Raw genomic sequence first — 57671 nt, forward strand, 5'->3', positions numbered from 1 at the left:
CATGGCGCGTCACATCGCGCTGAAAACAGGCATCCCGATGGAAAGCCCGGCCCTTGCCGTCAACCGCCTCTGCGGTTCGGGCATGCAGTCCGTTGTTTCCGCAGCCCAGTCCATTCTCCTCGGGGAAGGGGAAACCGCGCTTGCCGGCGGTGTCGACAGCATGAGTCTCGCCCCGTTCGCCCTGCGCGGCAGCCGTTTTGGTACGAAGCTCGGCACACCGAAGGTCGATGATATGCTCTGGTCTGCGCTTACCGATGAGTACATCGGTGCCGGCATGGGCATGACAGGGGAGAATCTGGCCGAACGTTATGAAATCTCACGCGAAGCCCAGGATGAATATGCGACCCGCAGTCACCAGCGTGCCGCCGAAGCCCGCCGCTCCGGCCGTTTTGCTGAGGAAATCGCTCCGGTGGAAGTGAAGGGACGCAAAGGCACGACCGTCGTCGATCAGGACGAGCACATCCGGGAAGACACGAATTCAGAAAAGCTGGCCAAGCTGAAGCCCGCCTTCAAAAAAGACGGCAGTGTCACAGGCGGAAACGCGAGCGGCATCAATGACGGTGCAGGAGCGGTCGTTCTGGCCAGTGAAAACTACGTCCAGGACCACAGCTTAAGCCCTGTGGCAAGAATCGTCTCCTGGTCCGTGGCCGGTGTGGATCCGCACTATATGGGCATCGGTCCTGCGCCGGCGATCCGTCAGGCGCTTGAAAAAGCGGAGCTCTCCCTTGAGGATATGGATCTTATCGAAGTGAACGAAGCCTTTGCCGCGCAGTATCTGGCGGTGGAAAAAGAGCTCGGGCTCGACCGTGAAAAAGTGAACGTCAACGGCGGTGCCATCGCCCTCGGCCACCCGGTCGGTGCCAGCGGGACCCGCGTGTTGTATACGATGATCAAGGAACTGAAGCGCCGCGGCGGACGCTACGGAGTCGCTTCACTCTGCATCGGAGGCGGACAGGGGATTGCCATGGTCGTCGAATCCGTCTAAAATCTTAATGTAAAAATCATTTAGGGGGAAACACCAATGTTCGGGATATTACTCGGCCTCATCGTCCTGATGGCGCTCGCCTACCTCGGCTGGTCGATCATCTGGGTCGCACCGATCGCTGCCGGCGTCGTCGCCGTCACCGGCGGCCTCGACCTGCTCGATGCTTATAAAGATACGTACATGGGCGGCTTTGTCGCCTTTGCGAAATCATGGTTCCCGGTCTTCATGCTCGGGGCGATCTTCGGAAAACTGATGGAGGACACCGGCATGGCCCGCTCGGTCGCCGTCGCATTCACAAAAGTGATCGGCACCAAGCGCGCCATTCTCGGCGTACTCGTCTCCGCCGCCGTCTTAACATACGGCGGGGTGAGCTTGTTCGTCGTCGTCTTCGCCGTCTATCCGCTCGCCTTATCGCTGTTCCGGGAAGCCAACATCAGCCGGAAGCTCATACCAGCGACCGTCGGGCTCGGCGCCTTCACCTTCACGATGACGGCCCTGCCTGGTACACCGCAGATCCAAAACCTCATTCCAATGGAATACTTCGGTACAACCGCATCCGCGGCCCCGGTCATGGGGATCGTCGCCGCCATCATCATGGCGGTCGGAGGCTATTTGTACCTGCGCTTTAGAGAGAAACAGCTGCGCGACAGTGGCGACATCTTCGTCGAACCGGAGGATAAAAGTTCACTCGGTGACGTGGAGCGCGAGCCGCACTTCATCCTGTCAATTCTGCCGCTGCTGACCGTGTTACTGACACTCAACTTGCTGCAATGGGACGTTGTCACCGCATTAATCGCAGGAATTCTTTTAATTATGCTGTTGAACATCACCTTGTTCAAAAAGTTCGTCACATCCATCAACAAAGGGGCGAGCGGCTCCGTCATCGCCATCATCAATACCAGTGCCGCCGTCGGCTTCGGGACCGTCGTCCGCGAAGTGCCCGGCTTTGAGAAGCTCACGCAGATCCTCGTCGGCATCAAAGGCAACCCGCTCATCTCCGAAGCGGTCGCCGTCAACGTCCTCGCCGGCGCCACAGGCTCCGCCTCCGGCGGCCTCGGCATCGCCCTTGAAGCCCTCGGCTCCAAGTACTATCAAATCGCCCAGGACACCGGCATCAGCGCCGAAGCGTTCCACCGCGTCGCGTCCCTGTCCTCCGGCGGCCTTGATGTACTGCCGCACAACGGAGCGGTGCTCACGCTGTTTGCGATCACCGGCATGACCCACAAGGACAGCTACCGTGACATCTTCGTTGTCGCGCTGTTGATTCCGGTCATCTCCGTTGCGGTCGTCATTCTGTTGAATACGATAGGCATTCTATAAAGAGAGATAAACATGTCATGGGATAGTGACGTTCCGCTTATCGATGGCTGCTTGCCGCGGGCACGGCCTCAGCTAACTTAGGCAGAAAGATCTCCTGCCCAAGTGGATTTTCAGCTCGAGCTTTTCCTGCAGGCGTCACCACCGATCGCTGCTCGTGACCTTAACTTAAAAGGGAGTAAACACTCTCGAAAGCTTGCATGAACACCACAGGATACCTGTGGTGTTTTTCTATTCCTGGAATCGTCATGGTAAACTAGAGGAAACAGAACGTACGGGAGGAACCACCATGAAAATAACCATTGTCACCGTAGGAAAATTGAAAGAAAAATATTTGAAGCAGGGGATCGCTGAATATGTGAAGCGACTCGGCCCCTACGCTAAAGTCGAGGTAATCGAAGTGCCCGACGAAAAAGCTCCGGAGAATCTGAGTGAAGCACAGATGCTTGAAGTGAAGCAGAAGGAAGGCGAGCGTATCCTGAGCAAGATTTCCCAGGATACGTATGTCATTACGCTTGAAATCGAAGGGAAGCAGCTGACGTCTGAGAAACTGGCGAAAAAGATGGACGAGCTTGCGACGTACGGAAAAAGCAAAGTGGCGTTCGTGATCGGAGGATCGCTTGGACTGAGTGATGAGGTGCTGGAAAGAAGTGACTTCGGACTGTCATTTTCAAATATGACGTTCCCGCACCAGTTGATGCGGTTGATGCTGGTGGAGCAGGTGTATCGGGCGTTTAAGATTAATAGGAATGAACCGTATCATAAGTAAGGTTATCAGTTCCCTAAAACGTAAGAGAAGGTTATTCCAAAGTGAATAACCTTCTCTTTTGTTATTTAGAAATCAATGATCTCAGCAAGACTTGTCACCGGTTCCTGGATATATGTAGGAAGAAGTCCAGGTCTGCTTGTAAATGATCCTTCATCAGTGCCTCTGCTCGATCAGGCTCACGGTTAAGGATGGCCTGATATATGTCCTCATGCTCTTCAATTAATCCAGGTCGGTTATGATACACAACCGTTTTACGAAATAGATAGATAATGGATTGCATCCGGTTAATGGTTTCGATCATAAATGTGTTGTTACTTGCTTCCACAATGACATCATGGAATTGTTTGTTTGACGTCATGGTTTCTTCGTAGTTTCCGTTTTTACTCGAATCAATACAGCCTTTCAAAATGGCTAAGGTCGATGGATCCATATAATTAGCTGCTAAACGAGCGGCATCTCCTTCGAGGAGCATCCGGACCCGGAACATATCGCGCAGATCGGATTCTGTTGGCTGGACGACCCGCTTATCCCTTACAAGTCCTTCTTCTTCCAACTTTCGTAAGGCTTCACGAACCGGCGTGCGGCTCACCCCGAGTGCTTTTGCAAAGCGATCCTCGACTAATTTGGTTTTTCCTTCGATTTCGCCGTTTAAAATTTGCTCCCGAATATATTCATAGGCCTGAGTATAAGCGGAAGCGCGTTTAGATGTACTCATAATCGGTTGGCTTCTTCAATCAGAATTCATAATTTTAAAAGCATGGATTGAATTAGCACTCACGCCCCCTTTTGCTGGTTTTAGTATAACATTTCTATCCTGTCATAAAATGACTGGTCACAAAATGATTATTTTTGTATACAATTTTAAAAATAATGTATACAAAAGTGCAAAGGTGTAATACAATGACTTTAACGAATTATGAAAGCGCTATTACAGGAGGTCTTCATTATGCGAATTGGATTTATTGGATTAGGTATTATGGGAAAGCCGATGGCAGCCAATTTATTGAATGCAGGTTATGACTTAATCGTCTTTGACGTAAATGAGCGTGCGACCGAGGAAGTAAAGGACCTTGGAGCTTCTACAGGGGGGCATGCCGCTCACGTAGCAAAAGAAAGTGATGTTATTTTCACAATGCTTCCGAAGGGGGAGCATGTAAAAAGTGTTCTGTTTGGTGAAAACGGTATCATAGAAGGGGCAGATGCCGGTACAACGGTTGTGGATATGAGCTCCATTTCGCCGGTCGATACAAGATCCTTTGCAGACCAATTGGAAGATAAAGGGCTATCCCTCATTGATGCCCCTGTCAGTGGTGGGGAGCCAAGAGCGATTGATGGAACACTCTCCTTTATGGTTGGTGGAAGGAAGGAAAAATTCGAAGAAGTTAAACCATTGCTTGAGGTAATGGGAGAGAACATCGTATTAGTCGGTGAGGTTGGAAGTGGAACCACAGCAAAGCTTGCCAACCAAGTGATGGTCAATGTAAATATCGCTGCTATGTCTGAAGCCTTTACTCTTGCTGCCAAATCCGGTATTGATTTAGAGAAAATGTATGAAGCCGTACGTGGAGGACTTGCTGGAAGTGCTGTACTCGATGCGAAAACGCCTCTTGTCCTGGAGCGCAACTTCAAAGCCGGCGGCCGCATAGATATTAACGCTAAGGATCTTACCAATGTGATAGGAACGGCGGAGGAGCTGGAGTTAGACCTGCCTCTTTCCCAGCAGGTGCTTCGTATGTTTGAACGTTTAATAGAAGAAGGGAAAGCAGGCGACGATCATGCCGGCTTGATCCAGTATTATGAAAAGCAATTTCAAACGAATGGGACTCTTTAGAAGCGAAACAGAAAGGGTGAAAACATGAATCAAACGATAAATGTGAACGAGTATATAAACAGCTTGAATAACCATGAAGACAGCAGCTTGAAGCAGCAGTGGGAGGAGGCATATGCTTCTTTTCAACATAAGATCGTTGTGTTGGATGATGATCCTACAGGTGTTCAAACCGTCCATGACGTAGCTGTCTACACCGACTGGGAGGAAGATACGATTCACAAAGCTTTTCAAGAGGACAATCAAATGTTTTTTATCCTGACGAATTCGAGGTCCTTCAGTGAACAACAAACGGCTGATGTTCACCAGACTATAGCTGAGCGTGTGGAGTCCATCTCTAACCAGACGAATATTCCATACATTTTGATTAGTCGAGGGGACTCTACTTTACGAGGGCATTACCCTTTGGAGACGGATACGTTAAGAAACGCAATCGAAGACCGTTCACATTCTTCCGTGGACGGAGAAATCCTTATTCCCTTTTTCAAAGAAGGGGGCCGCTTTACAATTGAAGGGGTTCACTATGTAAAAAGCGGGAATGATTATATTCCAGCTGGTGAGACCGAATTCGCTAAAGACCGTACGTTTGGTTTTCAATCGAGCGATTTGCGGTCCTATGTGGAAGAAAAAACAAAAGGGGCATACGCTGGCGAAGATGTAACAACGATAACCTTAGAATCCTTAAGAGCGATGGATATAGATACGATCCACTCCCAGTTACAGAAGGTGTCCGGCTTTGGGAAAGTGGTTGTCGACGCTTTAACTGAAGAGGATCTTCAAGTATTCTCTATTGCCTTAATCCGCTCCATCCAAGCAGGGAAACAATTCTTGTTCCGAACAGCTGCCTCCTTTACAAAAGTCATTGGAAATATTTCTTCCCAACCTCTGCTTACGAAAGAAAAGCTCGTTCATAAGCACTCCAATCATGGCGGGCTTATCATCGTAGGGTCACACGTGAATAAGACAACCGAGCAATTGAACGAATTGAAAAAGCTTGAAGAGCTTCACGTCATCGAATTTGACAGCCACCTCGTGTTAGATAAGAAAGCATTGGAAAAAGAAGTGGAACGTGTGATTAAAGAAGTGGATGAGACTATTCAAAGCGGTCTTTCTACGGTGGTTTATACAAGAAGGGAACGTCTCGACCTTGGAGAAGGCAAGGAAGAGGAGGAACTAAAACTTTCCGTGGATATTTCAAAAGCAGTCACGAATATCGTACGTTCCCTTACCAGTCAACCAAAGTATATGATTGCAAAAGGCGGCATTACTTCAAGCGATATCGGTACTCATGGATTAGGCGTTACCCGAGCGAATGTCATGGGCCAGGTCGCCCCGGGGATACCCGTTTGGAAGACGGATGAAGAAAGCAAGTTTCCCAACCTTCCATATATTATTTTTCCCGGAAACGTTGGAGACCGAAGTACATTAAAGAATATCGTACAGTCAATTTCTTAACGAGGCGCCAACCCGTTTTTGTAGAGAGGGAAGAACGGGTTGGCTTCTCCACTAAAAAAGGAGTGAGTCCATGTTGTCTGGTAACCTGTTGATTTTGATCTTTTTCCTATCCTTAGCGTTCTTGTTTTTCCTTATTTTAAAAGTAAAGCTGGAGCCATTCTTATCCTTGATCGCTGTAGCTCTTCTTACCGGCCTGATCATAGGAATGCCCGCATCTGAAGTTCCGGGCATCATTGTAAGCGGTTTCGGAAATACGTTGGCTGGTGTAGGGATTCTCATTGGTTTAGGTGTCATCTTTGGACAGTTCCTTGCTGCATCTGGAGCAATCGAAAAGATTGCGCAGTCCATCTTAAAGGTGTTTGGTAAAGAAAAATCCCCTGCAGGGCTGTCTTTAACAGGTGCAACGGTTGGGATTCCTGTCTATTTTGATGCTGCCTTCGTTATTTTAACTGGACTTATAAAAAGCTTATCTAGAAAAACAGGAATCTCCATCGTATCCTTTGTGACGGCGCTTGGGGTAGGATTAATTGTCTCCCACAGTATGATTGCTCCAACGCCTGGGCCGTTAGTCGTCGCTGAAAATACAAGCGCAGATCTAGGATTGTTTATTGTTTACGGCCTTATATGTGCCATACCAGCAACACTGGTAGGCGGCTATTTTTATGGGATGTTCATAGGAAGAAGAGTAAAACAACAACAGGACCCAGAGCAGGGCATAGCAGAAACCGCTGCTGCTGTAGAAGAAGTGGAAGGACCGACGATCAGCACAGGTTTGTCCTATGCTATCCTTACCCTTCCTATCGTATTGATTTTGTTGAATACGATCACGGATCTTGTAGCTGGCGGTACAGGATTAGCGACGGTTTTCGGCTTTATTGGTGACAAAAACGTTGCCCTCTTTATCTCCGTCATCGTTGCTGTTATCGTTCTCCCTAAATACATTAAAGAATCGAATCAAACGTTATACAGTCAGGCTATTAATACAGCAGGAAGTATTCTGCTTATCACGGGTGCCGGTGGTGGATTCGGAGCGGTGATTAATGAAAGTGGTATCGGTGACCACTTAATCCAGACGATGCAGAACTGGAGCATTCCAGTTATCCTGCTCGCCTTTATCTTCTCGCAAATTCTGCGTGCTTCCTTAGGATCTACAACGGTTGCCCTGGTTACAACATCCAGTATCATCGGTCCAATGGTTGCAGAACTAGGTGTCTCTCCTGTTCTCGTCGGCCTCGCGATCTGTGCGGGTGGTGTAGGGTTGTCCCTGCCGAATGATTCTGGATTCTGGGTGGTCAGTCGTTTCAGTAAACTGTCTGTTCCGGATACCCTGCGTGCTTGGACATTAGGTGGTTTTGTTGCAGGAGTGAGTGCGCTTGTTATGGTGTTTGTATTAAGCTTATTCAGCGGTATACTTCCTGGGATTTAACGTATATGAATATAAGGATTTATTTCGGCGTTAACCCTCCTTTTTTGAAATCAAAGAGCATCGGTCGTATGAATACGATCGATGCTCTTTTTGCCTTTCATCTTCCATCAAACTCTTTGATCATTTATTGTAAGTTATAACCATAGTTTTACTTGCATAAAGGGAGAGTCAGGATATGGACAATATATTTAGTGAGGAAAAGAAGAATCGTTTAACTCACATCATTACAAAGATCACGAGTGAGTATTTATCCGAAAGAACAACACCATTTAAAGCGAATACCTTCGGTCAATTTGTGCGCTCAAGCGTACCAGAGTTAATGAATACGTTAGATTTTATAGATCAGAATCGCTTTATTGTCAAAGCATCAGTAGGACAAGGGAATTGGGCTCAGGTTCCTTGGATTTCGATTCTGGACAAATACATTACCACAAGCACTCAACGAGGCTATTACCTTGTCTATTTATTTAGTGAGGATATGAAGCGGGTGTATCTCACTTTTGCGCAAGGTATTACAGAATCTACACGAGAAGATATCCAACGTACAAGAGAGGATATTCGAGAAAAAGTTGTAACAGGACGCTATGAGACGTCCTCTCCTATACAAAAGAATCAAAACATCAACCTTGGCGGCAGTTCTAAAGGGAAGGGCTATGAAGATTCTACAGCATTGTATATCCAATACGACCCTACAGCTTTACCTTCTGAAAACGAATTGCAGCAAGACCTCTCTGCTATGATTGATATTTATAAGTATTACGTGAGTGTTCAAAGTGAACACGTAGAAGAAAATAACAAGAGCATCCCCATGGATTGGACCGATGAGAAAATGATTGGCCATATTCATACGTACATAAGAAATAAGGGATTTTACTATGAGAAAGAAGACGTTAAAAATCTTTTTCTTTCCCTAAGAACAAAGCCGTTTGTTATTTTATCTGGTATATCTGGGACAGGAAAAACAAAAATCATCGAGCTTTTCTCTGAAAGTCTAGGAGCCACAGAAGAGAATAATCAATTCACGCTTATTCCAGTAAGACCAGACTGGAGCGATGGATCTGACTTATTGGGATATACCGATATTAAAGGTGATTTTCAAGAAGGGCCATTAACTTCTGTTATTAAAGAAGCGAACCGCCACAAGGATGATCCTTATTTCGTCGTTCTAGACGAAATGAACCTAGCGCGAGTAGAGTATTACTTTAGTGATTTTCTTAGTGTGATGGAAAGTCGCAAGTGGGACAATGGCGAGATACAGACACTTCCTATTATAAGCGAGAGTCAGGTAGGGGAGCGGTTAACGATCCCGTCGAATCTTTATATTGTAGGAACTGTGAATATGGATGAGACGACGCATCCGTTCAGTAAGAAAGTGTTAGACCGGGCAAACACGATAGAATGTAATGATGTTCATTTAGATACGTTAGTGTTTTTAGAAGAAGAAGAGGAAGACCTAGACCCTGTCTCTGTTAAGAATGACCGACTTCAATCTAACTATTTACGATTGAAAGATGCGTATGCTTCCCATAAGGATACGATTGCCTACGTCACTAATGAACTCGTGACGGTGAATGAGTTGTTGAAGCCGATCCAAGCTCATGTAGGGTATCGGGTGAGGGATGAAATTTCTTTTTACACGATTTATAGTCGCTACCTAATGACAATGGACGAGGCTTTGGATTTTCAATTTTACCAAAAGATCCTTCCAAGGCTGACCGCAAGTCATGGTCAAGCTTTTCAAGTCTTAAAGAATTTATTTACCTACTTCACCAATCATACGTATGAAGAAGACTTACCTCAGGATCTAATCGAAGATATTCTGCATCAAGCCCGTTTTCCTAGGAGCGGAAGAAAGGTTTATGAAATGATTTGCCGAGGTGATTTAGATGGTTTCACATCCTTCTGGAACAGCTGACGAACGTGAACTGGTGGAGATCGAGACGGATCAGTTTTCGCTCTATATAAAGGGCAAACCTTATCACACGCGCTATGAAAGCCTCAAGCAATATAAGGCCATTCAGCCTCACGAAACCATGCACTTTTCTGTTCATGGGTCAGGGATAGAGTCGATTAAGGTTTTTGATGTTCAGAAGGAGCAGCTTGTGCAGCATACCGCGGTTCCACCGTTGTTTTTTGAAAATGGCGTGTATCAACTGGTTGTGACGCCAAAGGGAGAGACGGCTTTATCCTTTGATCATGAGCACCCTTCGTTAAAAAAAGCGATTAGTCAGGTTGGAAAGTCCCCGCACCAATTGCTGATGGGGAATTTATCATTCATAAATGAAGTGGGCTATAGCACGTTTTCTATATATGCCAACGACAAAAAGCAGTTGGATGTTACGTTAGAGATTTTTCCAACAAAGCTTTCCTATAAACAGGATTATCAGAAGCTATTAGAGGAAGTAAACGAAGAAGTATATAACCTCGCTTATCACTTTGTGAAGAAAACATATCTAGGAGCGACGACTACCCAAACCGTTGATTCTTCTTGGAGTGAGTTCTATCGTTTAGTGATGCAATATTTCCAACAGTTCCAAAAGGCCGTTTCGCAAATCGAAAATCAACCTCACCATCAATTGAAAAAGGAACACCGGCTAGTCCGTGGGGATCAATTAAAGCGGCAGGATGCTAAGGGGGTAAAGTATTTAAGGAAGCACCCAGGTTTGTTCGTGGAAGCCCAAAACGGAATCAACGTCTATCATAAAAATAGAATGCCTACGAAGGGGCTCAATGTAAAAAAAGAGGCCACCTACGATACGTTAGAGAATCGTTTCGTTAAATGGATGATGGTCAGACTTTCTCATAAACTGAACGGACTTCGGGGTGCTCTTGAGAGAGGATCGGATTATTTTACGGAAAAACCCTACCAAGACAAAGTAGAGATCGTGAAAGGAATGGAGAAGGATTTGCAACGAAAGCTTTCAAGCCCTTTTTGGAGAACCATCGGAAAGCTCGATCGCTCTGTCATGAGCTTGGTGCTGCAAATGGCCCCGGGTTATCGAGACGCCTATCAATCCTATTTAACATTATCCAGAGGCTTAGTTTTACATGGAGAGCTGTCCAAAATGTCTGTAAAGGACGTAGCTACGCTATATGAATATTGGACGTTCTTGAAGCTCGGACAAATGTTAGCTTTGAAATACCCGATGGTGAGTCAAGATATAGTCAAAGTAAACCGTGACGGGTTATTTGTGACGTTAGATCAGTCAAAAACAGCGAAAAGAGTATTTCGCCATCCTCACACAGATGAGAAAATTACGCTACAATTTCAAAAGCATTCCGGTCAGTTACCGACAGTTAGGCAAAAGCCCGATTCCATGCTTAGCATAGAGAAAGTTGGCAAAGATCATACTTATGAATATGTGTTTGATGCTAAGTACAGAGTGGACTTCGCTGCAGAGGGAAGCTATTACAGTCGTGTATATAAAAGCCCAGGACCACTGGAAGAGGACATCAACACGATGCACCGCTATCGGGATGCTCTTGTAGAGGGAAAGGGTGGAGAATTTGAACGTTATACATTCGGGGCATACGTGTTGTTTCCATGGGGAGAAGAACACGAGTATGAACAGCATGCCTTTTATCGGAGTATCCAGAGTGTAAATATTGGTGGCTTTCCTTTTCTTCCGCAATCGACGTCACTTGTCGAACGTTTTCTAGACCGACTCATTGAATGCTCGCCCCAACAATTACAAGAAGAGGGCATATTACCGAGGGGAACGCTGGATGAATGGAAGACTCGGCACGAAGAAAAAGTCCTCGTGGTGAAGATTAACAGTGAGGAAGAGTTAAAGAGAATGATTCAATCTGGTCATATATTCATTACGGATGAAAGACTGAGTAAGGATTGGAAGAACGCTAACTACGTGGCTTTATACAAGCCAAAAGCTACCTTTGATGATGGTGGAATATCCAGGTACGCAGCTATCAAGGATATGACCATTTCCTATAAGAACGGTGGAGTGGAGATTGCGGTTGGAAGTTGGCGAAAGCTTCGTACGATTAGACCTGTAGGCTACGGGATTCGTTCGTCGATCATAACTTCGCTTACCAATTTATTGGAGGCGGAAGAACTGCCTCAGTTATTTATGAAAAGCTCGTTGGAAAAACAACTGTGGCATGTGTTGCGAAGGTTTTCGAAGCAAGTGCATGTAGAGCTTGATCATAAAGAGATGGAAGAAGCTAAACACATTGCTTCATTTGAATCGCTCTCTAAAGGATTAAAGCTTGATGTCGATGAAAAAGAAGTAAGGGTGAGCTCTGAAAAAGGAGCGTTTACTTTTTCGTATGAAGAATGTGTTTATCAAGTAAATAAAGTCTTCAAAGGAATGATTAGTATTTTGTAATGTTGAAGTATCGCCATTCGTGTACTATGAAGGTACTTTTAGATAATCAGTATCGATGAAGAAATAAGATATAATGAAAAGCAGTCCGATGTGGGCTGTTTTTTTTATGTGAAAAGGATGATGCTCAGTGAACAAGCGGGAGTACGTAGTGAGAACCTTTGCTCGAACAAAAAAGAAAGACTATGAAAATTACATTCTGACAGCGATCTGGCACAAGCTGGACAACCTCAACCTCAAACCCGTCACCCAACAGTATGTGAAGCGTCGTGAGGGCTATGCACGGATGGACTTGTATTTCCCACAGCTGCAGATCGGGATAGAAGTGGATGAAGCCTATCATAAAAACCATCAAACACAGGATCGACTGCGGATGGACGACATCTTATCAGCGGTGAAGGCAGAGGAAATCGGGAATTTCCAAGTGTTCCGCTTGGATGCCACGCTGTCTATAGAAGCCTTACATAAGAGGATTGATGAAGTAACGGATCGTATTCGTGAGCAGATGGAAAAAGAACCGCTGCATTGGCATACGTATGAAGAAGAGTTAGAGCTTTGCCGGGGGCAGTCGCATCTGTCCATTTATGATTCCATCACCTTTCAAGATATTAAGGATATCGCCAATACGATTTTCGGGAAGAACGCGAAAAGGTACCAACGCAGTTATTTTCGGATACGTGAAAACATGTGGCTCTGGTGTCCCAAGCTTTCAATCGTTGACCAAGGGCAGACAAAATCGGCAGCGGCGGGCTGGCTGAATGTCCTTGCTGATGACTGGTCCTATATTGATGAGTCGCATAAAGATGAGGAGATTGTAGCCGAGCGGAAAGAAACCTATCAAACAGAGGTAGAGTCGGGACAGGAACGGGCGGTGTTTGCGAAATATAAGGACAACCTCGGTTTTCACCGCTACCGGTTCGTGGGAGTCTACCGATTGACCGGGATTTCTCCGGATGACAGCCGGTTTATGCGTTATGAACGGGTGAGCGATAGGGTTGAAATTGGACGTAGATGATGGAGTTTAATTTCTGTAAGGGAAAAGCAGGGGATGCTTTTCCCTGTTTTATGTTAGTATGCGCTTTCTACCAAAGATTGGGTTCAAGCATCGGCCAATCAAGCATGTTCATGTCTCGTTACAATACCTTCTTTCCTACATACCTTTAAAGGGAGACTTAATACACAGTAATTGTGCACCCTAAAGATGAACTTAGAGTTAAGAACTAGAGTTCTTTTGCTTCATATAAAAATTAAGTAAAGGTACCTTGACGTAAAGGTTACTTTACTGTTAAGGTTACTTTACAGGAGGGGTTAGAATTTGAAAAATAGAGTCTCGGAATATAGGAAAAAGCATGGGATATCACAAGATGGTTTAGCGCAGAAAACTGGTGTTTCTAGACAAACTATTATTTCTATTGAAAAAGGTAAATATAATCCTTCGCTTCCATTAGCTATGATAATTGCACAGTTATTTAATGAAAGTGTGGAAACAATATTTACTTTAGAAGAAAAAGACTATAAATGAAAATGGGAGGAATTGTGAGCGATGAAAACAAGAATTGGAAATTTAATATTAGGTATTATTATGCTGGTTTTAGGGGCATATATAGGTGTTATTGAAATTTCTAAGAGTCAGGATCAAATGGAATTTTCATTTTTATTAATCCTATCCATAGCAATAATGTTTTTTACGTTAGCTTATTTACATCCACAAATGAAAGTAAAGGATGAAAGAATAAAGAAAATACAGGAAAAAGGGATGTTCTTCTCATACTTTGCAATTATTGCTTACTATTTTCTGTTCATTATGCTCCTGGGATTTAACTACATATCCTTAACAGCCTTAGAAGCTATTCAAATATTGGGAGCTTTAACTATAAGTACAGTATTTCTCATACAACTTATTTTGTCTAAAGTCTATTGAAGTTAAATTTATGGAGGTTAACTATGGTGCAAATTGATATGGTATATCAAATCCTTCCTTTCTTATTCTTATATATAATTAGTAAAAGAATATATTTAATGGCTAAAAATAAAAAGACGCAAGGGTAATGCCCATGCGTCTAATCAATTCTTATAAAGGTTCTACATCAAAAATGTTAGCCCATGTCACCTGCACTAAGACTCCGTTACCATGGTTGTTAGCATCCACGCGTGTAGCTAATAGATACCAATATCCACCTGATACTGCTGCTAAACCGCCTACTGGAGGGAACCAAGCTCCTACTCCTGTTACCATTCCTGCACCTGCAGCTTGTGTGTTGAGTCGGTCTATGTATTGTTCTGTTTGATAATCATTAAATTTTCTATCATAACCCCACCAATGATAAGTCCATTTACCATAAACCGCCATTGTGGTAAAGGCTGGAGTAACTTCTTCAACATTTAAGTTATTATCAACGGTTAGAGTACCATTGTGAACCCCTTTATTAATGGTTTGGAAATGCTTTTCTAATGATGACAAGTTATACCTATCATAGGTTTCTTGAGGCACATCTTTTAATTCAATAGTACCGTCGTCATTAAGGTGAACGTAGGGTTTTACATTTTTTATCATTTCACTTTGCTTTTGTTCCGCTGTATCTTCGGAAGATACCAGGTTCTGTTTTACATTACTATCTGTCGAGGCATATACAGAACTTACCTCTCCTAAGGTTGGTATTAAAGCCATTGTAGCTGCAGAAATCGTAATCAAAGTTTTTTTCATTGTCTACTCCCTTTTCTATATGTATTAAGTCTTAAGAAGGTTAAAGAACTAGATTGTTTTTTCACTTCCCCTTGTACATAACCTTATGTAGATTCTTAACCTTCCTTTGACTTATTCATACTATCATGGAAAATATATCATGTGTATTTCGCAATTTTAGTGATTCATATATTTATGAGTAATGATATTTTGGAGGGGGTTGTTCAACAATTTTGAGTTGGGAGGGGTCCCTTTGTTAATTGGAACATTATTAAAGTATCATCGTAAAAGGCTAGGATTGACTCAAGAAACGTTGGCAGAGGCTCTAGTTTCTAAATCCTTTCTTTCTCGAATAGAAAACAATAAGGTAGAAGCCCATGAAGATACATTGACTTTATTGTTTAAGCGTTTAGAGGTCGATTATACATTTACAAAGAATTGGGAAGAGGGAATTAAGGAAGAACTAGGTGAATGGGAAGAATATTTAACGGAGAATGATCGCTTATCATCGGAGCGGATGTATAAACAGTTAAATCATAAGTTAAATAAAATACTTAGTATTGATTTACTTCTTGAATATCATGAAAAATGTATCAGGCATTGCAAACTTCAAGGGCTTAGCTCGGTTATGCGTGATTCATTAAAGGTTCTAGAAGAATTCTTTCATTCCCTGGATAAAAAGAAGAAATTTTTTTATTTTAAGTACTTAGGGGTACATGAATTATATAATGATAATTATGAAGAAGCAGAGAAGGCCTTGAGTTCTGCACTTCGTGAATTTGAAGCAGCATTTCTTCCTGAATTAGAACTTGCTGATGTTTATTATCTATATGGCAAAGCATTATATCTAAATCGTAAAGAAGCTAAAAGTCTTTATTTCACAAAATTAGCACTAAAGTTCTTTCAAGATAATTATAAGTTAAATATGTGTGCCTATGCCCATTTAATTCTAGGTTTGATTCATAATCGTCTCGGAAATAAAGATGGTTCTCATTCAAATATAGTTAAAGCTAAGGAATTAGCAGAGAGTCAAGATCTAACTACTCTATTAGGGGAGATTCATCATAATCTAGGGATTATAAACATTATAGACAAGGATATATGTGGGGCCACATATAATTTGAAAAAATCCATTGAATTGAATGAAAAGGTTAATACTAATAAATATATCGATTCTCTTCTGCTATTAACATATGTAAGGTATACCTATGAGTCACCAGGTGAGGGATTGAGAATAGTGGAGAGTACACTGTATAATTCTGGAGATAAATCCATGAATCCCATTCAACGAGTAGAGGTTAAGTTTTGGGGTTTGTTTGCAGTGAATAAAAAAGAAGAATGGGAAGTTTATGTTGAAAAAAAACTTCTTCCCCTTTTACTAGAAGATCGTATAGATGAGAAGATCTTGATTTACTCTTTTTTGCTTGCTTCTTACTATGAACGAAATAGTTATTATAAAAAATCTACATATTACTACAAATTAATACTGAAAGTTTATAGTAATTACAAGCTCTGAAAATTGGTAAACCTGAGTAATCATGAGAAACATTAATTGGAAATATACAAGTATATCTATGTTTAATTAATATTCCTCTTCTTTTATATAGAAGGGGATTTTTCCCTTTAGCTTATAATGCAGATAAGTGAATGATTATGGAGTCATACTCGGAAGTATGATCTATGTTTACATCTTGAGTTTGAATTTCACGGGGTAACTTAATGTTTCTTGAAATTCCCGTTCAATTACTTCTTACAAATTTTCATCGTCCTCTACTTTCCCACCGGGAACTCCCACGTGTTTGGGGGGCAACATTTCTTTTGAACGAAAAGGGAGATATTGAATTTCGTTTTCTTCATTGAAGAACGTTCTTGTAGAAGAAGATGTAGTTACAGTTTATAGATGATTTTTAGGTTTTTATACCTATGAGTCTACTGCTGTTTAACAAATTACGCTTTCTTTTTAGAAGCAGAAACCAGTTGTTTTCTACACAATTGGTTTTTTTATCTTTTATTACTTAATAATGCTCTCTATTCTAAATATAATTACACACTCTTTCATCATTTTGCTTAGTACACAGGTAATTTTCAATAAATTTAGATAAATATCCATAAACCCCTTGTAAAACGCTTACACAAAATCTATAATACAACTAAATCGATTTACTAAACCGATTTAGTAATAAAGAAATGTGGAGATTCCAATGAAAAAGATAACCATCGCAGACGTTGCGAAACAAGCAGAAGTATCTAAAAGTACCGTTTCGCAGTATTTGAATAAACGCTATGACTATATGGGAGAAAAAACAAAGAAACGCATCCAGGAGGCCATTGAGGAGCTTGGCTATCAGCCGAACTTCGTCGCACGGAGCCTGAAGCAGAAATCGACGAAGACGATCGGCGTCATCGTGGCGAACATCCTGCACAACTTCACGACAGAAGTGACGAGGGCGATTGAAGACGCCTGCCACGGTGCAGATTTTCACACGATCATCTGTAATGCGGATGATGATCCGGTGAAGGAGAAGCACTACATTGAAATGCTCCGGGCCAAGCAGGTGGACGGGCTCATCATTTTCCCTACCGGAGATAACCGCGACTTGTACCAACAGATGCTGGACGCGTCCTTTCCGGTCGTCTTTTTGGACAGGAAGGTGGAGGAGATGCCGGTGACCGCCGTTATGCTGGATAACGAAAGAGCGGCAGAGCTTGCGGTCGACCACTTCGCTGAGAAGGGGTACGAGCGGGTCAGCCTGATGACGACATCGATTTTCAATCATGTCACACCGAGGATGGAGCGGATTGAAGGGTATAGAAGCGCCCTCCGCAAAAACGGTCTGGCCGTTGAGGAGGAATACATCGTCAGCGCCGATCAGGATGAGATGCAGGAGGCGCTGGAGAAGCTCCTTCAGTTAGAACAGCCGCCAGAAGCGATTCTCGCCGGAAACGATCTCGTGCTGATCGAAGTATTGAAATATGTGAAGCACAAAGGTCTACGCGTGCCGGAGGATCTGGCCATCATCGGCATCGATGACGTATCCTTCGCAAGCTTCTATACGCCGTCGATTACAACGGTCGCCCAGCCGACGTTCAAAATGGGACGCATGGGCGCGGAGCTTCTGCTGGATAAGATTGAGAAGAAGGATAAACAGATGAGTCCGTTCTACCGCTTCGAGCCGAAGCTGATGGTCCGGGATTCCGTCTAACGAGTCTACAGGGAGGAGGAATGGACATGAACGACGTGATGACGATCGGGGATGCGATGATCACCTTCGATCCATCGAAGAACGGCCCGCTGCGGCATGTGCATACATTCGAACGAAAAGCAGGAGGGGCGGAATTCAATGTCGCCATCGGCTGTGCCCGTCTTGGTTTGAAAACGGGGTGGATCAGCCGCCTCGGAAATGACGAGTTCGGCCGGTACATCCGCAACACGGCCCGTGGGGAAGGCATCGATATCTCCGCGGTCAAGCTGATGGACGGCTATCCAACGTCCTTGAACTTCAAGGAAATCAAGGAGGATGGCAGTGGGAGCACATTTTATTACAGGCAGAACTCGCCGACGAAGACACTGACTGAGCAGACGCTCGACATTGAAGCCCTCCGCAGGACGAAGGTGTTACATATTACTGGGGTGTTTGCGGCCATTGAGCCGGAGAAAAACATTCCATTGTTGAAACGGGCAGTGACCGTCGCCAAGGATCACGGCGCGCTCATTTCCTTCGATCCGAATATCCGCCTTAAATTATGGAGCCGGGAAGAAGCAAAGCGAGCGCTGACACAGCTGCTGCCTTACGTCGATATTATGCTGACGGGCGTAGAGGAAGCGGAACTGCTGCTTGGTGTGGAGCGTGAGGAAGAGATCGTTGCCGCGTGCCAGCGCTACGGCATTTCAACGGTTGCGATCAAGCAGGGGAGTGAAGGAGCTTTCGCTTCGATGGACGGAGAATCGCTGCGGCTGGCCGCGGTCCCTCCGAAAAAGGTCGTCGATACGGTTGGTGCAGGAGACGGGTTTGATGCCGGCTTCATCTACGGCGTCCTGCACGGCTGGTCGTTGAAGCGGACGCTGCAGTTCGCCAACACGATTGGATCGATGGTCGTCAGTGTGTACGGAGATAATGAAGGGCTACCGGAACTGGAAGATGTCCTTATTCAATTAGGTGAACGGGAATTAGTCGAAAGATGAGGTGAGAAGATGAACCTGCAGCTGGCCCTTGACCGCCTGACAAGGGAAGAATGCTTTCACATTCTTGATGAAACCGCTTCAACTATCGACTGGATCGAAGTTGGAACAGGGGTCATCAAGGAATACGGGATGGCGGTCGTTCGTGAGATTAAAGACAGATACCCGGATAAAACGCTCGTCGCAGATATGAAAACGTGTGATGCAGGAAAACATGAAGCTGCCCAGGCGTTCCGCGCCGGTGCTGACATGACGACAGTCATGGCGTTTTCCGCCGATCAGACGATCGTCGATACGCTGAAGGTAGCGGAAGAAACAGGAGGTAGAATCATGATTGATCTGCTTGGCGTCACCGACCCGGGACGGATTGAGGAGCTGACCGGACTGGGTGTCGATCTAGTCAGCCTCCACTTCGGTAAAGACATGCAGCAGACCGGTGATATGAAAAAAGAGGATCTGTTTTCGCTCGTAAAGGAACACCCCGATTTGGAAGTCGCGATTGCCGGCGGGATTAACGCCGATTCCCTTCCCGGGATTTTAAAGGAGGGACTGGATACGATTATTGTGGGTAGTGCGATTACGAAACAGTCCAACACGAAAAAAGCAGCGGAGTCCCTGAAAGGAGCCATGAATGACTATGAAAACCACCATCAGTACAGTCAGCGGTGAAATCCAGGAAGTGCTGGCCAATGTAGATGAATCCCAGGCCGGAAACCTGGCGGATCAGTTGAAGAAAGCGAAGCGGATTTTCGTTTCCGGAGAAGGGCGGTCCGGCTTGATGGGCAAAGCCTTCGCGATGCGTCTCATGCACGCCGGCTATACCGTCTACGTTACCGGTGAAACGATTACACCGAACATCGAAGCAGATGACCTGCTTGTCGTCATTTCCGGATCTGGAACGACCGGGTCCTTGAAATCCTTTGCCGAAAAAGCGAAGGAAGCAGGGGCAGCCATTGCCGCCGTGACAACCAATCCAACGTCCCCCATCGCTGAGCTCAGTGACTCAACGCTCGTCATCCCGGCAGCTACGAAGAAACGGCTTCCGGATGAACCGGGAACCATTCAGCCGCTCGGCAACCAGTTCGATCAATCGGTACACCTGTTGCTGGATGCCGTGATCATTCAGGCGGTATCGGATCAGGCCGATTCCAACGAACAAATGACGGCACGCCACGCGAATTTGGAATAGGAGGGAAAGCCAATGAATACAGCAGAACGTTTGAAGCAGGCCAGGGTCATCCCGGTCATCCGCCAGGCAGATGAAACGAATATCCTGAAGATCGCTGAAGCTCTCGCCAACGGCGGTATCCAGGCGATTGAAATCACCGCAGAAACGAAGGATGCGGCGAAGCTCATCCGTAAAACCGCCGATGCTTTTGAAGGGAAGCTGCTCGTTGGGGCAGGCACGGTGCTTGATCCGGAGACAGCGAGAGAAATGATTACAGCCGGTGCGGCCTTTGTCGTTGCTCCGACACTGAATGTGAAAACCATCGAGCTCGTCCATCGCTACGGGCTGCCGTGTATTCCGGGCGTTTTGACACCAACGGAAATCCAGACCGCACTGGAAGCAGGAGCCGGAACGGTGAAAATTTTCCCCGCGGGTACCGTCGGACCTTCCTATATCAAAAATGTGCTCGGACCGCTCCCGCAAGTGTCCATCATGGCGACCGGCGGCATCCATCTCGATAATATGGAAGAGTACTTCGCCAATGGAGCTGAAATCGTCGGCATCGGAAGCCAGCTTGTGAAAGCTTCTGCACTGAACACCGACAGCGATTATCAGGCACTCCAGGAAAAAGCGGAAATGTATGTGGATCGGGCCCAGCAGTTTCACGAGCAATTGTCACTTCATGTGTAAGCGGATTCAACTAAAAAGGAGGAAGTAAAAGTGAAAAAGACCTTATCTCTATTGTTGTTCATGTTGTTCGCCGGGGTATTCGTTTTAGCGGGATGCAGTGGTGGCGAGGAGGAAGCGAGCGGAGAGACGGGTGACGGAGACAAGCTGAAAATCGTCGCCGCCCACAACCAGACGTCTCCGGAGAACCCGTATCAAGTGGGAATGGAAGCCTTTAAGGAAACGGCTGAAAGCGCGGACGCCAACATCGAAGTGGAAGTTCACGCCGGAACTCTTGGAACGAGTGAATCGGAACTTGTGGAAAAATTGAAGCTCGGTGCAGCTGATGTCGTGCTCGTATCTCCAGGCTTCATGTCCAAGACGGGCATCGAGGAAATCGATCTTTTCGCCCTTCCTTACGTCTTCGAAAACTATGACCACTGGGAAAGTGTTGTGGACGGGGAAATCGGTGAAACGATGGCTCAGACGATCAATGAGAAATCCAACAACGACTTCAAACTGCTCGGTTACTGGTCCGCGGGTGTCCGTCACTACTACGGCAAAAAACCGCTCGAATCCATGGCTGATCTGGAAGGCATGAAATACCGCACACAGACGTCCGGGGCTGTCGCGAACTACTGGGAAGAAACCGGTGCTGTTCCGACATCTGTCGCCTGGGGTGAATTGTATCAAGGTCTTCAGCAGGGGGTTGTCGATGCAGCGGAAAACTCCTATCCATACTTCGTTCAGCAGAACCATCACAAAACAGATAACGGCAAATACATCACAGAAACCGGCCACGACTATACGACACGTTTTCTTTTGATCAACGGCAAGAAGTTCGAGAACTATAGTGACGAGCAGAAGCAGGCAATTATGGATGCCGCAGAGGCGTCTGTAGAAAAAGAACGTGCCGAGGTGAATGAGCAGGAAGAAGAATACAAACAACAGGCGATCGATGATGGAGCAGAAGTCAACGAAATCGACCGCGAGCCGTTCATGGAGATTGCTGAACCGATCCAGGATACACGTGCCGAAGAAATCGGCGTGACCGATCTTTTAGAGAAAATTAGAGAAATGAAGTAAAGAAGGAAAGCCCGGGCACGGTCGCTGTGCCCTTTCCTTTTATCTTCTTTGAACCAAGGAGGTTCTGACATTGATTAAATGGTTAGAAAGAATTCAGCTGACCGTCGGCGTTCTGTTTCTGATCACCTTTTTCGTCACCATCATCATCCAGGTGGCCACCCGGTTCATGGGCGTTTCCGCTGTCTGGACAGAAGAAGTCGCCACGTATTCATTCATTTGGTCCGTCTTTATGGGAGCAGCTGTCATGTTGAACAGAAGAGAGCATTTCCAATTCGACTTCCTGTTGAAGAAGCTGAAAGGAAAGGGGAAAAACAGCCTTTATCTGCTTAATGATCTTATTCTACTCGTATTCAGTATTGCGATTTTCTATTACGGCATCGAAGCGTGCCAGAACTTCTGGAACTACAACTGGGTCTCCCTTCCACAGGTGAAAATGGGCTACGTCTGGATATCTGTTCCGATCATGGGTGGTACGATGGCCATCTACACGCTTGCCCATATCATCCGCAACGTTAAAAACTTCAGCACAGAGGAGGTGGCAGAATGATTGGTCCTATCTTAGTCTTATTGTTCGTCCTGTTGATGATCATTGGCATTCCGATCGCCTTTGTCATCGGAATCGTTGCCATGACCGGGATCATCAACGTGCCTTACATTCCTGAAGTCACCGTCCCTGTCAAAATGCTGAACGGACTCGATTCCTTCGTGCTGCTGGCGGTTCCGTTATTTATTCTCGCCGCGAACTTGATGAACAGCGGCCAGATCTCGCAGAAGCTCATCGACTTTTCGCTGTCGATGGTCGGCCACATCCGCGGAGGACTTGCCCACGCCAATATTCTAGTATCGATGCTGTTCGCCGGTGTTTCCGGAGCATCCCAGGCGGATACTGCGGGTGTCGGAAAAATTTTGATTCCGAATATGAAAAAGCAGGGGTATGACACAGGGACCGCAGTCGGTGTGACCGCTGCCTCCTCAACAATCGGAGTCATCATCCCGCCAAGTATTCCGATGATCATTTATGCAGGGCTGACGAACGTGTCGGTCGGAGCTTTGTTCCTTGTCGGGATCATTCCAGGCGTGCTTATCGGGATCAGCATGATGGTCATCGTCTACATACTGGCGCTGAAACGCGGGTATCCGACGTATCAGAAAGCATCGATGTCCAATTTCATGAAACAGTTTCTCGACGCTATTCCTGCACTGATGACGCCGGTCATTCTGATTGGCGGAATCATCACAGGGATTTTCACAGCGACCGAAGCGGCTGCGTTCGCTTCCATCTATACGGTCATCGTCGGGATGTTCTATTATAAGACGTTGAAGCTGAAGGACTTCCCGAAAATCTTAGTCGATACGCTCACATTGAGTTCCTTGTCCCTGTTCGCTCTGGCGGCTGCCAACGCCCTCGGAGAATTGATGAGCTACTACCAGTTGTCCATGTGGGCCGAGCAGTTCTTTGCCAATAACATCGACAGCAAGTGGGTCTTCCTGCTGATCGTCATCGCTTTCTTCCTGTTCGTCGGTACGTTCATGGATGCGATACCAGCGATGATCCTGTTCATTCCTGTTGTGCTTCCAGTGGCGCTGACGTTTGATATCAGCCCTGTCCTGCTAGGGATCATAACAATTATGACGCTCGCCGTCGGCCTGGTGACACCACCGTATGGGCTGTGTCTGCTGTTGGCAGCGAAAATCGGAAAACTGCCGATTGAACGGTCGTTTAAGGCTGTCGTTCCGTATATTACGGTCGTCGTCATTGTCCTGCTCGTCGTCGCATTTATTCCGAGTGTCGCGTTCTATATTCCGGAAATGATTAACCCGGGGATGTTTTGAATGAAGAGGTGGAGAATTTTCTCCACCTCTTTTTTATGGACAAATATCTATCTTTGATGGGATATCACGTTTTGTTTATCGTTGGATGCCGGCCCTGAAGGCGTCACACATCGGCCGGTCTTCTGGCGGAAAATTAAGCACTTTGTTTATTTTCACCTGTGCTTAAGAATATCTCTTCCAATGTAGGTTCATTAACTTCTATTCTGAATATATCAATATCCTTTTTTAAGTAAAGCCTGTTGATTGCAGCAATGGTCTGCTCACTTGATACGACAAGGTCCGTATGTTTACTGGATACTTCAACATCTGAACCATAGGCTTTAAGCTCTTGGTTGAGAGATGTTTCCACATCAGCCTGTATTTCACTATGTTTGATATGGACCGTGATGTTACTTTGATAATCGTGCCTTAACTGTGCCATAGTTCCCTGAGTTTTTATCGTTCCTTGATCCATAATCGCGATTTCATCACATAACTTTTCTACCTCATCGAGATTATGAGAGGTTAGAAAGATGGTGGTTCCCTGGGCCGCAATATCTTGAATGATTTCGTGGATATTCAGAATGGCGTTCGCATCGACACCTGAAGTCGGCTCATCTAAAAAAAGCAGGTCGGGTTCATTGATTAAAGCCTGCGCAAGACCGAGTTTCTTTTTCATACCGAATGAGAACTTCTTCGCTTTTTGGTTGATTGCATCCTCCAGTCCCACTTTTTTTAATAAGTCTTCCATGTGGCTTTTGCTTACCTTCAGTCCTAATATTCTGCTGAAGTATTTCAAGTGTCCCAGGGCTGTTAAATCATCGTAAAACGTCGAGTAGTCAGGTAATACCCCGATCCTGCTGCGTAATTTATCTGCACTGGACCCTTGGTCTGGCAGGAGAGTATAAGAACCTGAAGTAGGGTTGGTTAATCCGGTTATCATATTAATAAAAGTAGATTTACCGGCTCCGTTTTTACCTAAAAAACCGAAGATACTTCCCTTTTTCACCTGTAAGTTGATTTCATTTACGACTTTTTTATCTCCATAGACTTTCGACAATTGGTAGGTTTCAACCGCGTACATTACAAATCTCTCCTCTTAAAAACAAATAGGCTGATAGCTAGAAATATAATCGGGAACAAAAGGACAGGAAACGCCATATACGCCTCCGCATGACTATAGTAGAAATAAGGAGTAATAAAGCTGAATATTTTTAGAAAAATGTTATCGGTTGCCATGCTCCAGAACCCCAGCACAGTAAAAGCGACAGCACTGCTAACCCCTATAAACATGGTTAAGGAAGGTTTAGGAATCAGCGTCGATAACAGAATCGACAGACCGACGAAATATAAGATGAAAATAAAGGTTTGAGCGAATTCCAGGAAAAAGAATGCTTTGGAAAACGGAATGATAAGGAGGAAAGCTATGAGTAAGCAGGTGATCCAAAAAAGGGTAACGCCCAGCATTTTACCTGTTACAAAGTTAAACCTCGTCGTTTTAGTAGCTATAAACCTTATTGTTCTGGAACTGAGCTCTTGATTGATCACATTATGCGATAAGCTTAAAACGAAAAGCGGTCCGGCAAGGAGCACAATGATCATAGCTCCAGTGGCATATGCATTGTTACCCAGACCTAGTTGATCAAGCTGACCTTGAAAATTACTGACTATTTTGGCGGCTCCTAAGGTGACTCCAAAGAGGATGCAGATGATTATGATGGAACGTATGCTTTGAAATAGGTTTTTAAATTCTTTCAGACTAATGGTCAGCATAAGGGCAAATCTCCTTCGTTAACTACAATGGGTAGAATTTCTTTTCAATACTCTTCTTATGTAAAAATGACCGCCTGCTTTTTCTTTTGATTACGCAGGAACAGCGGACTTTTTCCTACGTAAAATGCTTGCTCCAACGACGATGAACGTCAGCATGATCAACACCCACATCGTGTCGCGGTATATAGACAGGGTGAGGCTCTGGATGATGGAGTGATAACTCTCGAGCAGCAGCCAGCCAATCGGCAGAATAGGAGCGGCGGTGGCCATCGACTTGTTGAGGACTTTCTTTCCCTGTTCGGTTCTTCCTGTTTTTCCCCACGCAAACGTAAACAAAATGACAAGAAAATAGACGAAAATCGGAATCAATATTACACCTGTAATGAACATCCTTCAGCCTCCTTACTACGTATACGGACGATTATCTTTTTCGTTTCAATAAATTCCCAACATCAAACAATGCTTATACGATGATCCGAACCCAGCCCTTCACGCCTATGAATCTTGATGATACGGTTTGGAGAGTTTCATACATAAGATTCAGGGAGGCATCAACGTTTGAAATCCAATGTCCTATTATCAGCCTTTATATTTATTCCGCTCACGGGTTGTCAGCATCAATCTGTGGAAGAAGTGATTGAAGCTGGACACAGCTCGTCTAGGGAAGTCGCGGATGTGACAGACTTTGGGAACGCGAAAATGGTTTTGTATTTTACCGATCAGGAAGATGACCATGCCATCAGTGAGGGCACTTGATCAAGAGGGAAATGTTCTTTACGAGGAAGACTTATCCGTGTGACCCCATTTGTATGGAGGTCGGGGCTTAGAGTCCCGATTTTTTACGAAGACTCTGTTAGTGGCCTGGATTATACAATCCTCTTCTCTAACACCTAAGAATTTTAGTTCATGATTCTATACAAAAGATAAAGAGGTTCTGCAACTTGAGAATCGAATCATAACAACCAATATTCATTTACAGTGATAGCAATGGAGGTACAGACCTTGAAAAAAATAATATTATATTTGTTTATAGTTACGTTAGTCTTAGCTGGGTGTGCAAATGAAAGTATTATGTTGTCAGGTGAATCCAGCAACTGGGAGGGAGAATACTTGGCAGATAACGGACCTGATACAGAATATGGAGAATTTACGTTCCATTACAAGAAAGATGAAGAATTGAAAAACTTAAAAATTACGATCAGCGAAGAAGAAACCATTCAAACATGGGAAAAATTAGATAAAAGAACAGTGACGATATCTTCTCAATGTTCAGGCTGCACGCCTGAAACAGGTGAACCTATACAAGTAGAAATTCAATGGGGCCGTCCACAGCAAACAGAAAAACTAACACTGGAGTAGATTTTAGCGAGCGCAATTTCATAATTATGGATATTAGAATCATATGTTAATTGTTTTGCATCTTTAACTAATGAAATTGACCTTTGAACCCCCATCAGCATCGAATGCTTACAAGCCGTTGATGCTGATGGGGGTTCAATATTGGTAAGTGTCTAATGTTCTAACACCACTGGTTCTTTGCTAATCTTGAAGACTTAACTTCCTTATATTGGGTATTTTGAAACTAAATCGGAGAAGTATCGTATGAGTAATATGAGGAATCTCAATATAGGTGAACGAGGATAACTATCGTACTTCTAAAATGGAGGTGTTGGAACGTTATGAATACTGGAATCCAACATAAACTGTTCAATATTTCTATAGCCAACAAACAAAACATTGAAGGTTATCCTATTGAGAGGGGGAAAGAAAATGAACATTAAGGTGGTACTCTTAACGGTTCTTCTTTTCCAACTCTTATATTTATCGGTAAAAGTTAAAAATGATAAACATATCAAACATATCAAACATTATATACCTGCCTTTATTATAAGTGTAATTACAGCTTGGTCTATTTATAAAACCTTTACTCTGAGTGGGTTTGAAGGTATCAACTCAGCTATTTTTTCTGCTGTTGGACTATTCGTTTCATTTGTCTTTACTAAACATCCTCCGTTTTTAAAAGCCAAAATATAATGTCTTGAAACTGACCCTAAAAGAAGCGTTTTTTCAATATGAGCAATCGATTCTTTAAGGGTCAGGTTATTTGAAGAGCCTGATTCCAGATATTCTTTTTAGATGTATTTCGTATAAACTTGAGTTGAAAATAATTATTTGAAATAATTGGAATTGGTTTAGAAGTTGCTCATTCTCTACATATGGGGAGGTAGAAGAAGTTGCTAAAGTCTGAGTTTGCCAATAGATTCATAAGTTTACTTGCTCTTTGGGGGTTAGTGACTTTTGTGTTAGTAAATGATAACGGTATATCTGTAGATAACACGGCTTTACTAATCCTTACTATTGTTTTAGCGGTTTTGGGCACAACTTATCATTTATATAAATTATTTCTGAACAAGGAATAAGTAATGAACATCTTGAAACCAAACCTTCCTGTTACGTCGGATTTACTGTAGCAAAGGAAAACGTCTCTTTTACCAAAGCCAGAATGTATAACTCAACTGTTAACTGGGGGAGATCAAGCTGAAAGTACAAAGGATAAAAGCAGAACAAACTTATAATCTCCGACACAAAATACTTAGACCACATCAACCGTTCGAGGCATGTCAATATCATACAGATCATGACGATGATGCTTTCCATATCGGGGCGTTTAGTGATAAAGGTTTGATAAGTGTAGCTTCTTTTTATCTTGAATCCCATCCTGAATTTAAAAGTTCTCATCAATATAGATTAAGGGCTATGGCTACTGTGGAAGAGTTTAGATGTATGGGAGCGGGGAGGGAGGTAGTGAATTTCGCTGAGAGGGATTTGAAAGAACGTAAAGCTGACTTTCTTTGGTGTAAAGGAAGAACTTCTGTCCATAAATATTATGAAAGGCTGGACTTTAAGCCTTTTGGAGAAGTTTTTGATTACCATCCAATTGGTCCCCATGTCATTATGTATAAAGTTATAAAATAGAAAGTTAAGAACTGTTTATCCAATATTTACCTCTAATTTAAGTCTTAAGCTGACGGGTGATCGTATGTCTGAAGAGAATGAAAAAGAAACCTTACATGAATTGAAGAAAATGAATGAAAAGCTTGATAAATTAAATGAACCCAGTCCATTCACAACGCCGGTTATAATTGTAGTCGGCATTGCCGGACTTTTACTTTTGGCACCACTGTTAGTCGATGTGCTCGTATCTATCCTATAGAATGGAGTACCGCAGCGATGGAAGTATCGCGAATTCTATTCTCCCTGTAACAGGGACGTTTGTTCAATAAAAGCCATTGTCCTATATTCTTAGAATGAATTGACTCAGTATAAACATTACAAGTAATAGACCAATGCCTAACACACTGTATCCAAGATGTTTACGTTCTGACAAGTACTCCCCTTTAACAGCTTTCCAATCTGGATAAAAAAAGCTGATCACTCGGACAGCTATTATACCAATCATAACTAAAACGACAGCTAATACTTCCACTCATTTACCTCCTTTTATATATCCAGTATCCTTTTCCTTTCTGTGTAAAACTAAGTGGGGGATGTTTGTTGTCGTTTATAAATGTATCTTGTAATGGAGTTTTATAAAAACGGGGCGATTATTGAAAATATAATCGCTTTTTTTAAACTGAAAATAGGCCAGGGTTGTGCAAGACTCGGTGGCGGGAAGATTAAGCATGCAATTAATATGGGTGATTTTTCCATAAAACTGCATACTTGGTATGATTCATTTACATCTTATTGATTCATTCGTCAAATCACTTAAAGAAAAATGAAGTGTAACTCACAATAGCTGAGAGAGGGAATGCAGATGTTTTCAAAGAGGCAAACCACAACGGGGAAATGGCTGGCTTATTTAGGGTTATGGATTTTTGCTGCGGGATTTGCATTTAGTGAAATTATAGGAATTGAAGGTACTCCAAGTTTGCTAAGGTCTGCATCTATCCCAATGATTGTAATAGGAATATTGATGTTAATCATATCAAACTTCTTCAATGAGGAACGTTATAAAAATGAAGGATAGCAAAAGGTGGGATTTCTCACGACTAAGTCTTCAAGGATTGGAGGCATTAGTTGAATAAGCCAAATAATAAAAGAGGAGAACCTGTAAGGCTCTCCTCTTTCGTCTGATTAAGAAATCGTGAATCCTTCTTCTTCCTTTATGCCGCCTTTTTCCTCGAACTCATCAAGCAGCGCACGCACTTCATCCGTGGAATGGGTGCCCATCAGCTGATTTCTCAGCTCACCGGCTCCACGGAAGCCGCGGACATAAATTTTGAAGAAGCGGCGGAGCGGTTTGAAAAGACGCGGCTCCAGCTCTTCAGAGTACTTGTCGTGAAGATCCAGCTGCAGACGTAGAAGATCAAGCAGTTCATCACTTGTGTGTTCCTTCTTCTCCACTTCGAAGCAGAACGGATTGTGGAACACACCGCGTCCGATCATGATGCCGTCGACGCCGTATTTTTCAACGAGCTCCAGTCCCTTTTGACGGTCAGGGATGTCTCCGTTGATCGTGATCAGCGTGTTCGGGGCCACTTCATCGCGAAGCGCCACAATATCAGGGATCAGCTCCCAGTGGGCATCGAAGTTACTCATTTCCTTCTTCGTACGAAGGTGGATGGACAGGTTGACGATGTCCTGTTCCAGCAGGTGCTTCAGCCATGGACGCCATTCGTCGAGGTTTGTGTAACCAAGACGGGTCTTCACGCTGACAGGCAGTCCGCCGGCTTTCGCTGCATCAATGATTTCAGCAGCCACTTCCGGACGGCGGATCAGGCCGGAGCCCTTTCCGTTTCCAGCTACGTTCTGAACCGGGCAGCCCATGTTGATATCAATCCCACGGTAGCCCATCTCCGCCATGCCGATACTCATCTCGCGGAAGTATTCGGGTTTATCTCCCCAAATGTGGGCGACAATCGGCTGTTCATCCTCTGTGAACGTCAGGCGGCCGCGCACGCTGTCCTTCCCTTTCGGATGGCAGTAGCTTTCTGTATTTGTAAATTCAGTGAAAAACACATCAGGTCGTGCCGCTTCCGTCACCACATGACGGAACACAACATCTGTCACGGCTTCCATCGGCGCTAGAATGAAAAATGGCCGGGGCAGCTCATGCCAAAAATTATCTTTCATAATATATCTGAACCCTTTCTTTATGAGAAGTTTGATTCCCAAAGCTAAAAAGCGACGCTATCTATATCCATTACCATATTGAATGAATTTCAACCAGTATATACTTTAATAGTATCTTACGAAAAGTGCAAGGGAACGAGTTGGTTTGGCTGGGTATAAATGCACATGAAGTCATATTCTGTGTAATGGGTAGAGGGGTTCTTTTTTATGGAATAGGTCTTACTCAAAATTCCGGCACACCAAATTCCTTAATATGGTAAAATTTACACATGAGTAATCCAGAGGGGCAGGAGGAGACTTATGAATAAAGCGGGGAAATGGATTCTAATCACGATTGGTTCTATTGCAGCCTGTATCGGGATCATGATCGTTATCTTTATTATCGATATGACACCAGATTCATCAGAAGAAGAAAAGGTGAAGGAAAAAGCAGCCGATTACTTGGAAGAGACGTATTCCGGTCAAATGGAAATCTTCGATACGCTGTACGATAACATGGGAAACTTCGCTGGATTTGAGTACGCCGCCAAGGTAACGAATAACGATAACGACGTGAGCTTTTTAGTCTATGAAGATAGAAGTACGGGAAGGATGGTCGACGACTATGCGGTCAGATATTACGAAGATCAATTGTATGACATGATCATTGACGATATAGAACAGAGGTTTACTCCTATTGGGATGGTCACGGTTTCATACGATGAAGGGATTGACCGAAAATTTCAGGGTGAAGTAGACCTGCCGGAGATTCGTGAACTGGAAGCTTCTCCGTCCATCATCGTCTGGCTTGATCGGGAAGCGGAAGAGGGCGATCAAAGAAGAGTGGATGAGTTAATGGATATCTTGAAAAATGATCTCGAAATCCCTCATGCCGGATTGAAAGTGGATGATCAAAGTTTCGAAAAGGATAATATTATAGAAGAGTATTGAGAACGTTTGAAAGCAGAACAGGAAGAGGACGCATCTGTTCTGCTTTTACTTCGAAGAATAATCTTCCTTCTGCTTTTTTCTTATCATAATAACCTCGATCATTTTAAATACAATATAGGCACTATACGTTATAAGAAATACGCCCTTCCACATGGTGTTTGTTACAAAATCGAAGTTTCGGAGCATCCCGGTCGTCAGAATGATGAGCGCACTGATCTGAAAGATGTGGATCCAGTGCGTTCTTTTGCCAAAGGGATCAAAGGCTTCGGAGCACATATAGACAGCACAAAAGCCTAGAAAATAGTAGTTTAAGGCTATCGTTTCCTCAGGCAGATAGTCATAATACAAAATAAAAGGTATTTCCACCATTCCAACACTAAGCAATCGAAGAATCACGTTACCCATATCATTTCTGAAACTCCTTCCATTCTTAGAGTAGTACCTGTGAAGGTTGTATAAAAGTGTTTTGAGGAAATTTTTACAAATATCCTTGAAATAAGTGGGTTGAACCATTAAGCTTAAACTAACTTGCATAACAATATAGAACATTTTTATTTTTTGCCTAACTACCTTGCAATGCAAGGATGCTGGAGAGGGGAACGTCTGGATGTCGTCGAGCCAAATGTTGAAAGGAATTCTTGAAGGCTGTCTGCTCGCCATTATCGGAAAAGGGGAGACCTACGGCTATGAAATGATCGAAAAACTGAACGGCTATGGCTTTTCCATGGTCAAGGAGGGGAGCATTTACCCGCTGCTTCTCCGGATGAAAAAAGAAGGGCTGGTCACCACGACGAAGAAAAAGCATCCGTCCGGCGGCCCGCAGCGGAAATACTACGCCATTACCGAAGAAGGCCGACACGAACTGGAAGCCTTTAAAATCCGATGGAAAAGCATTTCCGGTGGCGTGGAGAATTTACTGGAAGGGGAAGAGCGTATATGACTTTATCAGAGGAAAGCCGGGAATTTGTCGATCATCTAAGGCTGTATCTGCTTACGAGTGGCAGGAATGAAGCCGAGGTGGAGGAGATTACAGAAGAGCTTGAGGATCATCTCCTTGAAGCTGAACAAGAAGGAAAAAGCACGGAGCATATCACCGGAAAGTCTCCGGAAAAGTATATGAAGGAACTGGCGGGGGAGATGCCTTTGGATAAGAAACAGATCGCCGGGTGGATCCAGGGGTTTATCCTCGGTATCGTCGCCTTCCTACTGCTTGGAGATGCTTTGGAAGGGGAGTTGTCGTATTCGCTTCTCGAACTGATCGGCTATCCTGTCATCGCCCTGCTTTATTTAGGAGCCATAATTTTGTCCTTCCGCTACGTATCCTCTAAGCGTCCGACGAAGAAAAAGGAATTCACCTTCTATGCGGTTATCAGTGGCGGGTTCATGCTGTTGTTCATGGGATTGATTTTCATGGATCAAATGCTTTCGATACCGGCTGTATGGACGGCTGGACCGACAGCGGAATGGGTCATCCTCGTTTTATCCGCTCTGACCCTTGTGGCGCTCGCATGGAAGTGGAAAAGCTTCTTCTTGGTTTTTGTGGCGCTGGTCTACTATGTGCCGCCTTTGCTCCTGGAAGCAGCAGGCGTCCAGGCCGATACGAGTCTGATGGTTGAGGCGTTCCTTCCTTTAGGGCTGATCTTTTTGTATATCGTGATTCATACCTTTATGGAAAAAAGAAAGTAGACGACATAAAGAAACCGCCCGTGCCGGAGCAGGCAGGGGCGGTTTTTATCATGCGTGCTGATGGAAATCGATCACCATTCGGCCTTGGATTTTACCTTGTTCCATTTCCTCGAAGACGTCCTGAACTTCGTGAAGGTGGCGTGTCTGCACGACAGGAACGACTTTTCCTTCGGCTCCGAATTGGAAAGCCTCTTCTAAATCCTTACGCGTACCGACGAGAGAGCCGATCACTTCAATGCCATCAAGGACGAGTCTTGGAATGTTCAAATCCATCGTTTCAGACGGCAGTCCGACCGCTACGACTTTACCACAGGCGCGGACAGCATCGACAGCAGAGTTGAAGGCTTTTTTAGAAACCGCCGTAACGACAGAGGCGTGCGCACCGCCGAGCTGTTCCTGGATGATTTTCTCTGCATCTCCGTCCGTTGTTGGATTGATTGTCATGTCGGCGCCGATCTCTTTGGCGAGGGCGAGCTTATCGTCATTGATATCGACCGCAATCACTTTGGCGTTGAAGACGTGCTTGGCATACTGGATAGCAAGGTTGCCCAAGCCGCCGCAGCCGTAGATGGCGATCCACTGACCGGCTTTCACATCAGATACTTTGATCGCTTTATACGTCGTCACGCCGGCGCAGGTGATGCTGCTCGCCTGAGCCGGATCGAGTCCGTCGGGTACTTTTACCGCATAATCAGCTGTCACGATGCACTGCTCGGCCATACCGCCGTCGACGCTGTAACCGGCGTTCTGGACATTCCGGCAGAACGTTTCCCGTCCGGTCGTGCAGTATTCGCAGCGCCCGCAGGCATGGAACATCCAGGCGATGCTCACCCGGTCGCCGACCTTCAAGCTTGTGACATCATCAGCGATTTGTGAAACAACGCCGATGCATTCATGCCCAAGAACACGCCCTTCGACATCACCGAAATCACCAGCAGCGACGTGCAGGTCCGTATGGCAGACCCCGCAGTATTCCACATCGACGAGGGCTTCCCCGGATTGCAGTGGACGGACATCCTTTTCGATAACCTCAACATTTGCTTTCGCATGTGGATTGACTACAACAGCTTTCATATGCGTTTCCCCCTTATATTCAATGAATAATGAAATGGTATGTGGAGAAGATCTTCCTTACATATTCATCATAGCACTAGTAACGAAGGAAACTTTGTGAAATATTGAACAAAGTATGAACGTTGAGGAGAACCAATCAGAAACGCCCTGCTTCCGTGTAAAAGCAGGGCGTTTCTTTTCTTCAGTTATGATCGGACAAAAGTATCCGCATAGTTTTCGAGCTTGGCGTTGATTTCCGCAATGATGTCGGAAACCGCGTGTTTTTGACTGAGGGAACGCTGCAGGGACGTCCCGATAATTTCTTCGACCGCTTTCGTATTGAAATAGGAGCCGTCTTTGAACTGCTTCTCCCGGATCCCTTTGAACTTCGTATCATACGAATTGGACAGCCACGGGTACAGTGAGTGAATGGTCTGGTTGTCGCACACTTCAAGCTTTGCTGTCGTACCTCCGAGCATCGTGATCTGTTCGGCGACGGAATCTTCATGGATCCATTTCAAAAAGGTGAGAGCCGCGTCGGTTTTTCTACTCTGCTTGGAAAGACCGATAACACCGCCGCCTAAAATCGGAGAGCCTCCTGGCGGGAGGGCGGAACCGACCAGCGGACCGACTTCACTCAGGGAAATTTTCGAAGCATGGTTGATAAATCCTATGATCATCGCCATCTCGCCGCGGGCGAAACTGCTTACCTCCTCGGTCCACCACTGGTTCAGGAACGGCTTAGCCATTTTCACCGTTTCCAAGTAGTTCTCCAGCGCCGCTTCTGCTTTAGCTGGATCGAGCATCAAATGATTCTCCTGGACGAGGCGTCCGCCTCGCTCGTAATAGCGGGCGAGGAAATCGAGCGCCATGATTGAAGGCTTGCCTAAGATCATCCCTGTCCCGTATTCGATCGGTGAATCGCTGTAAGCTGCGCGAGAGAAGAAATGGACGATCTCATTCATCGACTCGAAGTCTTCCGGAATCGTCAGCTGTTTTTTATACGTTTCATAAAACATCCGCTTGATTTTCGGGTCCTCAAATAAATCCTTCCGGTAAAAGAGCATCTGCAGGCTTGGATCAAAAGGAAGGACGAGCGCCTGGCCGTTCACTTCTGAATAGTTGCGCTTCAAATACTTGGGCAGTGACGCGAGTCTGTCGTCGATTTCTCCATCCAGCCCTTGAAGGGGGGTGAACAGTTCTTCCCCGAGCCAAGGAAGCCAGGCCATATCGAGACGGATCAAGTCATGATCCCTCTCCTGCGATTTGGACATTAACTCCTCGTACATCTGGTCGAACGACTGGATATCCACCTCGACATGGATCCCGGTCTGCTTCTGGAAATGGGGCAGGATCTTCTGCAGAGCATCTGTAGTCGGACTGGGCAGGGTCAGCAGCTTGATCGTATCGGAATCGTTTTTAGATGCCGTAACCTCCGTATCTACAAACCCTTTATTTGAAAGAATTACGTGAGGCTCCATCGTCTTCACATCATGGACATGATCCAGCAGCCAGCCGGCCGTCTTTTTTCCGAGAAGCTGATAGTTTTGGAGATAAGAAACTGTATCCGCCCCCGCTCCACGTGTGGACGGGTCCAGGGTAATCAGTGCGGGCATAGGATGTAGTGACCCGAACGTGTGCGCCTTCCGTAAGTGATCGGCAAAGTTCGGGCTGCTTGTTACGAGAACATCGAAGGACTGGTCCTTGAAAAAGGAAAACGCCGCGCTATGCGCCTGCTGCAACGTTGTCCGTTCAATACGGGTCGGAAGAAAACTGAGGTCTCTCGCCAGCACGTCTGTAAAGCTGCGCTCATTGGAGTGTTTTTCCTCCCCTGTAAACAGACCGACGGACTCAAAGCCCTGATCTAAAATGTAGGCGGCGATATCTCTGCCCGCCTCGGTGAAGTCAAACGATACAGACGCCCGGCTGTTCCGGACCTGGCGGTTGATGAACACGACGTGATCTTCCGGAATGTGCAGTTTTTCATAATAGGTACGGGCATCATCAAGGCAGGAAACGGCCAGAACCCCTGTCGCCCGTTCGGCGGCGATTTCCTCAAGAATCTTTTCCTCATAGTGGGGGAGGTCATAGGTGATATACAGGTGGACGGAGTAGCCCTGTTCACGTAAGGCTTTTTTTACGCCTTCATAAAATTGGACATACTCCGTCTGCTCGAGGCTCGGCAGGATAAGGGAAACGGCATGGTTCGTCCCTGAGCGCAGCGTATGGGCTTTCCGGTTCAGGTTATAACCGAGGGCGCGGGCCGCCTCTTCCACCATCTTGATTTTTTTTACACTCACATTGCCTCTTTTGTTCAATACGTTTGAAACCGTCCCGTGTGAAACGCCGGCTTTTCTAGCGATATCTTTAATTGTTGTCACTCTTACAAACCTCCATTACTGCGGTGTATCCGTATGTATCTTTTTCTAATATAACATGGGATTTCAGTATTGACACGTTCCAATATCATGTATATATTTATCCGTGAAAATAGTAAGACGATGGAGGAGGGGTTTTGTGGCAGGAAAAAAGGAGTATCAGCACATCAACGGGCTGCTGAGCCGGAAGCTGGAGGAAAAGCAGGTGCTTACAGCGGTACATAGAGGGCTGCCTGGAGGAAACATCATTGAGAATACGATTCCGGCCTTTCAGGCTGCGCTCCGTCTGCGGAGTGACGCGTTGGAAATCGACGTCTCCAGGACAGCTGATGGGGATTTTTATCTTTTCCATGATGGTGAGGAAAAGCGTCTTTTCGGCGTGGATCAGAATATAAGAGAGATGACGACGGAGGCGGTGGCCGCCATGACGTATTACAACAGCCTTTCGCTGCCTGTGAGCTATCGGGTCGAGAGTCTGGATGACGGCCTGCGCTTTCTGAAAGGGGATACGCTCCTGAACATCGACCGCTCCTGGCAGGACTGGGCAGAGCTTCTGCCGCTGCTGGATGGCTATGACATGATGGATCAGCTCATTTTGAAGAGTCCTGTCCACCGCGATTATCTCGGGCAGCTGCAGAACCATGAGCGGAAATACATGTACATGCCGATTGTTCAGACGGTGGAAGAGCTGGAGGTGGTCATGAGCAGTCCCGGCATCAATCTTGTCGGCATCGAGCTGATTGCAGATTCTGAGGACCACCCGCTGTTTGACGATGCTGTCATCCGCCGGGTGCATGACGCCGGCTTGTTCGTCTGGGCGAATGCCATTACCCTCGATGATGAAAAAATATTGTATGCTGGTCTGGATGACAACACGTCATTGATCCACGGCCCTGAGCACGGCTGGGGCAGACTGATCGATAAGGGTGTCGACATGATTCAAACCGACTGGCCGTCTCTTCTCGTTCCGTACATCGATGGAAAATTGAATCGATAAACCATACCAGGCACCCGCTGCATTTTTTGCAGCGGGTGTTTTTTGTTTGTAAATGGATTGCTAAGAGTATGTAAAGAAGTTGTTTTTGGTATTTACCGCAGGGGTTTTTGGTTCTAGAATCAAAATTGACACGTTCCAAAAACGAGAGGAAGGACGAAAACAAGGAAGGACCGCTTTTATTTCATATGGATACTTAAGGAGATGGATGAGATGAAATTAAAGAACATGATGTTGACGACAGGCTTGGCTTTGACGACGCTTCTTGCGGAGTGTGGAGGAACAGAGGAATCGGCAGCGGAAGGGGAGTCGGCGAAGGAGCCGCTGGTGGTCTATACGAACTCCGCTTCTGACGGGCGTGGCGACTGGCTGAAGGAACAGGCGTCTGAACAGGGCTTTGATATTGAAATCGTTGAGGGTGGCGGCGGAGATATCGCCAATCGTCTTGTCGCAGAAAAGAACAACCCGGTCGCCGACGTCGTTTACGGCTTGTCCACGATGGACTATGAAAATTTCAAAAAGCAGGACATGCTTGCTGAGTACGTTCCATCCTGGGCAGGAGAGATCCAGGGTGACATCAATGACCCGGAAGGCTACTATCATTCCATCGTCAAACAGGCGATTCTTATGATTTACAATACGGAGAACTATGACGCTTCCTCTGCGCCGGCAGACTGGCCGGAGCTTTGGAACAACGAGGAGTACCACGGACAGTATGCCATCCTGGGTCATGAAGGTGGAACCGGCCGGGCGATCATCGCTGGCATCTTGAACCGCTATAAGGATGAGAACGGCGAGTACGGGATTTCCCAGGAAGGCTGGGACGAGCTTGAAAAATACTTAACGAACGGCTACCACCCGGCAGAAGGGGAAGACTTTTTCGCGAAGGTCGCTGATGGAAGTGTACCGATTTCAGGCATCTGGTCGAGCGGCATCGTGCCGAAAGAGGAAGAGTTCGGTGTGGATGTAGCGTATGCCACGCCGGAAGTGGGCGTTCCACACGTCGTTGAGCAGGTGGCCATTGTAGAAGGTACAGAACAGCAGGACACGGCGGAAGCGTTCGTCGATTGGTTCGGCAGCAGTGAAGTCCAAGGAAAGTGGACGGAGGAATTCTCCACCCTGCCGGCGAATGAAGGAGCCTTGGAATATGCAGATGAAGCGACGAAGGAGCTTGCTGAGTCCGTGACTGTTCAGGATATTGACTGGGGATTCGTTTCAGAAAACATAGATCAATGGGTCGAAAAGGTTGAACTGCAGCTGCTTCCTTAAGAAGGAATAGCATGGGGGACAGTCCAATACTTGGGCTGTTCCTCTTTCCATGAGTGAGGGAATTTTATAGAGAGAGGATAAGCGATTGTGATTGAATTCAAAAATGTGCAGATCAACTATGGAGATTTCGTAGCAGTAAAGAATTTGAACCTGAACGTGCGCGAAAGGGAATTTTTCACCCTTCTCGGTCCGTCCGGGTGCGGGAAAACGACGACGCTGCGCAGTCTCGTCGGCTTTGTCCATCCGTCACAAGGCGAGATTTTCCTGAACGGCGAGAACATTACATCGCTGCCTGTAGAAAAACGGGAAGTCAGCATGGTCTTCCAAAGCTATGCCTTGTTTCCGACGCTTGATGTCTATGAAAATATCGCCTTTGGCTTGAAGGTGAAGAAAGTGCCGAAGCAGGAGATCGATCGGGAGGTCCGCGATATGGCGGCCAAGGTCGACCTCAGTGAAGAACAGCTGAAAAAGAAGGTGTCCGAGCTATCCGGTGGGCAGCAGCAGCGGGTGGCGATTGCGAGAGCGCTCGTCCTTAAGCCCCGTATCCTCGTGCTGGATGAACCCTTGTCCAACCTCGACGCCCGCCTGCGTGTCCAGTTGAGGAGAGAGTTGAAAAATCTGCAGAAACAGTTCGGGATCACCGCCATTTATGTGACGCATGATCAGGAGGAGGCGCTCACGCTTTCGGACCGGATTGCCGTTTTCAATAAGGGTGTCGTAGAGCAGGTCGGAACACCCAAGGAAATTTACAGCCACTCCGAAACCGAGTTCGTCTGCAATTTCATCGGCGACATCAACCGCCTGGAGACTCCTGTCGTCAAAGAGCTGAATGAGCAGATGGGCGGCGGTTATCTGGAACATGACCGTCACTATGTCCGGATGGAACGGGTTCATACCCGTCAGTGGCAGGGCGGAAAGGAAGCGTCTGTCCTCAAACTGACAGGCCGGGTGGAGGATGCGGAATTCTACGGCGTGTATACGAAATACTCGTTTCTCGTTAACGGCACCGTTATAAAGAATATTGAGAGGGAAGATGGAAGAGCCCCTCACAACATTGGGGACGAAGTGGATATTTATATCGATATCCATGATGTGATGACTTATCGGGAGAGACACAGCTATGCAGTGGATCAATAAATGGAAGGGGGCGGCTTCAACCAAACTCGCCGGCCTGCTCATCGCTTTGTTCTTTGCGTGGTTCATCGTCTCTTTTCTGATCTATCCGAATGTGAACCTGTTGAAAACGACCTTCATCATTGACGGATCGCTGTCTCTGGAGGCGGTCAATAAGCTGGTGAGCTCCAGCCGGGCCGTGCAGAGTCTGATCAACAGCTTCCTGCTGGCGGTTTCGCTTGTCATGACGGTGAACATCGTCGGGATTTTCCTCGTCCTTGTGATGAATTACTTTGATATCAAAGGCATCCGGGTGCTTTCGCTCGGATACTACACGACGCTCATCTACAGTGGTGTGGTGCTTGTGGCCGGCTATAAATTCCTTTACGGGGAGCAGGGATTTTTGACCAACCTGCTGGCGGGAATCTTCCCGGGCTTTGATACAGGGTGGTTTACGGGGTATGGGGCGGTTCTTTTCGTCATGACGTTCGCGATCACCTCCAACCACGTCATTTTCCTGTCGAACGCGATCAAAAAGGTGGATTATCAGACGATTGAAGCAGCAAAAAGCATGGGAGCCTCCGATTTTTATATTATCCGGAGAGTGGTGCTTCCTGCCTTAAAACCGACAATATTTGCCGTGACCATCCTCATCTTTCTGATTGGATTGAGTGCGACGTCCGCTCCATTGATTGTCGGCGGACAGGAGTTTCAGACGATCAACCCGATGATCCTGACCTTTGCCAAAAGCGTCACCTCCCGGGATATCGCGGCCATCCTCTCCATTGTTCTTGGTATTGCGACGATGGTGCTGCTTATGTTCATGCAGCGGATGGAGAACAACGGCAATTTCATTTCCGTATCGAAGGTGAAGTCGACAATCAAAAAGCAGAAGATCGAAAACAAATGGGCCAATGCGCTTGTTCATATCGCTGCCTATCTGTTATTCGTCATTTATGCGCTGCCTGTTGTGCTGATCATCATTTTTTCCTTTACCGATACGTTCAGCATCGAAAATGCGACACTGGCTCTCGACCATTTCACCTTGGACAATTATCTGCTGCTGTTTACGGACTTTTCCGCTTTCCGCCCGTACTTCATCAGTATCGCGTATTCGGCGGCGTCCGCTTTCATCGTGGTGATGATCACACTGCTCGTTTCCCGGATTCTGCAGCGGCATAAGAACATCTACACCCAGCTGTTGGAATATTCGATGATGATTCCCTGGCTGCTGCCATCAACATTGATTGCGCTCGGTCTGATTCTTACGTATGATAAACCGAACAGCCTGCTCGGAAACCAGGTGCTGACCGGATCGGTATGGATGCTGCTGGTCGCTTATATCATCGTCCAGCTTCCGTTCACTCTGCGCATGCTGAAGGCGGCGTTCTTCACCATCGATCATTCCCTTGAAGAAGCAGCAAAAAATTTAGGAGCTTCTTCTATGTATACGTTCCGTAGAATCCTGCTTCCCGTCATCCTTCCGTCCACGCTTGCGGTTATGGTGTTGAACTTCAACAACATGCTGGCAGATTATGATTTGACGGTATTCCTGTTCCAGCCGCTGCTTGAACCTTTAGGCATCGTCATCAAAAGTAGTACCGATCCGCAGGCGTCCACGGATGCAAAGGCGCTTATGCTCGTCTATTCGGTCGTATTGATGGTGATTTCATCCGTGGCGCTGTACTTTGTGTACGGCAGGAAATCCAAGTAGTAGAAGGAGAGTGGCCACATGGAGATGGTAGAAGCACTGACCCTGTCCAAAACAGGGAGGGAAGAAAACAATGAAGACGCTTATATGGTGACGGATGACTTTGCCGCCGTCATAGATGGGATGACGCCAAAAGAAAAGGATTTATACGGGGGCGTCTCTCCGGCAAGAATCGCTGTGAAGCAGATCGTGGAGACCATCCGGCATTTTCAGGCGGACGTTTCCATGGAAGAAGCGGCAGAGCAATTAGAAGCTGCTTTGAACGCCTATTACGTTGAGCACCAGCTTGTTGAAGAAGTCACAGTCCATCCTCACAAACGGATGGGAGCGAACCTGATTCTTTATTCAAAGCATCACATGGAAGTATGGATGATCGGTGACTGTCAGTGTATGCTGGACGGCCGGGTGGAGACGAATGAAAAACTGGTGGACCAGCTCCTTGCTGACATGCGCGTCCAGCTTCTGGACCGCTATCTCCAATCTTATTCAGTCGAGGACCTTGTGGAGCGCGACCTCAGCGCCCGTGATCTTGCACCGTTTCAAAAACAGCAGTACCTCTATCAAAACCTGCCGTCGGAATCACCGCTCGCTTACACGGTTGCCGACGGCTTTCCGATGAACAAAAGCGACATCAAAATTGTTCCGGCGGAGGGGGTGGAGGAGTTGGTTCTGGCCAGTGACGGATATCCTTCATTACTTCCAACCCTTGAAAAAACAGAACAACGACTGGCGGAGACTCTTGAGGAAGATCCGTTGTGCCATCGGGTTTTCCAATCCACCAAAGGGGTGCAGTCCCCACATATCTCCTACGATGACCGGACGTACGTAAGGATGAAGCTGTCATGACAAGAGCACCTGTGTCGATCGGCACAGGTGCTCTTCTTTTTTTATGAAGGAATGACGTTCCGCTTCTTTTTTCTAAAGGAAAAGAAAAAGGATAGGAGGATATACAAAACAACTCCAAGAAGAAAGGAAAGGCTGATTCCCGTCGCTGTTGCTGTTGCATACATTTCATGTTCATTTACTTCAATGAACCAAAGATTTCCGCCCATCCATTCAGGATCGGACAGGACATTTCGCCTCCCGGTCAGATGGAGGATGAAAGGGGACAGGAGGGTAAGAATGATATAAAGAATGGCCATTTTGAGCCCACCTCCACCGATCCTAAGCAGCTTCATTTACGATCAACTCCTTACCATCAGGATTTGAAATAGTGATAGGTGCGTATCATCCCTATCACAAGGAGAACGACTAAAGCGGTACCGTAAAAGAACGATTTAAATGTTTGGCTGAGCGAATGGATACGACTAATTGCAGCGGATCCTAAGACGAAAAAGATCAGGATGGGTATCAAGTATTTTTCTTTCATAAGCGGGCCTCCAGTGGCTGGGTTCCATCATCGACTTCGGTAATCTTAGTGTATCATAGGCTGCTTATAATGGAATTAAATCCCATTAAAGTTCTTTGGATGAGATAAAAAGTATTCCCCGCTCCTTATTAAAAAAGGTAGCGGGGGTTATCCTTACATCGCTTTTTTTGCTGGCGGAGATTCGATGCTTTCACCTGTTTCTGCTTCCGGAAGAAAACCTTCTAAGTTGTCTTCGTTACTGTAATTCCCTATCCTGCCATAGAAAACATCCCGGAAGTTAGATTTTTCGTTCTAACTTCCGGGGTGTACTACCAAAGAGCACTCTTTTATTAAAACAGTCTTTCGATACCCTGAGAAACTATGGCATAAAGGGGAATAACGACAGCAATCGTGCCACCGAACACTACATAAAATCGTTTTTTACTCATGTTGATTTCATTGGAATTGTCTCTTTTATCGCTCATTACAAAACCACCTTGTATAGAATTCCACCACCAGCAGGTGCCAAAGTGATGCACGTCACCAACGGCGATTCCACCGATAGCTCCAGATCTCCTTTGTATCTATTTATTTGGTCATTTTTTCATACTTAGATACTCTTTATAAAGTTTTTAGTAAAAAAATTATGATTTAATAACGAACGAAATTATCGAAGTTTAAGCAAAATAAGCCACATGATAAAAGAACCCGCAGACCTCAAAGGCCTGCGGGTTCCATCATCTATTCCATTCTCCGGAACTTCCCAACCGCATAATAGAAGACCGGTACAAAAATCAAGGTGAGCAGCGTCGATGTCGTCAGTCCACCGATGACCGTAATCGCAAGTCCTTTGGAAATCAGCCCGGAAGCCGAGTTCGAAAGGGCGAGCGGCACGAGAGCGAAAATCGTGGCCAGGGCGGTCATGAGAATCGGCCGGAGACGCGTACGGGACGCTTCGACGATCGCTTCTGTGAGCTCGTGTCCTTCGCGGCGGTTGCTTTCAACACGGTCAAGCAGCACGACGGCGTTGGTGACGACGATTCCGATCAGCATCAGCATTCCGATCATTGCGCTCATCGACAACGTCTGGCCGGATAGGAACAAGCCGGCGAGCGAGCCGATCGGGATGAAGATCAAGGAGGACAGGATGACAATCGGTGTCAGGATGCCTCCGAACGTAATGCTGAGTACAAGGAACACGAGTCCGACAGCAGCGGCCATGGCAAGCCCGAGGTCGGCAAAGCCTTCGTTGATCATTTCCAGTCCTCCGGTCAGATCCACTTCCACGCTGTCCGGCAGGGTGAGGGAATCGACATCGGCCTCCACGTCACGGGAAACGGCAGCGGTGTCGTCTCCGATGATCGTCGCGGAGACCGTGCTTGCCGTTTCACCATCCTGGTGCTTGATGGATTTCGGCACTTCTACTTCTTCAATCGAAGCGATTTCCTGCAGCTCTTTGGCACCGTCCTGTGTCATGATGGTATACGTTTCGATATCTGCCTTCGTTGTGAAGGCTTCATCGAAGGCAAGCTCCATCTCCCATTCCTCAGTGAGGGTGAGCGTGCCCCCATCAAGGGGCTGAAGCCGTTCGCGGATCGGCTGCATCAGCTGATACGGGCTCACGCCAAGCTCTCTGCCATCCTCATTAAGGGAGATATCGTATTTCGTCTGCGTATCCTCCATATCGTTGGATACATTCTTTAATTGATCGTTTTGTTCAAAAAGCTGGGCGACCTGGTTGGCGGCCTCTCTCAAATCTTCATTCTCATCACTGTACAGATTCACATCAATCGTATTGCCCGATGGCGGTCCATCCTGCTGGACTTCCGCAGCATTCACAACAGCATCCGGGTAGGCATCCTGCGCCTGGGCAAGCAGATCTTTCTCATAGTCGTTCATTACTTCATCGGCTTGGACGTCCTCCTGAAGCTGGACGTAGAAGCGGGCGATGTTTTCAGAAACCGATGCATTCATGCCTGGAAGCTGCCGCTGACTGGAAAAGCCGATGGATACCTGCGTGTAGTCGATCTGATCGTCATCCAGAAGGGTGGCTTCCATCGACTGCGCAAGCGCTGTCGTTTCTTCAAACGTCGTCTCATCCGGAAGGGTCAGTTCGACTTCGAACGTTTCACTGCCTTCACTCGGCAGGAACGATACTCCGAGTGCCGGAATGAAGGAGAACGATCCGAACAACAGAACAAACGAAAGGGTGAAGACGAGTCCTTTCTTCTTCAAGGATCCTCTTAGGAATTTCTCATACCATGTGGCCAGCCGGCTCGTTTTTTCCTCGTGCTTCACGTCCTTGAAGAAGAACTTGCCGAGTACAGGGATAAGCATGAGAGCGACCAGCAGGGAGATGGTGATCGAGAACACAACGGCGAGGCTGAACGGTCGGAAAAATTCGCCGAGAATACCGCCGACAAAGGCGAGCGGCAGGAAGACGATCAGGGTCGCAATCGTGGAAGAGGCGACAGCGCCGAGCACTTCCTTCGTCGCCTTGAAGACGACATCCCGCTGCTTCATTTCCGGATACTGCTGTTTCCAGCGGTAGATGTTCTCGATGACGACAATACTGTCATCGACGATTCGTCCGACGGCGACGGCCATACCACCGAGCGTCATAATGTTCAAGGTGTAATCAAATGTTTCAAGCAGGGCGATCGATCCGAGAATCGAAATCGGAAGCGACAGAATTGCGATGATCGTCGCCCGGATGTTTCTCAGGAAAAGCAGGATGACGATGACGGTGAACAAGGCACCGAATCCGCCTTCCTTCAACAGCGCGGAGATGGATTTGTTCACTTCTTCACCCTGGTCGAGGACGGTGTACAGCTCATAGCCGCTGTCATCCACTTCTTCATTCAAATGGGACTTCACCGCATCGGCAACGTCGGCTGTGTTGGCGTCCTGGGTTTTTGTTACTTCAATCAATACACTGTCTTCCCCGTTGAAGCGGGAGACTTCGCTGCGCTCGGTCACTTGAGTGATATCGGCGATTTCCCCGAGGGTCACTTCCTGAGGGGCTTCCGGCTGTGCAGCTGCATTTGCTTGTGCTCCTGCGGCAGCCTCAGACCCTGCATTTTGTGGTGGCTGCTGCTGTTGAGCACCGGCCGATGTAACCGGAATGGTGAGGTCTTCAAGAGCGGTCACATCATCAAGTGTTCCTGTGATTTCCACCGGTGTGGACAAACCGTCCTGTTGGAGGGATCCGGCGGGAAGCTTGTATTCGGACTGCTCAACAGCATCAAGGATGGAAGATAGTGTGAGTCCGTACGTGGTAGCTTCTTCTTCATCCACTTCGATCTGCAGCTTCGACTCCTCACTTCCCGTCACCTGGACACCTGCTACACCTTCAAGGTTTTCAAGCGTCGGAACGATCGTATCTTCTACATCAGCCTGAAGCGCCTGCAGGTCATCGGAGGAAAGCGCGGCCTGGTAGACTGGTGTCGAGTTGATCGACAGAGCGGTCACCTCGGTTTCGGCATCCTCCGGTGTCGTTACATCGGCGATTGCATTGGTGATGTCTGATTGAGCTTCTTCGATATCTTCACCGAATGGATAGGTGATGGTAATAAAAGACGCGTTCTCCTGAGATGTACTCGTAATCGCATCATAGTCCTCCATGTTCAGAAGGGCTTCCTCAAGAGGGGTGGTCACGTTTTCCTCCACTTCCTCCGTCGAGGCGTTCGGATAGACTGTCTGGACCGTCAGAACAGGAAAGCTGACGTCCGGGAAGGTTTCCACTTTGATTTTGTTCGTCGCAAAGATTCCCATGGCGATCACAAGGACCGTCAGAATCAGGATGGCGACCGTATTTTTCAAGCTGAATTTTGTTAACCAGTTCATACATCATGGCTCCTTTTTCAAGATGGTAGCCTCATCATAAAACCGTTGTATGAACTGAATATGAACAACCAAAATTTTTTCAGCGGCGGGGGAGATGGATAGTGAAAGCTGCGCCCTCTCCGGGACGGCTCGTCACTTGGATGGTTCCGTCGTGAAGCTGGACGATTCTTTCGGCGATCGATAAGCCGAGGCCGCTTCCGCCTTGTTTTCTCGTCCTTGATTTGTCCGCTTTGTAAAAACGCTCGAAAATCCGCTGCTGATCCTCGGGGCTCATGCCTTCACCGTCATCTATGATGGTCACTTCCGCACCATCTTCATCGGCCTTCAAACGGACGGCAATCGTCCCTTCCGTCTGTGTATGGCGGATAGCGTTGCTGAGGATGTTCACCCACACCTGCTCGAGCTGGTCGGCATCTCCATAAAGGCTGCAATCCTCAAGATCTGCGTCGATGGTGATTTTTTTATCCGACCACTGCGGCTCCATGTGGGCGAGCACCCGGCGGAGCTGTTCATCCAGCTTGTAGAAGGATGGCTCATACGGCGGGTGGTCGCTGTCGAGAGTGGCAAGCTTCAATAAATTGTGACTGAGGACTGACAGACGGCGGCTTTCCTTTTCGATGATGTCGTAGTAGGCCTGCCTGCTTTCCTCGTCCGTAACAACGCCATCCTTCAAAGCCCGGGCAAAGCCTTGGATGGATGTGAGCGGTGACTGGATTTCATGCGAGACGTTGGAAACGAACTGCTGGCGCATGCCGTCCAGTTCACCGAGGCCGTGGGCCATCTGATTGAAGCTGTGGGCCAGGCTGCCGAGCTCATCCTTCCGCTTTGTCTCCACTTGGACATCGAAGTTGCCTTTGGCAAGCTCGCCAGCCGTTTCCGTCATCGCTTTGATCGGTCTGACAATCCAGCGTGTCGAAAGAATGAATACGAAGCTTCCAATCAATAGAACGGTCAGGAAAAGGATTAGGACGATCTGACGGAAGCCTTCGAAAAAGAATTCAAAATCCGGCCGTAGGAACAACGCGTAGGAGCTGCCGTCCTTTTCAAAAGGGAGTCCGATGTTGATCCGTGGAGGAAGAAGGTACTCATTGTGGACGTCGCCGTTCAGAACGCGCTCGACGTCGGCCTGATCGATATCCCAGTCCTGTCCTTCCTCGTAATAAAGGCTTTCCTCCGCATCGTCCTTAAACAGCAACACTTCAAAACTGCCCGAGCTCATAGCGTCGAGATAGAGGTCGGCATCGGTGTCGGGCTCTTTTTTATACAGCTCGATGAACTCCTTCCCGATATTCACCATCTGGGTTTCCAGTTTCTCTGCCACCTGCAGGGCGTGGAGCCGTCCGGAAATCGAAAACGTGATGACGAGCCCGATGACGATGGCAGCGATGAATGTAACGACAATTTGAGCATACAAGCTTTTCAAGACGTGACCTCCTCCATCCGGTAGCCGACACCGCGGATCGTCTTCACGGATATGCGGGCGCCTTTTTTCTTCAGTTTGTCGCGGATCCGTTTGATATGAACGTCAACGGTGCGGTCATCGCCCTCGTACTCGAATCCCCATATCCGCTCTATCAGCTGGTTGCGGGTGAAAATCTGCTCCGGATAGGACGCGAGGGTATACAGCAGCTCGAATTCCTTCAGCGGCCACAGTTCACTCTCTCCGTTGATGGTGATCGTTTTGTTCGTTTCGTTGAGCGTGACATTGCCGGCTTCAATGGTTTGGGAGGCACGGATGTGGTAGCGTCGCAGCAGGGCTTTGATCCGCATCATCAGCTCCACGGGCTCGAACGGCTTCACGATGTAATCGTCGGTCCCGAGTTCGAATCCTTTCACTTTATCCTGGACTTCGCCCTTTGCTGTCACCATAAGAACCGGGATTTCATAGAAACGGCGGATTTCTGTGCACAGCTCATAGCCGTCCATGTTCGGCATCATCACGTCGATGACAGCGAGGTCGACGGCGGTGGAGCCGAGCACGTCAAGCGCCTGCTCGCCATCATCAGCGGTCAGCGCTTCGTACCCTTCGTTTTTTATGTACATGGTGATCAGCTGCTGAATATGCGGATCGTCGTCGACGACGAGAATATGGATCATCAGCCGTCCTCCTTGCTTCCTTTTTTAGTTGTAGTGTACCACAGCCGTCTCATCTGCTTCCGCCTTCTTTTGGAAGGATCTTCATTTTTTCTGCCATCGATTGGGAAAAGGGGCTTGCAAAATCTATGAATGTGAAATACAATAATATGAATAAAAATTCATAGATTCACACATCAGGACAAACAGACAGCCAGACACTCAGTGGTAGGATACAAGCGAAGCGTGAATTCAATATGTATAGAGGAAATGAGTATGGTTCAGCAGCGGGTCCTCGCTGCTTTTTTGTTTGGATAGAAAAAGAGGGGGAGCACAACATGTTACAGAATGAAAAACAGACCGCCCGGGAGCCACAGCAGAAACAGGAGAACAAAGGCATCAACATCAATGCTTTTGTACTGATTTTCTCTGTGATCGTCCTGGCCGCCATCTTGACGTACATCGTACCGGCAGGAGAGTATGAAAGGGTCGACCAGGACGGCCGTACTGTCGTCGTACCCGATTCATTCCAATTCACTGACCAGTCGCCGGTCGGATTTTTTGAAATTTTCACAAGCGTTCATACAGGGCTCGTCAATAGCGCGGGCATCATCTTTTTCGTATTGATCGTCGGAGGATCTTTCGGGATCTTAAGTGCGACAGGAGCGCTTGATGCGTTGATCCATACGCTGACGAAGAAGCTTGGCGACAAGGAACTGCTTTTGATTCCGGTACTGACGCTTTTGTTTGCGGTAATGGGTTCTTTGATGGGGCTTGCAGAGGAGACCATCATATACATAGCCATCATCGTGCCGCTGGCGATGTCGCTCGGATTTGATGCGATCGTCGGTTATGCGGTGGTCGCCCTGGGGGCGAACATCGGCTTTATGAGTGCCTTGACCAATCCGTTCAACGTCGGTGTGGCCCAGAGTGTCGCAGAACTGCCGGTGTTTTCCGGGATGGGGCTGCGTCTCGTGCTGCTGGCCACCTTTTACGTAGCTGCCGTGCTTTATATTTACCGCTATGCGAGAAAAGTGAAGAAAAATCCGGAGCTCCGCTACATGGGGACGTTTTCGGAGAACAAGCCGAAAATGGCCGGGCCGGCGAAGCTTGAAACGCGGCACAAAGTGATTTTGACCATTTTCCTATTGAACTTCGTCGTGCTGATTTACGGCGTACTTGAGCTTGGCTGGTACATTACGGAAATCGCTGCTTTATTCCTGTTGTTCGGGATCATCGTGGGGGCAATCGGAAAATTGAAGCCGAACGAAATGGCCGACAGCTTGATGGACGGGGCGAAGAAAGTGATGACAGGAGCCTTAATCATCGGGTTCGCTCAGGCGATTCTCGTTGTCTTCCAGGAAGGACTGCTGATGGATTCGGTCCTTTATTTTGCATCTTCCGTATTGAACCAGCTGCCTCCGGTATTCAACGCAGCCGGCATGTTTTTCGTCCAGCTGTTCTTGAATTTCCTGATCCCATCCGGAAGCGGGCAGGCGGCGCTTACGATGCCGATCATGGCGCCGCTCGCCGACCTTGTTGGAGTAACGAGGCAGACAGCTGTTCTCGCTTTCCAGCTCGGGGACGGGATTTCCAATACGATCTTCCCGACCTCCGGCGTCTTGATTGCCGGCCTTGCGATGGCGGGGATTCCTTATACGAAGTGGGCGAAATGGGTCTTCCCATTCATCCTTATTGAAGTGGGACTCGCGCTTGTATTTTTATTCATCGCCCACGTCATCCAGTACGGTCCATTCTGATCAGTCTTATTAACGGGAGGAAGATATCATGACACATACGACAGCTGAATTGAGCCAATGGACGGTCGAACAGCGCCGTCATTTCCATAAACATCCGGAGCTTTCCGGGCAAGAACACAACACCGCCGCCTATGTGAAGGAGCTTCTTGAGGAGTTCGGCATTCCCCTGCTTGACGGCTTCACAGCACCGAACGTCGTGGCGTTCTTCAAAGGAACCGAAGGGAGCCGGACGGTGGCCTTGAGAGCCGACATGGACGCCCTGCCGGTTCACGAGCAGGTGGAAAAGCCGTTCTCTTCCACCGTTCCCGGCGTGATGCACGCCTGCGGTCACGATGCCCACACGGCGACACTGCTTGGAGCAGCGAAGTGGATGAGTGAGCATCCGGAGCTTGTGAAAAACAATATTGTGCTCATTTTCCAAAGCTCCGAGGAGGAATCGCCGAGTGGTGCCCAGCAGCTCGTCAAAGACGGAGTGCTCCAAGGCGTGGATGCCATCTACGGCCTGCACTACATGTCCAATGTAGCATTGGGGAAAGTCGGCTTTGCGGAAGGCTTTTCGATGGCTTCCAGTGACGATTTTGACATCGTCATCGAAGGAAACGGCGGCCACGGCGGCATTCCGCAGGATACGGTCGATCCGATTTATGTTGCGACACACTTGATCCAGAGCTTTCAGTCGATCATCAGCCGGAACCTGAATCCTTTTCACCCGGGCGTCATTTCGTTCGGCAAGATGGAATCGGGAAATTCCTATAATGTTATCCCCGATCAGGTGACACTGAAAGGGACGATCCGTGCACTCAGCTTTGAAGGTCAGGAGCTGATGTACAAGCGGACGGTCGAGCTGACAGAAAAAATCAGCGACAGCTTCGGCGCTGTCGGCCACTACCATTACATCGAAGGCACGCCGCCGGTGTACAACCATCCGGAAGCCTGTGCTACGGCCCGCGACATCATCCAGTCGACGTTCGGAGACGATGTGTTCACAGAGGTCGAACCGACGATGGGAGCGGAAGACTTCGGCTATTACTTGAAGGAGAAAACCGGAGCTTTCATTAATGTCGGGATGGAAGGGGAGAAGAGTGCGTATCCCCATCACCATCCAAAGTTTGATGTGGATGAAGATACCATTCCGACAGGGCTTGAGCTGATGATTCAGCTGGCTTTGAGAGGATAATAGAAACGTATTCTCTAATCCTGCTGAAGGTGAGGAGTGAGAAAAAGGGATGACCCTCTGTTTAAACAGAAGGTCATCCCTTTTTACTCTATAATACTGGAAGAAGTATCACTGTTGAGGCTTCGCTTTTTCCGCATGCTTGGCTGCCAGAACATCTTCAGCTGTGCGTTTATTTTCCTCGGCTTCTTTTTTCGTCGCTTCATCTCCACCGACGACTTGATCCACTTTGTTTTTTAGTGCTTCATATCCCTGCTTGGCGACTAGTTCTTTATCATTTTTGTTGTTCTCGTCTCCGAAGTACGTAGAATCCATACCGGCATTGTGGTGGAAGCTTGTGTTTGTGGCACCAGGAAGCATGGCGGTCACATTGACGCCGGTTTCTTTCAGCTCTTCTCTTAATGCTTCGGCAAACATGAATCCGAATGCTTTGGATGGACCGTAGACCGTTTCGTAAGGGGTAGGCAGTGTCGCCGATACCGAAGAAACGATCATGATGTCGCCTGCTTGATTCGGAACCATATGCTGAACGACGCGCTTAGCCATATGGACGGTTCCCGAAACATTGATGTCGATGAGCTTCAACTCTTCTTGTAGATCATTTTCCAAGAAGGAGCCTCCCATGCCGATGCCGACATTGAGAACAGCCGCATCCAGGTTTCTTCCCTTGTTTTTCACAAACTGCCAGAAAGCCTCCACCCCATCATACGTCGATGCATCCGCCTGGAATGGATAAGCTTCCACTCCTAATTCTTCAATTTCCTCTGCGGATTGATAGATGGTTTCACTGGACCCGGACATAGCCACGTCATAGCCATCATTCGCAAATAATTTAGCCAGTTCAAAACCGAGCCCTGATGTAGATCCTGTGATCATTACTAATTTTCTATCTGTCATTCTCATCACTCCTCATCAATAAATCCTTACTCTATCAGCTTTTATATACGGCAAGCTTCTGCATATGAAAGGTAGTTTCCCACAGTCTGGCTGTATCAAACATAAAGGAGCGACTTGGAGCGAGGGTGAATGGACATGTACAGGGAAGGCATTTGGACCCGTTTTGACTTTCTTTTGAAAAATTAAGGAAATTTAAGTAAGAAGATGGTAGAATATTTCTCATATCCTGAAAATCTATTCAGGTAAGAACGCTATTTTGAAAGCGTTTCATCATTATGGAGAAAAGGTGAAGCACACGTGAATTTGCAAGTGAAAGAAGTATCTATTTTCGATCATACGGGAAACCGAATTGTAACCGACGACCGCGAGATTTCTGTGATTGCGAAGATGGAGGATCCGAAAATCGTCATTCTGGGAAATGTGGTCAGTGATGAAGAATGCGAGAACCTCATCCAGCTGTCGAAGGACCGGATGGATCGTTCCAAAATCGGCTCCAGCCGTGATGTGAGCGAGATCCGGACGAGCAGCAGCACATTTATTCCGGAAGACGATGTGAAGGCACGAGTCGAGAAGCGGATTGCGCAGATCATGAATGTACCCGTCGAACATGGAGAAGGACTTCACATGTTGAACTATAAACCGGGCCAGGAATATAAGGCCCACTATGATTATTTCCGTGCCAGCTCAAGAGCGGCGGCCAACCCGCGCATTTCAACGCTCGTGATTTACTTGAACGATGTTGAGGAAGGCGGAGAGACGTATTTTCCGCATATGAATCTATCGGTATCCCCGCAAAAAGGGATGGCGGTCTACTTTGAATATTTCTACAATGATATGGAGCTCAATGAACGGACGCTTCACGGTGGATCGCCGGTGATTGAAGGAGAAAAGTGGGCGGCAACGATGTGGGTGAGACGTAAGCAGTATAAATAAACCAGACACCTTCCTAATACAGGAGGGTGTTTTTTTAACCTTTTTGTTCATTATAATGCTTTGACGAGTCTGAATTTTCGGAGTATGATATAGAAAAATAGGCGGAAAGCACCACGAAAGGCATAGAAAAAGAGGAGCAGGGTGATGGACTATTTTGTACAGTTCCAGTTGAACGTATTTGCGCTTCTTTGTCTGGCTGTCCTGTATGTCATAATGAGAACGAAATCCAAGGTGGAAAGTTTCGGAAAACGCCTGCTCCGGATGATTATGGCCGCGACTGCCGCGGCTGTCATCCTTGAACCGCTGACGTGGATCTTCGACCGGAAGCTTTTTTTCGGAGCGTATCTGCTGGAGTACTGGACGAACTTCGGCTTGTTTCTCATCGGCCCTGTCCTCGGTGGTCTGATGCTTTCGTATGTCGATTATCATCTCTTCAAAGCCCCTTCGCGTGTGTATAAGAAGCTGTTTTATCAGCACATGACCATCTTCACGTTCGTTGTTCTCCTGATCAATGTATTTTACCCTGTTTACTTTGATGTGGACCCTGTCGTCAACGGTTTCAGCAGCGGACCGCTCAAAGAATTTCACTACCTCATCCTTGCGGGCATTTACATCTCCATGTTCCGGTTATTGATTAAAAACAAACCAAGAGTCAGCCGCTCGACGTACTGGATTTTCACGGTTTTCTTCGCGCTGCCGATTGCCGGCATGGTTGTCCAGCTGTTCGATTCCAAGCTGTACTTTTCGTGGACCTCGATTGTACTTGGAATTCTCGTCGCCTATACGTTTTTGGAATCGACGACGTCAGAACAGGATTTCCTCACCAAACTGTACAACCGGCAGAGCTATGAAATCTACCTCAATCATATGATCGAAATCCGCCGGCCTTTCGGGATCATTCTCATCGATCTCGACCATTTTAAGGAAATCAATGACCATTTCGGCCACCAGCAGGGCGACCAGGTGCTCCTCGAGTTTGCGAGGGTGCTGGAGAAAACGTTCAAAAACCATGGGCTGCCGGCACGAATCGGAGGCGATGAGTTCGTGATCGTGCTTCATGATGAGGGGCGTCCGGTCAGGGATTACGTGAAGGAGATGTCTGCCCGGCTGAAGACGTACGAGGATCCGTTCATCCGAAACCTTCAGTTCAGCTATGGATGGTCCTGTTATGAAGAGGGCATGTCGATGGAAGAACTGTATACGTCAGCCGATCAGAAGATGTATAAGGATAAGCGGGAAGGGCGCCTCATGTGAGCCCTCCTGCTTTTTTTATATTGCATAATCCAGAGCAGTTGGTGTAACATTGATAATCATTATCAGTTTACATAAGGAGGAAGTTATATGAAATCGTGGTTGAAGTGGTTTGGGATCGTTCTCATCCTTGTCGTGGCAGCTGCCTGCTCCCAGCAGGATGAAGAATCTGCTGCATCAGAAGAAACAGAAGGAATCGAGGTTCAGCATGAGCTTGGTACGACGACTGTACCTGAAAACGCTGAAGATGTCGTCACTCTGGAGCTTGGAGTGACAGAAACGGTCGCTGCACTGGGGATAAAACCTGTCGGGGTTGCGGATGATGACCGCCCGGAACGGATTGCCGCATCAACGATGGAAGTCATTGAAGGCTACAAATCTGTAGGCGCGCGCTCTGAGCCCAGCTTGGAACTGATCCGTACGCTTCAGCCGGATGTGATTATTGCGGATGTGGACCGCCATGAGGCCATTTACGAAGAACTGAGCGCGATTGCACCAACCGTGGCCGTCGTGAACGATACAGCCGATTATCAGGATGTGTTAACGGCTACAGAAACGATTGGGAAAGCGCTGGATCGTGAAGATGAAACGGAAGTGCTTCTCGATGAGCACCAGACGATGCTCAATGATTTGCAGGAAATCCTCGAGGGTGTGGAAGGAACTGTCCTGCAGGCGCAGTATACGGAAAGCAATATCTTCGGAGCTCCGACATCCTCCTTCTTTATGCCGAGCTTCATGGAGGAAGCCGGACTGAATTATGCGCTCCAGAACGAAGAGGAGACTTCTGAGGATCTGACTATTGAACAGCTTTTGAAAATAGATCCGGACACGCTTCTTTTGACGAAGAACGAAGATGATCCTTCCGTGAAGGAACAACTGAAGGATGATAAGCTGTGGAACCAGCTGACAGCCGTGAAGGAAGACCGTGTCTTTGAGCTGGACCACAATGATTGGTCCCGCCGCCGCAGTATTCCAGCAGTCAACGAGCAGATGGACCAACTGAAGGAAATAATTGCGTCCCAGAAGTGACCGCATTGAAATTTTTAAACCGTAGGTGAGTATATGCGTGCCCGGAAACTCATGCTTGTATATGGAACATCTTTTTTACTATTGCTGGCGGGGGCCTGGTTTTCCTTGAAGATCGGCGCCTTCTCCTTTAAAACCGAAGAGCTTGTTCGCTTCCTGCAGGAAGGTGGCTCAACGAATGAAGCACTCGTCTTATACGATGTGCGTCTTCCGCGACTGATCACCGCTGTTCTTGTAGGAGCCAACATGGCCGTCGCCGGGGCGCTTGTCCAGAGTCTCACTCAGAACCCGCTGGCCTCTCCGAGTGTCCTCGGTATTAATGCCGGTGCATCGTTTTTCGTGGTCGCCGGCATCCTTTTCATGCCGTCTCTGACAGGACTATCTCTTGTCGGTGCCGGCTTTTTAGGTGGAGCGCTCGCTGCCGGTGTCATTTTCCTGATGAGTGCTATTCTTCAGGGCGGGCGGATGCTTGTGAAAATAGCCCTCGTCGGTGTCGTCATCCAGTCGCTGTTCGCCTCCGGGACACAGTCGTTGATGCTGTTCAATGAAGAGTCGATCCACCAGATACTCGTCTGGCTCACAGGGACCGTCGCGGGTTCCACTTGGGAGGATGTGAGGATTCTTCTTCCGTTGACGCTCCTTGGTCTGATTACGGCAGTCATCATGTCAAAAGCCTTGTCCGTGATGTCACTGGGAGAGGATGTCGCCCGCGGTCTTGGACAGCAGGTACGCCTTCAGAAAACTGCTGTTACCCTCCTCGTCGTCGTGCTGGCAGGAGCGTCCGTAGCTTTTACAGGACCGATCGGATTTGTCGGGCTGATCGTTCCGCACATCGTCCGTTACCTTGTCGGGCCCCGGCATGCGCTGGTTCTTCCGGCAAGTGCCCTGATCGGAGCAGCTCTTCTCGTCCTGGCCGATGTAGGGTCGCGGTTTATTTCCTTCCCGTCTGAAACACCGGTCGGAATCGTTACAGCCTTGATTGGTGCTCCTTATTTTATTTATCTCGCCCGAAAGACTCAACGTTAGAAAGGAAACCCATGTATGCTGAGACGTCATCCATCTTTTATTCTTACCGTTACGACTACAGCTGTCTTGATCCTCGCCATCATCAACGTCGGAATCGGTGATGTTTTTATCCCGCCTTTGGAAATCGTGCAGATGCTGATTGGACAGGGAGACGCAGATCTTCGATATATCGTGTTCAACTATCGGGCACCGCGGATCGTTCTTGCTGTGCTGGTGGGTGGGTCTCTGGCTGTAGCCGGTGTGATCATGCAGACGATATTGAATAACTCACTGGCGGCCCCCGATACGCTCGGAGTTTCCGGAGGAGCGGCGGTGACAGCACTTGTTACAGCGAGCCTTCTTCCGTCTATGTCGATCACGTCTGTGAGTTTAGCGGCCTTCATCGGGGGAGCAGCTGCCGCATTTATCGTCTATGCCTTGGCTTATAAAGACGGAGCCAATCCAGTCCGGCTCGCCCTTGTCGGCGTCTCGGTCAGCGCCCTCTGCAGCTCCGGCGTCGAGCTTAGTCTATTGAAGCTCGACGCCAACGCCCAGACGTCCCTGCTCTGGCTTAACGGAAGCCTGTTCGGTCGCACA

The 57671-nt window shown here is 47.1% G+C and carries 56 protein-coding genes (2 of these 56 cut by a window edge); 39 read left to right on the forward strand and 17 right to left on the reverse strand.

Going from position 1 to position 57671, the window contains the following annotated elements; all coding sequences use genetic code 11:
- The 3 genes from H615_RS0115120 to rlmH all read left to right on the forward strand — a co-directional run.
- Window positions 1-985 carry the 3' portion of a thiolase family protein gene (locus tag H615_RS0115120; RefSeq protein ID WP_027955936.1) on the forward strand. Its footprint begins 194 nt before the window's first position, so 985 of the gene's 1179 nt are visible here — the last part of the coding sequence; its start codon lies beyond the left edge, outside the window; it ends in the stop codon at window positions 983-985.
- Window positions 986-1021: 36 nt separating this feature from the next.
- A complete protein-coding gene (locus H615_RS0115125; RefSeq protein WP_027955937.1) occupies window positions 1022-2305 on the forward strand; it encodes a GntP family permease in 1284 nt (427 codons plus the stop codon).
- Window positions 2306-2591: 286 nt separating this feature from the next.
- Window positions 2592-3071 (forward strand): 23S rRNA (pseudouridine(1915)-N(3))-methyltransferase RlmH, encoded by a 480-nt coding sequence (gene rlmH / locus H615_RS0115130; protein ID WP_027955938.1) that lies wholly within the window; start codon window positions 2592-2594, stop codon window positions 3069-3071.
- Window positions 3072-3165: 94 nt separating this feature from the next.
- On the opposite strand, the gene H615_RS0115135 is transcribed toward rlmH, so the two are convergent.
- Window positions 3166-3786 carry a GntR family transcriptional regulator gene (locus tag H615_RS0115135; protein WP_027955939.1) on the reverse strand — a complete coding sequence of 207 codons (621 nt, stop codon included), beginning with the start codon at window positions 3784-3786 and terminating at the stop codon, window positions 3166-3168.
- Between the two features lie 201 nt (window positions 3787-3987).
- On the opposite strand from H615_RS0115135, the gene garR reads away from it, so the two are divergent.
- The 8 genes from garR (at window position 3988) to H615_RS0115175 (ending at window position 14044) form a co-directional block, all read left to right on the forward strand.
- Window positions 3988-4902: a 2-hydroxy-3-oxopropionate reductase gene (garR, locus tag H615_RS0115140; RefSeq protein ID WP_280513309.1), complete on the forward strand. Its 915-nt coding sequence runs from the start codon at window positions 3988-3990 to the stop codon at window positions 4900-4902.
- 24 nt (window positions 4903-4926) lie between these two features.
- Complete coding sequence (locus H615_RS0115145) at window positions 4927-6354, forward strand: four-carbon acid sugar kinase family protein (RefSeq protein ID WP_027955941.1); 1428 nt, start codon at window positions 4927-4929, stop codon at window positions 6352-6354.
- Between the two features lie 70 nt (window positions 6355-6424).
- Complete coding sequence (locus tag H615_RS0115150; RefSeq protein WP_027955942.1) at window positions 6425-7780, forward strand: GntP family permease; 1356 nt, start codon at window positions 6425-6427, stop codon at window positions 7778-7780.
- 175 nt (window positions 7781-7955) lie between these two features.
- Window positions 7956-9695 (forward strand): MrcB family domain-containing protein, encoded by a 1740-nt coding sequence (locus tag H615_RS21460; RefSeq protein ID WP_035532392.1) that lies wholly within the window; start codon window positions 7956-7958, stop codon window positions 9693-9695.
- Window positions 9667-12126: a restriction endonuclease-like protein gene (locus H615_RS0115160; protein WP_027955943.1), complete on the forward strand. Its 2460-nt coding sequence runs from the start codon at window positions 9667-9669 to the stop codon at window positions 12124-12126. Before H615_RS21460 ends, H615_RS0115160 begins: the two co-directional genes overlap by 29 nt.
- A 127-nt stretch (window positions 12127-12253) precedes the next feature.
- Window positions 12254-13138, forward strand: coding sequence for an AbaSI family restriction endonuclease (locus H615_RS0115165; RefSeq protein ID WP_027955944.1), 885 nt, complete (start codon window positions 12254-12256; stop codon window positions 13136-13138).
- 300 nt (window positions 13139-13438) lie between these two features.
- A complete protein-coding gene (locus H615_RS0115170) occupies window positions 13439-13645 on the forward strand; it encodes a helix-turn-helix transcriptional regulator (RefSeq protein WP_027955945.1) in 207 nt (68 codons plus the stop codon).
- Between the two features lie 21 nt (window positions 13646-13666).
- Complete coding sequence (locus tag H615_RS0115175) at window positions 13667-14044, forward strand: hypothetical protein (RefSeq protein WP_035532394.1); 378 nt, start codon at window positions 13667-13669, stop codon at window positions 14042-14044.
- A gap of 150 nt (window positions 14045-14194) precedes the next feature.
- Here the strand turns inward: H615_RS0115175 and H615_RS0115185 are convergent, their stop codons facing one another.
- Window positions 14195-14827, reverse strand: a complete 633-nt coding sequence (locus H615_RS0115185) for a hypothetical protein (RefSeq protein ID WP_051254730.1) — start codon at window positions 14825-14827, stop codon at window positions 14195-14197.
- 232 nt (window positions 14828-15059) lie between these two features.
- On the opposite strand from H615_RS0115185, the gene H615_RS0115190 reads away from it, so the two are divergent.
- The 9 genes from H615_RS0115190 (at window position 15060) to H615_RS0115230 (ending at window position 23739) form a co-directional block, all read left to right on the forward strand.
- Complete coding sequence (locus tag H615_RS0115190) at window positions 15060-16322, forward strand: helix-turn-helix domain-containing protein (RefSeq protein ID WP_027955948.1); 1263 nt, start codon at window positions 15060-15062, stop codon at window positions 16320-16322.
- A 685-nt stretch (window positions 16323-17007) separates the two neighbouring features.
- Complete coding sequence (locus tag H615_RS0115195; RefSeq protein ID WP_027955949.1) at window positions 17008-18009, forward strand: LacI family DNA-binding transcriptional regulator; 1002 nt, start codon at window positions 17008-17010, stop codon at window positions 18007-18009.
- Window positions 18010-18035: 26 nt separating this feature from the next.
- A complete protein-coding gene (locus H615_RS0115200) occupies window positions 18036-18989 on the forward strand; it encodes a sugar kinase (RefSeq protein ID WP_027955950.1) in 954 nt (317 codons plus the stop codon).
- A gap of 9 nt (window positions 18990-18998) precedes the next feature.
- A complete protein-coding gene (hxlA, locus tag H615_RS0115205; RefSeq protein WP_027955951.1) occupies window positions 18999-19655 on the forward strand; it encodes a 3-hexulose-6-phosphate synthase in 657 nt (218 codons plus the stop codon).
- Entirely contained in the window at window positions 19618-20175 is a 558-nt protein-coding gene (hxlB, locus tag H615_RS0115210; protein ID WP_244877765.1) for a 6-phospho-3-hexuloisomerase, read from the forward strand. The genes hxlA and hxlB overlap by 38 nt, the downstream gene beginning before the upstream one ends.
- Window positions 20176-20187: 12 nt before the next feature.
- The gene (locus H615_RS0115215; protein ID WP_027955953.1) at window positions 20188-20844 is read left to right on the forward strand and encodes a bifunctional 4-hydroxy-2-oxoglutarate aldolase/2-dehydro-3-deoxy-phosphogluconate aldolase; all 657 of its coding nucleotides are present in this window, start codon (window positions 20188-20190) and stop codon (window positions 20842-20844) included.
- 30 nt (window positions 20845-20874) lie between these two features.
- Window positions 20875-21906 carry a TRAP transporter substrate-binding protein gene (locus H615_RS0115220; RefSeq protein WP_027955954.1) on the forward strand — a complete coding sequence of 344 codons (1032 nt, stop codon included), beginning with the start codon at window positions 20875-20877 and terminating at the stop codon, window positions 21904-21906.
- Between the two features lie 70 nt (window positions 21907-21976).
- On the forward strand, window positions 21977-22453 hold the full coding sequence (locus tag H615_RS0115225) for a TRAP transporter small permease (RefSeq protein WP_027955955.1): 477 nt from the start codon (window positions 21977-21979) through the stop codon (window positions 22451-22453).
- The gene (locus H615_RS0115230) at window positions 22450-23739 is read left to right on the forward strand and encodes a TRAP transporter large permease (protein WP_027955956.1); all 1290 of its coding nucleotides are present in this window, start codon (window positions 22450-22452) and stop codon (window positions 23737-23739) included. The genes H615_RS0115225 and H615_RS0115230 overlap by 4 nt, the downstream gene beginning before the upstream one ends.
- A 133-nt stretch (window positions 23740-23872) precedes the next feature.
- Here H615_RS0115230 and H615_RS0115235 read toward each other — a convergent pair whose 3' ends face one another.
- The 3 genes from H615_RS0115235 to H615_RS0115245 all read right to left on the reverse strand — a co-directional run bounded on the left by H615_RS0115235 (window position 23873) and on the right by H615_RS0115245 (window position 25881).
- Window positions 23873-24802, reverse strand: a complete 930-nt coding sequence (locus tag H615_RS0115235; protein ID WP_027955957.1) for an ABC transporter ATP-binding protein — start codon at window positions 24800-24802, stop codon at window positions 23873-23875.
- The gene (locus H615_RS0115240; protein ID WP_027955958.1) at window positions 24802-25491 is read right to left on the reverse strand and encodes an ABC-2 transporter permease; all 690 of its coding nucleotides are present in this window, start codon (window positions 25489-25491) and stop codon (window positions 24802-24804) included. The genes H615_RS0115235 and H615_RS0115240 overlap by 1 nt, the downstream gene beginning before the upstream one ends.
- A 90-nt stretch (window positions 25492-25581) precedes the next feature.
- Entirely contained in the window at window positions 25582-25881 is a 300-nt protein-coding gene (locus H615_RS0115245) for a hypothetical protein (RefSeq protein WP_027955959.1), read from the reverse strand.
- 168 nt (window positions 25882-26049) lie between these two features.
- Here H615_RS0115245 and H615_RS0115250 point away from each other — a divergent pair, with 168 nt between their 5' ends.
- From H615_RS0115250 to H615_RS0115275, 4 genes are all read left to right on the forward strand, one after another.
- A complete protein-coding gene (locus H615_RS0115250; protein WP_027955960.1) occupies window positions 26050-26247 on the forward strand; it encodes a hypothetical protein in 198 nt (65 codons plus the stop codon).
- A gap of 246 nt (window positions 26248-26493) precedes the next feature.
- On the forward strand, window positions 26494-26850 hold the full coding sequence (locus H615_RS0115255) for a membrane lipoprotein lipid attachment site-containing protein (RefSeq protein ID WP_156896504.1): 357 nt from the start codon (window positions 26494-26496) through the stop codon (window positions 26848-26850).
- A 411-nt stretch (window positions 26851-27261) separates the two neighbouring features.
- Window positions 27262-27525 (forward strand): hypothetical protein, encoded by a 264-nt coding sequence (locus tag H615_RS0115265; protein WP_027955962.1) that lies wholly within the window; start codon window positions 27262-27264, stop codon window positions 27523-27525.
- Window positions 27526-28080: 555 nt separating this feature from the next.
- Window positions 28081-28467 carry a GNAT family N-acetyltransferase gene (locus tag H615_RS0115275; RefSeq protein WP_244877766.1) on the forward strand — a complete coding sequence of 129 codons (387 nt, stop codon included), beginning with the start codon at window positions 28081-28083 and terminating at the stop codon, window positions 28465-28467.
- 319 nt (window positions 28468-28786) lie between these two features.
- On the opposite strand, the gene H615_RS0115285 is transcribed toward H615_RS0115275, so the two are convergent.
- Together H615_RS0115285 and H615_RS0115300 are read right to left on the reverse strand one after the other, a co-directional pair.
- Entirely contained in the window at window positions 28787-28978 is a 192-nt protein-coding gene (locus tag H615_RS0115285; RefSeq protein ID WP_027955965.1) for a hypothetical protein, read from the reverse strand.
- 650 nt (window positions 28979-29628) lie between these two features.
- Entirely contained in the window at window positions 29629-30627 is a 999-nt protein-coding gene (locus H615_RS0115300; RefSeq protein WP_027955967.1) for a tRNA dihydrouridine synthase, read from the reverse strand.
- Between the two features lie 300 nt (window positions 30628-30927).
- On the opposite strand from H615_RS0115300, the gene H615_RS21860 reads away from it, so the two are divergent.
- A complete protein-coding gene (locus tag H615_RS21860) occupies window positions 30928-31557 on the forward strand; it encodes a hypothetical protein (protein ID WP_051254731.1) in 630 nt (209 codons plus the stop codon).
- 45 nt (window positions 31558-31602) lie between these two features.
- Here the strand turns inward: H615_RS21860 and H615_RS0115310 are convergent, their stop codons facing one another.
- Complete coding sequence (locus H615_RS0115310) at window positions 31603-31962, reverse strand: hypothetical protein (protein ID WP_027955968.1); 360 nt, start codon at window positions 31960-31962, stop codon at window positions 31603-31605.
- Window positions 31963-32164: 202 nt separating this feature from the next.
- Between H615_RS0115310 and H615_RS0115315 the strand changes: the two genes are divergently transcribed.
- Window positions 32165-32497: a PadR family transcriptional regulator gene (locus H615_RS0115315; protein ID WP_027955969.1), complete on the forward strand. Its 333-nt coding sequence runs from the start codon at window positions 32165-32167 to the stop codon at window positions 32495-32497.
- Entirely contained in the window at window positions 32494-33243 is a 750-nt protein-coding gene (locus H615_RS0115320; protein ID WP_027955970.1) for an HAAS domain-containing protein, read from the forward strand. Before H615_RS0115315 ends, H615_RS0115320 begins: the two co-directional genes overlap by 4 nt.
- A 48-nt stretch (window positions 33244-33291) precedes the next feature.
- On the opposite strand, the gene adhP is transcribed toward H615_RS0115320, so the two are convergent.
- Window positions 33292-34317, reverse strand: coding sequence for an alcohol dehydrogenase AdhP (gene adhP, locus H615_RS0115325; RefSeq protein ID WP_027955971.1), 1026 nt, complete (start codon window positions 34315-34317; stop codon window positions 33292-33294).
- A 185-nt stretch (window positions 34318-34502) separates the two neighbouring features.
- Window positions 34503-36677, reverse strand: a complete 2175-nt coding sequence (locus tag H615_RS0115330) for an extracellular solute-binding protein (RefSeq protein ID WP_027955972.1) — start codon at window positions 36675-36677, stop codon at window positions 34503-34505.
- A gap of 136 nt (window positions 36678-36813) precedes the next feature.
- Between H615_RS0115330 and H615_RS0115335 the strand changes: the two genes are divergently transcribed.
- From H615_RS0115335 to H615_RS0115355, 5 genes are all read left to right on the forward strand, one after another.
- Window positions 36814-37671 carry a glycerophosphodiester phosphodiesterase family protein gene (locus H615_RS0115335; protein ID WP_051254732.1) on the forward strand — a complete coding sequence of 286 codons (858 nt, stop codon included), beginning with the start codon at window positions 36814-36816 and terminating at the stop codon, window positions 37669-37671.
- Window positions 37672-37881: 210 nt separating this feature from the next.
- Window positions 37882-38937, forward strand: a complete 1056-nt coding sequence (locus tag H615_RS0115340; protein WP_027955974.1) for an extracellular solute-binding protein — start codon at window positions 37882-37884, stop codon at window positions 38935-38937.
- A gap of 87 nt (window positions 38938-39024) precedes the next feature.
- Window positions 39025-40074 carry an ABC transporter ATP-binding protein gene (locus H615_RS0115345; protein WP_027955975.1) on the forward strand — a complete coding sequence of 350 codons (1050 nt, stop codon included), beginning with the start codon at window positions 39025-39027 and terminating at the stop codon, window positions 40072-40074.
- Window positions 40058-41764 (forward strand): ABC transporter permease, encoded by a 1707-nt coding sequence (locus tag H615_RS0115350; RefSeq protein ID WP_051254733.1) that lies wholly within the window; start codon window positions 40058-40060, stop codon window positions 41762-41764. Before H615_RS0115345 ends, H615_RS0115350 begins: the two co-directional genes overlap by 17 nt.
- Window positions 41765-41782: 18 nt before the next feature.
- Window positions 41783-42607, forward strand: a complete 825-nt coding sequence (locus H615_RS0115355) for a protein phosphatase 2C domain-containing protein (protein ID WP_027955977.1) — start codon at window positions 41783-41785, stop codon at window positions 42605-42607.
- 41 nt (window positions 42608-42648) lie between these two features.
- Here the strand turns inward: H615_RS0115355 and H615_RS0115360 are convergent, their stop codons facing one another.
- The 6 genes from H615_RS0115360 to H615_RS0115385 form a co-directional block, all read right to left on the reverse strand.
- A complete protein-coding gene (locus tag H615_RS0115360) occupies window positions 42649-42939 on the reverse strand; it encodes a hypothetical protein (RefSeq protein ID WP_027955978.1) in 291 nt (96 codons plus the stop codon).
- A gap of 20 nt (window positions 42940-42959) precedes the next feature.
- Window positions 42960-43130: a hypothetical protein gene (locus H615_RS22375; protein WP_156896506.1), complete on the reverse strand. Its 171-nt coding sequence runs from the start codon at window positions 43128-43130 to the stop codon at window positions 42960-42962.
- Window positions 43131-43459: 329 nt separating this feature from the next.
- Window positions 43460-43594, reverse strand: coding sequence for a hypothetical protein (locus H615_RS22840; protein WP_272917318.1), 135 nt, complete (start codon window positions 43592-43594; stop codon window positions 43460-43462).
- Between the two features lie 256 nt (window positions 43595-43850).
- Window positions 43851-46955 carry an efflux RND transporter permease subunit gene (locus H615_RS0115375; RefSeq protein ID WP_027955979.1) on the reverse strand — a complete coding sequence of 1035 codons (3105 nt, stop codon included), beginning with the start codon at window positions 46953-46955 and terminating at the stop codon, window positions 43851-43853.
- Between the two features lie 79 nt (window positions 46956-47034).
- Entirely contained in the window at window positions 47035-48378 is a 1344-nt protein-coding gene (locus tag H615_RS0115380) for a sensor histidine kinase (RefSeq protein WP_027955980.1), read from the reverse strand.
- The gene (locus H615_RS0115385; protein ID WP_027955981.1) at window positions 48375-49052 is read right to left on the reverse strand and encodes a response regulator transcription factor; all 678 of its coding nucleotides are present in this window, start codon (window positions 49050-49052) and stop codon (window positions 48375-48377) included. The genes H615_RS0115380 and H615_RS0115385 overlap by 4 nt, the downstream gene beginning before the upstream one ends.
- Window positions 49053-49366: 314 nt before the next feature.
- On the opposite strand from H615_RS0115385, the gene H615_RS0115390 reads away from it, so the two are divergent.
- Both H615_RS0115390 and H615_RS0115395 read left to right on the forward strand, forming a co-directional pair.
- Window positions 49367-50788, forward strand: a complete 1422-nt coding sequence (locus H615_RS0115390; RefSeq protein ID WP_027955982.1) for a YfcC family protein — start codon at window positions 49367-49369, stop codon at window positions 50786-50788.
- A 28-nt stretch (window positions 50789-50816) separates the two neighbouring features.
- Window positions 50817-51965 (forward strand): M20 metallopeptidase family protein, encoded by a 1149-nt coding sequence (locus H615_RS0115395; protein WP_027955983.1) that lies wholly within the window; start codon window positions 50817-50819, stop codon window positions 51963-51965.
- A 108-nt stretch (window positions 51966-52073) separates the two neighbouring features.
- Here the strand turns inward: H615_RS0115395 and H615_RS0115400 are convergent, their stop codons facing one another.
- Window positions 52074-52859 carry an SDR family NAD(P)-dependent oxidoreductase gene (locus tag H615_RS0115400; RefSeq protein WP_206934754.1) on the reverse strand — a complete coding sequence of 262 codons (786 nt, stop codon included), beginning with the start codon at window positions 52857-52859 and terminating at the stop codon, window positions 52074-52076.
- A 297-nt stretch (window positions 52860-53156) separates the two neighbouring features.
- Here H615_RS0115400 and H615_RS0115405 point away from each other — a divergent pair, with 297 nt between their 5' ends.
- The 5 genes from H615_RS0115405 to H615_RS0115425 form a co-directional block, all read left to right on the forward strand.
- The gene (locus H615_RS0115405) at window positions 53157-53792 is read left to right on the forward strand and encodes a 2OG-Fe(II) oxygenase (RefSeq protein WP_027955985.1); all 636 of its coding nucleotides are present in this window, start codon (window positions 53157-53159) and stop codon (window positions 53790-53792) included.
- A 144-nt stretch (window positions 53793-53936) separates the two neighbouring features.
- The gene (locus tag H615_RS0115410; RefSeq protein ID WP_027955986.1) at window positions 53937-55046 is read left to right on the forward strand and encodes a GGDEF domain-containing protein; all 1110 of its coding nucleotides are present in this window, start codon (window positions 53937-53939) and stop codon (window positions 55044-55046) included.
- 87 nt (window positions 55047-55133) lie between these two features.
- Window positions 55134-56072 (forward strand): ABC transporter substrate-binding protein, encoded by a 939-nt coding sequence (locus tag H615_RS0115415; RefSeq protein WP_027955987.1) that lies wholly within the window; start codon window positions 55134-55136, stop codon window positions 56070-56072.
- Window positions 56073-56105: 33 nt separating this feature from the next.
- Window positions 56106-57095, forward strand: coding sequence for a FecCD family ABC transporter permease (locus H615_RS0115420; protein ID WP_027955988.1), 990 nt, complete (start codon window positions 56106-56108; stop codon window positions 57093-57095).
- A gap of 15 nt (window positions 57096-57110) precedes the next feature.
- Window positions 57111-57671, forward strand: the 5' portion of a protein-coding gene (locus H615_RS0115425; RefSeq protein WP_027955989.1) for a FecCD family ABC transporter permease. Its footprint extends 441 nt past the window's final position; the window shows 561 of its 1002 coding nt (coding positions 1-561); the start codon lies at window positions 57111-57113; its stop codon lies beyond the right edge, outside the window.

Source organism: Halobacillus kuroshimensis DSM 18393 (assembly GCF_000425705.1).
Lineage (GTDB): Bacteria > Bacillota > Bacilli > Bacillales > Halobacillaceae > Halobacillus > Halobacillus kuroshimensis.

Excerpts from the sequence above, each read along its gene's own strand:
- H615_RS0115215 (WP_027955953.1), top strand. The coding sequence starts at position 20,188 with ATGAATACAGCAGAACGTTTGAAGCAGGCCAGGGTCATCCCGGTCATC.
- H615_RS0115240 (WP_027955958.1), bottom strand. The coding sequence starts at position 25,491 with ATGCTGACCATTAGTCTGAAAGAATTTAAAAACCTATTTCAAAGCATA.
- H615_RS0115150 (WP_027955942.1), top strand. The coding sequence starts at position 6,425 with ATGTTGTCTGGTAACCTGTTGATTTTGATCTTTTTCCTATCCTTAGCG.
- H615_RS0115265 (WP_027955962.1), top strand. The coding sequence starts at position 27,262 with ATGAACATTAAGGTGGTACTCTTAACGGTTCTTCTTTTCCAACTCTTA.
- H615_RS21460 (WP_035532392.1), top strand. The coding sequence starts at position 7,956 with ATGGACAATATATTTAGTGAGGAAAAGAAGAATCGTTTAACTCACATC.
- garR (WP_280513309.1), top strand. The coding sequence starts at position 3,988 with ATGAAAGCGCTATTACAGGAGGTCTTCATTATGCGAATTGGATTTATT.
- H615_RS0115350 (WP_051254733.1), top strand. The coding sequence starts at position 40,058 with ATGCAGTGGATCAATAAATGGAAGGGGGCGGCTTCAACCAAACTCGCC.
- H615_RS0115200 (WP_027955950.1), top strand. The coding sequence starts at position 18,036 with ATGAACGACGTGATGACGATCGGGGATGCGATGATCACCTTCGATCCA.
- H615_RS0115310 (WP_027955968.1), bottom strand. The coding sequence starts at position 31,962 with ATGGGTAACGTGATTCTTCGATTGCTTAGTGTTGGAATGGTGGAAATA.
- H615_RS0115360 (WP_027955978.1), bottom strand. The coding sequence starts at position 42,939 with ATGAAGCTGCTTAGGATCGGTGGAGGTGGGCTCAAAATGGCCATTCTT.
- H615_RS0115315 (WP_027955969.1), top strand. The coding sequence starts at position 32,165 with ATGTCGTCGAGCCAAATGTTGAAAGGAATTCTTGAAGGCTGTCTGCTC.
- H615_RS0115410 (WP_027955986.1), top strand. The coding sequence starts at position 53,937 with ATGGACTATTTTGTACAGTTCCAGTTGAACGTATTTGCGCTTCTTTGT.
- H615_RS0115145 (WP_027955941.1), top strand. The coding sequence starts at position 4,927 with ATGAATCAAACGATAAATGTGAACGAGTATATAAACAGCTTGAATAAC.
- H615_RS0115135 (WP_027955939.1), bottom strand. The coding sequence starts at position 3,786 with ATGAGTACATCTAAACGCGCTTCCGCTTATACTCAGGCCTATGAATAT.
- H615_RS0115385 (WP_027955981.1), bottom strand. The coding sequence starts at position 49,052 with ATGATCCATATTCTCGTCGTCGACGACGATCCGCATATTCAGCAGCTG.
- H615_RS0115340 (WP_027955974.1), top strand. The coding sequence starts at position 37,882 with ATGAAATTAAAGAACATGATGTTGACGACAGGCTTGGCTTTGACGACG.
- hxlA (WP_027955951.1), top strand. The coding sequence starts at position 18,999 with ATGAACCTGCAGCTGGCCCTTGACCGCCTGACAAGGGAAGAATGCTTT.
- H615_RS0115415 (WP_027955987.1), top strand. The coding sequence starts at position 55,134 with ATGAAATCGTGGTTGAAGTGGTTTGGGATCGTTCTCATCCTTGTCGTG.
- H615_RS0115420 (WP_027955988.1), top strand. The coding sequence starts at position 56,106 with ATGCGTGCCCGGAAACTCATGCTTGTATATGGAACATCTTTTTTACTA.
- H615_RS0115320 (WP_027955970.1), top strand. The coding sequence starts at position 32,494 with ATGACTTTATCAGAGGAAAGCCGGGAATTTGTCGATCATCTAAGGCTG.
- H615_RS0115160 (WP_027955943.1), top strand. The coding sequence starts at position 9,667 with ATGGTTTCACATCCTTCTGGAACAGCTGACGAACGTGAACTGGTGGAG.
- H615_RS0115375 (WP_027955979.1), bottom strand. The coding sequence starts at position 46,955 with ATGAACTGGTTAACAAAATTCAGCTTGAAAAATACGGTCGCCATCCTG.
- H615_RS0115185 (WP_051254730.1), bottom strand. The coding sequence starts at position 14,827 with ATGAAAAAAACTTTGATTACGATTTCTGCAGCTACAATGGCTTTAATA.
- H615_RS21860 (WP_051254731.1), top strand. The coding sequence starts at position 30,928 with ATGAATAAAGCGGGGAAATGGATTCTAATCACGATTGGTTCTATTGCA.
- H615_RS0115395 (WP_027955983.1), top strand. The coding sequence starts at position 50,817 with ATGACACATACGACAGCTGAATTGAGCCAATGGACGGTCGAACAGCGC.
- H615_RS0115175 (WP_035532394.1), top strand. The coding sequence starts at position 13,667 with ATGAAAACAAGAATTGGAAATTTAATATTAGGTATTATTATGCTGGTT.
- H615_RS0115300 (WP_027955967.1), bottom strand. The coding sequence starts at position 30,627 with ATGAAAGATAATTTTTGGCATGAGCTGCCCCGGCCATTTTTCATTCTA.
- H615_RS22840 (WP_272917318.1), bottom strand. The coding sequence starts at position 43,594 with ATGAGCGATAAAAGAGACAATTCCAATGAAATCAACATGAGTAAAAAA.
- H615_RS0115245 (WP_027955959.1), bottom strand. The coding sequence starts at position 25,881 with ATGTTCATTACAGGTGTAATATTGATTCCGATTTTCGTCTATTTTCTT.
- H615_RS0115355 (WP_027955977.1), top strand. The coding sequence starts at position 41,783 with ATGGAGATGGTAGAAGCACTGACCCTGTCCAAAACAGGGAGGGAAGAA.
- H615_RS0115125 (WP_027955937.1), top strand. The coding sequence starts at position 1,022 with ATGTTCGGGATATTACTCGGCCTCATCGTCCTGATGGCGCTCGCCTAC.
- H615_RS22375 (WP_156896506.1), bottom strand. The coding sequence starts at position 43,130 with ATGAAAGAAAAATACTTGATACCCATCCTGATCTTTTTCGTCTTAGGA.
- hxlB (WP_244877765.1), top strand. The coding sequence starts at position 19,618 with ATGACTATGAAAACCACCATCAGTACAGTCAGCGGTGAAATCCAGGAA.
- H615_RS0115195 (WP_027955949.1), top strand. The coding sequence starts at position 17,008 with ATGAAAAAGATAACCATCGCAGACGTTGCGAAACAAGCAGAAGTATCT.
- rlmH (WP_027955938.1), top strand. The coding sequence starts at position 2,592 with ATGAAAATAACCATTGTCACCGTAGGAAAATTGAAAGAAAAATATTTG.
- adhP (WP_027955971.1), bottom strand. The coding sequence starts at position 34,317 with ATGAAAGCTGTTGTAGTCAATCCACATGCGAAAGCAAATGTTGAGGTT.
- H615_RS0115230 (WP_027955956.1), top strand. The coding sequence starts at position 22,450 with ATGATTGGTCCTATCTTAGTCTTATTGTTCGTCCTGTTGATGATCATT.
- H615_RS0115235 (WP_027955957.1), bottom strand. The coding sequence starts at position 24,802 with ATGTACGCGGTTGAAACCTACCAATTGTCGAAAGTCTATGGAGATAAA.
- H615_RS0115390 (WP_027955982.1), top strand. The coding sequence starts at position 49,367 with ATGTTACAGAATGAAAAACAGACCGCCCGGGAGCCACAGCAGAAACAG.
- H615_RS0115400 (WP_206934754.1), bottom strand. The coding sequence starts at position 52,859 with ATGACAGATAGAAAATTAGTAATGATCACAGGATCTACATCAGGGCTC.